This window comes from Actinomadura meyerae (assembly GCF_900188445.1).
GTDB classification, from domain to species: domain Bacteria; phylum Actinomycetota; class Actinomycetes; order Streptosporangiales; family Streptosporangiaceae; genus Spirillospora; species Spirillospora meyerae.
This window is the reverse complement of sequence record NZ_FZOR01000010.1, coordinates 113,200-169,725: the sequence shown is the minus strand read 5'-3', so window position 1 is coordinate 169,725 and position 56,526 is coordinate 113,200. Positions and strand designations below refer to the sequence as shown.

General features: G+C 73.6%; 52 protein-coding genes (2 of these 52 cut by a window edge). 19 read left to right on the top strand and 33 right to left on the bottom strand.

Features of this window, described 5'->3' with window-relative positions; translation table 11 throughout:
- The 3 genes in view from CHF16_RS13405 to CHF16_RS13395 are tightly spaced (each overlapping or abutting the next) and all read right to left on the bottom strand, a layout consistent with a single transcriptional unit that may run on beyond the window.
- Window positions 1-487: the 5' portion of an SDR family NAD(P)-dependent oxidoreductase gene (locus tag CHF16_RS13405; RefSeq protein ID WP_089326313.1), read on the bottom strand. 311 nt of this gene lie to the left of the window's left edge; the window shows 487 of its 798 coding nt (coding positions 1-487); the start codon lies at window positions 485-487; its stop codon lies off the left edge, out of view.
- Window positions 484-1,536, bottom strand: a complete 1,053-nt coding sequence (locus CHF16_RS13400; RefSeq protein ID WP_089326312.1) for a DUF4432 family protein — start codon at window positions 1,534-1,536, stop codon at window positions 484-486. The genes CHF16_RS13405 and CHF16_RS13400 overlap by 4 nt, the downstream gene beginning before the upstream one ends.
- Complete coding sequence (locus CHF16_RS13395; RefSeq protein ID WP_179271517.1) at window positions 1,536-2,303, bottom strand: phytanoyl-CoA dioxygenase family protein; 768 nt, start codon at window positions 2,301-2,303, stop codon at window positions 1,536-1,538. Before CHF16_RS13395 ends, CHF16_RS13400 begins: the two co-directional genes overlap by 1 nt.
- Before the next feature lie 166 nt (window positions 2,304-2,469).
- On the opposite strand from CHF16_RS13395, the gene CHF16_RS13390 reads away from it, so the two are divergent.
- From CHF16_RS13390 to CHF16_RS13380, 3 genes are all read left to right on the top strand, one after another.
- Window positions 2,470-3,513: a sugar kinase gene (locus tag CHF16_RS13390; protein ID WP_089326311.1), complete on the top strand. Its 1,044-nt coding sequence runs from the start codon at window positions 2,470-2,472 to the stop codon at window positions 3,511-3,513.
- Window positions 3,514-3,696: 183 nt separating this feature from the next.
- On the top strand, window positions 3,697-4,125 hold the full coding sequence (locus CHF16_RS13385) for an ATP-binding protein (protein WP_089326310.1): 429 nt from the start codon (window positions 3,697-3,699) through the stop codon (window positions 4,123-4,125).
- Window positions 4,126-4,187: 62 nt separating this feature from the next.
- Window positions 4,188-4,946, top strand: coding sequence for an RNA polymerase sigma factor SigF (locus CHF16_RS13380; RefSeq protein WP_026401215.1), 759 nt, complete (start codon window positions 4,188-4,190; stop codon window positions 4,944-4,946).
- Window positions 4,947-5,079: 133 nt separating this feature from the next.
- Here the strand turns inward: CHF16_RS13380 and CHF16_RS13375 are convergent, their stop codons facing one another.
- A complete protein-coding gene (locus CHF16_RS13375) occupies window positions 5,080-5,640 on the bottom strand; it encodes a hypothetical protein (protein WP_245868447.1) in 561 nt (186 codons plus the stop codon).
- Window positions 5,641-5,690: 50 nt separating this feature from the next.
- Here CHF16_RS13375 and CHF16_RS13370 point away from each other — a divergent pair, with 50 nt between their 5' ends.
- Together CHF16_RS13370 and CHF16_RS13365 are read left to right on the top strand one after the other, a co-directional pair.
- Window positions 5,691-6,632 (top strand): diacylglycerol/lipid kinase family protein, encoded by a 942-nt coding sequence (locus CHF16_RS13370; protein ID WP_089326309.1) that lies wholly within the window; start codon window positions 5,691-5,693, stop codon window positions 6,630-6,632.
- A 327-nt stretch (window positions 6,633-6,959) separates the two neighbouring features.
- The gene (locus CHF16_RS13365) at window positions 6,960-7,220 is read left to right on the top strand and encodes a WhiB family transcriptional regulator (RefSeq protein WP_089326355.1); all 261 of its coding nucleotides are present in this window, start codon (window positions 6,960-6,962) and stop codon (window positions 7,218-7,220) included.
- Window positions 7,221-7,450: 230 nt separating this feature from the next.
- On the opposite strand, the gene CHF16_RS13360 is transcribed toward CHF16_RS13365, so the two are convergent.
- Window positions 7,451-9,127, bottom strand: a complete 1,677-nt coding sequence (locus CHF16_RS13360) for a sensor histidine kinase (protein ID WP_089326308.1) — start codon at window positions 9,125-9,127, stop codon at window positions 7,451-7,453.
- 76 nt (window positions 9,128-9,203) lie between these two features.
- Between CHF16_RS13360 and CHF16_RS13355 the strand changes: the two genes are divergently transcribed.
- The 3 genes from CHF16_RS13355 to CHF16_RS13345 all read left to right on the top strand — a co-directional run bounded on the left by CHF16_RS13355 (window position 9,204) and on the right by CHF16_RS13345 (window position 12,080).
- Window positions 9,204-10,367, top strand: a complete 1,164-nt coding sequence (locus CHF16_RS13355) for an 8-amino-7-oxononanoate synthase (protein WP_089326307.1) — start codon at window positions 9,204-9,206, stop codon at window positions 10,365-10,367.
- Window positions 10,368-10,479: 112 nt separating this feature from the next.
- Window positions 10,480-11,208, top strand: a complete 729-nt coding sequence (locus tag CHF16_RS13350) for a GntR family transcriptional regulator (RefSeq protein ID WP_089326354.1) — start codon at window positions 10,480-10,482, stop codon at window positions 11,206-11,208.
- A gap of 203 nt (window positions 11,209-11,411) precedes the next feature.
- Window positions 11,412-12,080 carry a Uma2 family endonuclease gene (locus CHF16_RS13345; protein ID WP_179271516.1) on the top strand — a complete coding sequence of 223 codons (669 nt, stop codon included), beginning with the start codon at window positions 11,412-11,414 and terminating at the stop codon, window positions 12,078-12,080.
- Between the two features lie 16 nt (window positions 12,081-12,096).
- On the opposite strand, the gene bioB is transcribed toward CHF16_RS13345, so the two are convergent.
- The gene (gene bioB / locus CHF16_RS13340; RefSeq protein ID WP_089326305.1) at window positions 12,097-13,092 is read right to left on the bottom strand and encodes a biotin synthase BioB; all 996 of its coding nucleotides are present in this window, start codon (window positions 13,090-13,092) and stop codon (window positions 12,097-12,099) included.
- Window positions 13,089-13,820, bottom strand: coding sequence for a dethiobiotin synthase (gene bioD / locus CHF16_RS13335; protein WP_179271515.1), 732 nt, complete (start codon window positions 13,818-13,820; stop codon window positions 13,089-13,091). The genes bioB and bioD overlap by 4 nt, the downstream gene beginning before the upstream one ends.
- A gap of 145 nt (window positions 13,821-13,965) precedes the next feature.
- On the opposite strand from bioD, the gene CHF16_RS13330 reads away from it, so the two are divergent.
- Window positions 13,966-14,760: a hypothetical protein gene (locus tag CHF16_RS13330; protein WP_143227962.1), complete on the top strand. Its 795-nt coding sequence runs from the start codon at window positions 13,966-13,968 to the stop codon at window positions 14,758-14,760.
- Here the strand turns inward: CHF16_RS13330 and CHF16_RS13325 are convergent.
- Complete coding sequence (locus tag CHF16_RS13325) at window positions 14,757-16,421, bottom strand: carotenoid oxygenase family protein (protein WP_089326303.1); 1,665 nt, start codon at window positions 16,419-16,421, stop codon at window positions 14,757-14,759. The two genes, CHF16_RS13330 and CHF16_RS13325, sit on opposite strands and share 4 nt — an antisense overlap.
- 143 nt (window positions 16,422-16,564) lie before the next feature.
- On the opposite strand from CHF16_RS13325, the gene CHF16_RS13320 reads away from it, so the two are divergent.
- Window positions 16,565-17,194, top strand: coding sequence for a GNAT family N-acetyltransferase (locus CHF16_RS13320; RefSeq protein WP_089326302.1), 630 nt, complete (start codon window positions 16,565-16,567; stop codon window positions 17,192-17,194).
- A 93-nt stretch (window positions 17,195-17,287) separates the two neighbouring features.
- On the opposite strand, the gene bsaP is transcribed toward CHF16_RS13320, so the two are convergent.
- Window positions 17,288-17,479 (bottom strand): biotin synthase auxiliary protein BsaP, encoded by a 192-nt coding sequence (gene bsaP / locus CHF16_RS13315; RefSeq protein ID WP_089326301.1) that lies wholly within the window; start codon window positions 17,477-17,479, stop codon window positions 17,288-17,290.
- Between the two features lie 9 nt (window positions 17,480-17,488).
- Window positions 17,489-18,835: an acetyl-CoA carboxylase biotin carboxylase subunit gene (locus tag CHF16_RS13310; RefSeq protein WP_089326300.1), complete on the bottom strand. Its 1,347-nt coding sequence runs from the start codon at window positions 18,833-18,835 to the stop codon at window positions 17,489-17,491.
- 338 nt (window positions 18,836-19,173) lie between these two features.
- Between CHF16_RS13310 and CHF16_RS13305 the strand changes: the two genes are divergently transcribed.
- Both CHF16_RS13305 and CHF16_RS13300 read left to right on the top strand, forming a co-directional pair.
- Window positions 19,174-20,154: a hypothetical protein gene (locus tag CHF16_RS13305; protein WP_143227961.1), complete on the top strand. Its 981-nt coding sequence runs from the start codon at window positions 19,174-19,176 to the stop codon at window positions 20,152-20,154.
- Entirely contained in the window at window positions 20,151-20,582 is a 432-nt protein-coding gene (locus CHF16_RS13300) for a DoxX family protein (protein ID WP_089326298.1), read from the top strand. Before CHF16_RS13305 ends, CHF16_RS13300 begins: the two co-directional genes overlap by 4 nt.
- 67 nt (window positions 20,583-20,649) lie before the next feature.
- On the opposite strand, the gene fusA is transcribed toward CHF16_RS13300, so the two are convergent.
- Window positions 20,650-22,677, bottom strand: coding sequence for an elongation factor G (gene fusA / locus CHF16_RS13295; RefSeq protein ID WP_089326297.1), 2,028 nt, complete (start codon window positions 22,675-22,677; stop codon window positions 20,650-20,652).
- A gap of 107 nt (window positions 22,678-22,784) precedes the next feature.
- Window positions 22,785-23,417: a GntR family transcriptional regulator gene (locus CHF16_RS13290; RefSeq protein WP_218826653.1), complete on the bottom strand. Its 633-nt coding sequence runs from the start codon at window positions 23,415-23,417 to the stop codon at window positions 22,785-22,787.
- A gap of 80 nt (window positions 23,418-23,497) precedes the next feature.
- Between CHF16_RS13290 and CHF16_RS13285 the strand changes: the two genes are divergently transcribed.
- The gene (locus CHF16_RS13285; protein WP_089326296.1) at window positions 23,498-24,259 is read left to right on the top strand and encodes an NAD(P)-dependent oxidoreductase; all 762 of its coding nucleotides are present in this window, start codon (window positions 23,498-23,500) and stop codon (window positions 24,257-24,259) included.
- 77 nt (window positions 24,260-24,336) lie between these two features.
- On the opposite strand, the gene CHF16_RS13280 is transcribed toward CHF16_RS13285, so the two are convergent.
- From CHF16_RS13280 to CHF16_RS13255, 6 genes are all read right to left on the bottom strand, one after another.
- A complete protein-coding gene (locus CHF16_RS13280; protein WP_089326295.1) occupies window positions 24,337-25,293 on the bottom strand; it encodes a catechol 2,3-dioxygenase in 957 nt (318 codons plus the stop codon).
- The gene (locus tag CHF16_RS13275) at window positions 25,290-26,333 is read right to left on the bottom strand and encodes a 4-oxalomesaconate tautomerase (RefSeq protein ID WP_218826652.1); all 1,044 of its coding nucleotides are present in this window, start codon (window positions 26,331-26,333) and stop codon (window positions 25,290-25,292) included. Before CHF16_RS13275 ends, CHF16_RS13280 begins: the two co-directional genes overlap by 4 nt.
- Window positions 26,330-27,082, bottom strand: a complete 753-nt coding sequence (locus CHF16_RS13270; protein ID WP_089326294.1) for a 4-carboxy-4-hydroxy-2-oxoadipate aldolase/oxaloacetate decarboxylase — start codon at window positions 27,080-27,082, stop codon at window positions 26,330-26,332. Before CHF16_RS13270 ends, CHF16_RS13275 begins: the two co-directional genes overlap by 4 nt.
- Window positions 27,079-27,819 (bottom strand): PIG-L deacetylase family protein, encoded by a 741-nt coding sequence (locus CHF16_RS13265; protein WP_089326293.1) that lies wholly within the window; start codon window positions 27,817-27,819, stop codon window positions 27,079-27,081. Before CHF16_RS13265 ends, CHF16_RS13270 begins: the two co-directional genes overlap by 4 nt.
- A gap of 52 nt (window positions 27,820-27,871) precedes the next feature.
- Window positions 27,872-28,999, bottom strand: a complete 1,128-nt coding sequence (locus CHF16_RS13260) for an FUSC family protein (RefSeq protein WP_179271514.1) — start codon at window positions 28,997-28,999, stop codon at window positions 27,872-27,874.
- 129 nt (window positions 29,000-29,128) lie between these two features.
- Window positions 29,129-30,349: a YncE family protein gene (locus tag CHF16_RS13255; protein ID WP_089326291.1), complete on the bottom strand. Its 1,221-nt coding sequence runs from the start codon at window positions 30,347-30,349 to the stop codon at window positions 29,129-29,131.
- 172 nt (window positions 30,350-30,521) lie between these two features.
- Between CHF16_RS13255 and CHF16_RS13250 the strand changes: the two genes are divergently transcribed.
- Entirely contained in the window at window positions 30,522-31,172 is a 651-nt protein-coding gene (locus CHF16_RS13250) for a TetR/AcrR family transcriptional regulator (protein ID WP_089326290.1), read from the top strand.
- Window positions 31,173-31,243: 71 nt separating this feature from the next.
- Here the strand turns inward: CHF16_RS13250 and CHF16_RS13245 are convergent, their stop codons facing one another.
- The 10 genes from CHF16_RS13245 to CHF16_RS13200 form a co-directional block, all read right to left on the bottom strand.
- On the bottom strand, window positions 31,244-32,050 hold the full coding sequence (locus CHF16_RS13245) for a VOC family protein (RefSeq protein WP_089326289.1): 807 nt from the start codon (window positions 32,048-32,050) through the stop codon (window positions 31,244-31,246).
- Between the two features lie 90 nt (window positions 32,051-32,140).
- Window positions 32,141-32,698, bottom strand: a complete 558-nt coding sequence (locus tag CHF16_RS13240; protein ID WP_089326288.1) for a hypothetical protein — start codon at window positions 32,696-32,698, stop codon at window positions 32,141-32,143.
- 43 nt (window positions 32,699-32,741) lie between these two features.
- Window positions 32,742-33,749 carry a DUF5954 family protein gene (locus CHF16_RS13235; protein ID WP_089326287.1) on the bottom strand — a complete coding sequence of 336 codons (1,008 nt, stop codon included), beginning with the start codon at window positions 33,747-33,749 and terminating at the stop codon, window positions 32,742-32,744.
- Between the two features lie 111 nt (window positions 33,750-33,860).
- Window positions 33,861-35,111: an alpha/beta hydrolase gene (locus CHF16_RS13230; RefSeq protein ID WP_245868446.1), complete on the bottom strand. Its 1,251-nt coding sequence runs from the start codon at window positions 35,109-35,111 to the stop codon at window positions 33,861-33,863.
- Between the two features lie 156 nt (window positions 35,112-35,267).
- Window positions 35,268-36,815, bottom strand: coding sequence for an FAD-binding oxidoreductase (locus CHF16_RS13225; protein WP_089326286.1), 1,548 nt, complete (start codon window positions 36,813-36,815; stop codon window positions 35,268-35,270).
- A 37-nt stretch (window positions 36,816-36,852) separates the two neighbouring features.
- Entirely contained in the window at window positions 36,853-38,106 is a 1,254-nt protein-coding gene (locus CHF16_RS13220) for a TIGR02679 family protein (RefSeq protein WP_089326285.1), read from the bottom strand.
- The gene (locus CHF16_RS13215; RefSeq protein WP_089326284.1) at window positions 38,103-42,167 is read right to left on the bottom strand and encodes a TIGR02680 family protein; all 4,065 of its coding nucleotides are present in this window, start codon (window positions 42,165-42,167) and stop codon (window positions 38,103-38,105) included. The genes CHF16_RS13220 and CHF16_RS13215 overlap by 4 nt, the downstream gene beginning before the upstream one ends.
- A complete protein-coding gene (locus CHF16_RS13210) occupies window positions 42,164-43,348 on the bottom strand; it encodes a TIGR02678 family protein (RefSeq protein WP_089326283.1) in 1,185 nt (394 codons plus the stop codon). Before CHF16_RS13210 ends, CHF16_RS13215 begins: the two co-directional genes overlap by 4 nt.
- Window positions 43,345-44,883 (bottom strand): TIGR02677 family protein, encoded by a 1,539-nt coding sequence (locus CHF16_RS13205; RefSeq protein WP_179271513.1) that lies wholly within the window; start codon window positions 44,881-44,883, stop codon window positions 43,345-43,347. The genes CHF16_RS13210 and CHF16_RS13205 overlap by 4 nt, the downstream gene beginning before the upstream one ends.
- A gap of 123 nt (window positions 44,884-45,006) precedes the next feature.
- Window positions 45,007-45,966, bottom strand: coding sequence for a helix-turn-helix transcriptional regulator (locus CHF16_RS13200; protein WP_179271512.1), 960 nt, complete (start codon window positions 45,964-45,966; stop codon window positions 45,007-45,009).
- A 129-nt stretch (window positions 45,967-46,095) separates the two neighbouring features.
- Here CHF16_RS13200 and CHF16_RS13195 point away from each other — a divergent pair, with 129 nt between their 5' ends.
- Window positions 46,096-48,375: a PA domain-containing protein gene (locus CHF16_RS13195; protein ID WP_143227960.1), complete on the top strand. Its 2,280-nt coding sequence runs from the start codon at window positions 46,096-46,098 to the stop codon at window positions 48,373-48,375.
- Between the two features lie 124 nt (window positions 48,376-48,499).
- Here CHF16_RS13195 and CHF16_RS13190 read toward each other — a convergent pair whose 3' ends face one another.
- The 4 genes from CHF16_RS13190 to CHF16_RS13175 form a co-directional block, all read right to left on the bottom strand.
- Window positions 48,500-48,982 carry a hypothetical protein gene (locus CHF16_RS13190; protein ID WP_089326281.1) on the bottom strand — a complete coding sequence of 161 codons (483 nt, stop codon included), beginning with the start codon at window positions 48,980-48,982 and terminating at the stop codon, window positions 48,500-48,502.
- Between the two features lie 325 nt (window positions 48,983-49,307).
- Window positions 49,308-51,026, bottom strand: coding sequence for a serine/threonine-protein kinase (locus CHF16_RS13185; RefSeq protein ID WP_089326280.1), 1,719 nt, complete (start codon window positions 51,024-51,026; stop codon window positions 49,308-49,310).
- Between the two features lie 91 nt (window positions 51,027-51,117).
- Window positions 51,118-52,086: a TIGR03557 family F420-dependent LLM class oxidoreductase gene (locus CHF16_RS13180; protein ID WP_089326279.1), complete on the bottom strand. Its 969-nt coding sequence runs from the start codon at window positions 52,084-52,086 to the stop codon at window positions 51,118-51,120.
- A 34-nt stretch (window positions 52,087-52,120) separates the two neighbouring features.
- A complete protein-coding gene (locus CHF16_RS13175; protein ID WP_089326278.1) occupies window positions 52,121-52,657 on the bottom strand; it encodes a ferritin-like domain-containing protein in 537 nt (178 codons plus the stop codon).
- 262 nt (window positions 52,658-52,919) lie between these two features.
- Here CHF16_RS13175 and CHF16_RS13170 point away from each other — a divergent pair, with 262 nt between their 5' ends.
- The 4 genes from CHF16_RS13170 (at window position 52,920) to CHF16_RS13155 (ending at window position 56,167) form a co-directional block, all read left to right on the top strand.
- Window positions 52,920-53,156, top strand: a complete 237-nt coding sequence (locus CHF16_RS13170) for a hypothetical protein (RefSeq protein WP_089326277.1) — start codon at window positions 52,920-52,922, stop codon at window positions 53,154-53,156.
- 118 nt (window positions 53,157-53,274) lie between these two features.
- Window positions 53,275-53,496: a hypothetical protein gene (locus CHF16_RS13165; protein WP_089326276.1), complete on the top strand. Its 222-nt coding sequence runs from the start codon at window positions 53,275-53,277 to the stop codon at window positions 53,494-53,496.
- Window positions 53,496-54,839, top strand: a complete 1,344-nt coding sequence (locus CHF16_RS13160) for a hypothetical protein (RefSeq protein WP_089326275.1) — start codon at window positions 53,496-53,498, stop codon at window positions 54,837-54,839. Before CHF16_RS13165 ends, CHF16_RS13160 begins: the two co-directional genes overlap by 1 nt.
- A gap of 353 nt (window positions 54,840-55,192) precedes the next feature.
- Window positions 55,193-56,167, top strand: coding sequence for an alpha/beta hydrolase (locus CHF16_RS13155; RefSeq protein ID WP_089326347.1), 975 nt, complete (start codon window positions 55,193-55,195; stop codon window positions 56,165-56,167).
- Here CHF16_RS13155 and CHF16_RS13150 read toward each other — a convergent pair.
- Window positions 56,164-56,526: the 3' portion of a PP2C family protein-serine/threonine phosphatase gene (locus tag CHF16_RS13150; RefSeq protein WP_089326274.1), read on the bottom strand. Its footprint extends 876 nt past the window's final position; 363 of the gene's 1,239 nt are visible here — the last part of the coding sequence; the start codon falls outside the window, past its right edge; its stop codon occupies window positions 56,164-56,166. The genes CHF16_RS13155 and CHF16_RS13150 overlap by 4 nt on opposite strands.

Sequence of the window (56,526 nt, the reverse complement as noted above, 5' to 3'; positions counted from 1 at the left end):
TGATCGCGGCCTTGCTGGCGCTGTAGGCGGCGACCCGGTCCTGGGAGACGAACGCCTGCACCGACGAGACGGTGACGATCGTCCCGCCGCCCCGGCGGCGCAGCTCCGGCACGGCGGCCCGGCAGGCGAGGAACACCCCCTTGACGTTCACGTCGAGGACCTCGTCCCACAGCTCCTCGGTGGTCTCCTCGACCGTCCCGTACCGCTGGACGCCCGCGCACGTCACGAGGACGTCCAGCCCGCCGTGCCGGGACACCGCCTCCGCGACCAGCGCGTCCATCCGCGCGGCGTCGGTGACGTCGGCCTCCACGCCGGTGACCTCCAGTCCGTCGCCGCGCAGCTCCGCCTCCGCCCGCCGGACGGCCTCCTCGCCGACGCCGCAGAACACCACGGCGGCGCCGTCGCGCGCGAGCCGCTCCACGACGGCCCGGCCGATCCCGAGCGACCCGCCGGTCACGACGGCGGCCTTGCCTTCGAACTCCTTCACGTGCCCTCCCCCTCGATCACTGCCGCGCGCAGCCAGAGGCTCCGGCGCGCGTGCGGTTCCAGCGCGAGCGCGGTGCCGTTCGCGGCCGCGGCGGCCAGCCCGTCCGTCGGGTGGCCGGCGAACGGCTCCAGGCCCATCACGTACGCGCGGCCCCACCACGGATGCCCGGTCGTCGCCCCCAGCTCCTGCCACAGCCACAGGTGCGGCAGGACGGCCGCGTCCCAGCGCACCCGCATGCCGAGGCCGCCGTCCGGATCGACGACCTCGTAGCGGCCCTCGTCCAGGCCGGTGAGGTAAACGATCTCACTCGGTTCGCCGCGGTCCGGGACGACGTCCAGGTCGACCGTCCCGCCGCCGGGCGCGGGGACGCGCGGCCACTCGTGCGGCCCGCCCGCGCGGACCCGCCGGCCGCCCGGCGCGATCGCCGTCTCGTGCGGGACGACCCGCGCGCCGCCCGGCAGCCTGATCCGGTGCCCGGGACGCAGGAAGGGCGCGCCGAACACGATGTGGTGGCCCCACATCGCCTGGAGGGCCACTCCCGACTCGTTGACCAGCTCCTCCTCGATCGCGAGTTCGGGTTCGCCGGAGCGGAGCCGGAGCGTCTTGGTCACCCGCAGCGGCATCCGCCGGGCCCGGACGGTGAGCCGCACGGCGACCTCGCCGGGGTCGTCGGCCACGATGTCGGCGTCCCACGGCAGCCCCGCCACCTCGCCGTGCTGCGCGAACGCCGCGCCCCTGTAGGTGCTGGGCGCGCCGCCGTTCGGCAGCACCTCCTGCCATCCGCCCTCGTAGCCGTCGAGGAACGCGGCGGTGTCGTCGGCCGCTCCCCCGGCGAGGTCGCGCGGGTTGCGCAGGCCGTCCGGCGACAGCCACACGAAGTCCATGTCGCGCGGCTTGTAGCAGAACTCGGCGATGTCCCCGCCCTTGCCCGCGAGGACCGTCACCCGCAGCAGCTCGTTCTCCAGGACGAGGGCCTCCAGCCCGGCCCAGGTGATCTCGTGGACGCGGGCGCCCCAGTTGCGGGACGGCCGGTGCCGCCGGCGCCCCATCAGCTCCAGTTCTCCGCGCCGCGGAACGGGTAGTGCTCGCCCGGCGCGTACCGGGGCCGCGGCTGGTACTCGTTCACGCCCGCGTCGCCGCGCAGCAGCAGCGCGGACGGGAACGGCAGCGGCTCCTCGGTGATCCGGGTCGAGGTCGGGATGTAGCGGATGGTGAGGCCGCAGCGCCGGTGCGGCGACTCGTTGGCGTTGCTGCCGTGCATGATGTTCGGGTGGTGGACCTCGACGTCGCCCGGTTCGAGGACGAGGTCGACGGCCTGGGAGTCGTCCACGCCGACCGCGCTCTCCACGCCGAAGACGGCCTCGGCGTCGTCGCGCTCGCGGACGTCGTGCAGGTCCTCCTTGTGGCTGCCGGGGATGACGCGCAGGCAGCCGTTCTCGGGCGTGGAGCGGTCGATGGCGAGCCAGAGCGTCACGACCCGCATCGGATCGAGCGGCCAGAACGCGCCATCCTGGTGCCAGAGCACGGCCTTTCCCGTGTAGGGCGGCTTGGAGATGTAGGCGGACGCGAACAGGGCGATGTCCGGCCCGATGAAGCGCTCGGCGACGTCCAGCAGGCGGTCGTCGGAGACCAGCCGCACCCAGAACGGGTCCTTGGCGACCAGCTCGGTGGACAGGTCCTCACCGGTGCGGTCGGGGTGGCGCTCCTGGAGCCAGCGGACGTGGCCGTCGGCCTCGGCGATCAGCTCGGGGTCCAGGACGTTCCTGAAGATCGCGTAGCCGTCGTCGTCGTAGCCTCGCATCGGATCGTTGCCCATGGGCGTCCCTTCTCTGGTGGAGCGACACCCGAAGTCTTAGTCATCAGATCACTTGTTGTCTAGATGTATTGTCGCCCTATCGCGGACGCCTCCGGAGAGCCTGTCGCGGACCGCCTCTGGAGAACCCCGCCGCACCCACCGCGGACCCACCCCTGGAGAGGACGCCATGAGCGCGCTGGACACCCTGGCCGGCGGCGACCGGCCCGCCCGGGTCGCCCTGATCGGCGAGTGCATGATCGAACTGAGCCCGGTCGCCCCCGAACTGATGGCCGTCGGCTACGCCGGCGACGTCTTCAACACCGCCGCCTACCTCGCCCGGTGTGCGCCGCCCGAGACGGCCGATGTCCAGTTCGTCACCCTGACCGGCGACGACCCCTACAGCACCCGGATGCGGGAGGCGTGGGCCGCGCACGGCGTCGGCTCCGCGCTCAGCCGCGCCGTCCCCGGCGGCCGGGCCGGCCTCTACCTCATCCGCACCGACGAGCACGGCGAGCGGACGTTCACCTACTACCGCTCCCAGTCCGCGGCGCGCGGGCTGTTCGGCCCCGGCCAGCCGCCGGAGACCGACGACGCCATCGCCGGGCACGACCTCGTCTACCTCTCCGGGATCACCCTCTCGATCATCGGGCCGGACGCCCGCGAGCGGCTCCTGGGCGTCCTGGACGAGACCCGGCGGCGCGGCGGCCTGGTCGCCTTCGACGGCAACTACCGCCCGGCCGGCTGGCCGTCCCCGCAGGCGGCCGCGGACGCGATGTCGGCCGTCCTCGCCCGCACCGACATCGCGCTGCCCACGCTCGCCGACGACCGGGCCGTCTTCGGGGACGCCACCGCCGCGGACGCCGTCGCCCGCCTGCGCGCGGCCGGGGTGTCCGAGATCGCCGTCAAGCTCGGCGAGCGCGGCTGCATGATCGCCGGTGCCGCCGGCGCGGTGGAGGCCGTCCCCGCCGTCCCGGAAGTCGAGGTGGCCGACACCACCGCCGCGGGCGACGCCTTCAACGGCGGCTACCTCGCCGCCCGCCTCGCCGGGCGGCGGCGCCGCGCCGCCGCGGAGGCCGCGAGCGCCCTCGCCGCCCGCGTGATCGGCCACCGCGGCGCGCTGCTGCCGCCCGTCCCGCGCGGGACCGTCGGCAGGGCCGCGGACAGGGCCGCGGACAGGGCCGCGGACAGGGCCGACCGCGAGGCCGGTCTGGGGGCTCCGAACACCCCCTAGAGTGGGGCGGAGCCCGCGTGGGCCTGGTCGCGGCGTGACGCATGCCTCCCCTGTACCGGGGTTTGGAACGCGTTCGTTCAGGTCGGCGCGGCGTTCGTAAGAAAGCCACGCGCGCCGAAGTCTCCCAGTGGCGCTCGTAGGCGGTAGTTTCGAAGCAGCGGGACCATCCTGCGAGGGAGTGACGTGACCGAGGAAACCGCTGCAATGCCGGCCAGTACGAAGTTGTCCGTCCGCGATGTGGTGACGGTGAAACTGCCGGCCGCGAGCGCCTACCTGTCCGTGCTGCGGACGGCCACAGCGGGGCTCGCGGCCAGGCTCGACTTCACGCTGGACGAAATAGAGGACCTGCGCATCGCCGTCGACGAGGCGTGCGCGATGCTGCTCGCCCAGGCCCTGCCGGGGACCGACCTGAGCTGCGAGTTCGAGCTGACCGGGGACGCCATGCGCATCTCCGTGTCGGTGCTCACGGTGGACGGCGAGGAACCGAGCCGCGACACCTTCGCCTGGACGGTCCTGTCGTCCCTGGCGGGCGAGGTCGACGCCGCGGTGGGCTCCGACGACCGGGTCACCGTCACGCTGCAGAAGCGGCGCGGTGCGGCGGGGGCCCCGTGACGGAGAAGACGGAGGAGACGACGACGGTCACCGCCGCGAGCAGCGAGCGGTCGGAGTCCGCGGTGCCCGACCGGGCCCGGGCCCGCGCGCTGTTCGAGCGCCTCGCCGAGCTTCCGGAGGGCGACCCGGAACGCCAGCGCATCCGCGACCAGCTCGTGGAGCTGCACCTGCCGCTGGTGGAGTACCTCGCCCGCCGCTTCCGCAACCGCGGCGAGTGGCTGGACGACCTGATCCAGGTCGCCACCATCGGCCTGATCAAGTCCATCGACCGGTTCGACCTGGAGCGCGGCGTGGAGTTCTCCACCTACGCCACGCCCACGATCGTCGGCGAGATCAAGCGGCACTTCCGCGACAAGGGCTGGGCGGTGCGCGTCCCGCGCCGGCTGCAGGAGCTGAAGCTGTCGCTGACCAAGGCGATCAGCGACCTCGCGCAGCGCGAGGGCCGAGCGCCCACGGTGAGCGAGCTGGCCGCGCACCTGCAGATGAGCGAGGAGGAGGTGCTGGAGGGCCTGGAGTCGGCGAACGCCTACTCCACCGTCTCCCTGGACGCCCCCGACTCCGGCGACGAGGACGCCCCGGCGGTCGCCGACTCGCTCGGCATGGTCGACGAGTCGCTGGAGGGCGTGGAGTACCGCGAGTCCCTCAAGCCGTTGCTGGAGAAGCTCCCGGCGCGCGAGAAGAAGATCCTGCTGCTGCGCTTCTTCGGCAACATGACGCAGTCGCAGATCGCCGCCGAGCTCGGCATCTCCCAGATGCACGTGTCCCGGCTGCTCGCCCGCACCCTCGCGCAGCTCCGCGAGGGCCTGACCGCCGACGAGTGACGATGCGACGAGCTCCATGAGTTCGACGAGCAAGGAGAAGGCCCCGGGACGGCGTCCCGGGGCCTTCTCATATCCGCCTTCTCATATCCGCCTTTTCACATCCGCCTTCTCACCCGCGGTGGGTACTGGGCGGTCAGTTCTTGGTGGGCTGCTCTTTGAGGCGGTCCATGAGGCGCCGTCCCAGGGAGCGCGGCTCCGCCGCGCCGGCGGCGGCCGGTTCCTTCGGCGCGGCGGCCTTCCGCGGCCCCGCACTCCGTTCGCCCTGATCAGCGCCCTTAACGCCGTCCTCGGCGCTGTGCTCAGCGTGATCCTGCTCGTGGTCCTCGATCAGCCAGGCAGTGCTCGGCGGGCTGAGGACGGTGACCAGCGCGGCGACCGCGACCGCGCCCAGCGGGATCGCCAGCGCCGGCTGGTCGCTCTGCCACAGCGACCAGGCGATCGGCAGCGCGAACAGCTGGGTCAGGACCGTGGGGGCGCGGCTCCACTGGTCGGCGCGCAGCAGGCCGCGCGCGCAGGCGAGCATGCCGAGCCCGCCGGCGAGGGCGAGGACGGTGACCCCGATCGCGCTGGCGGGGTCGACGGCCGCGCCCGCCGCGGTCTCCACGCCGGTGAAGACGCCGAACCCGACGGCGGCGAGGCCCTCCGCGCCTTCGAGCGCTGCGGCGGCCTGCACGGTGATGGGGCGCTTGCTCACACCTGAACCCTACTCGTCCGTCCGGTGCCGCCGTCCCATACCCTGGCGCCGTGCGCGCCATGCTCATCGCCAACCCCAAGGCGACCTCCACCTCCCGGCGGGCCCGCGGCATCCTCATGCGGGCCTTCACCGGAGACATCGACCTCGAGCTCGCCGAGACGGGGCACCGCGGCCACGCGACCGAGCTGGCCCGGCAGGCCGCCGCGGACGGGTACGACGTCGTGGTCGCGCTCGGCGGCGACGGCACCGTGAACGAGGCGGTCAACGGCCTCCTCGCCGACGGCCCGTCCCCCGACCTGCCCGCGCTGGCGGTGCTGCCGTCCGGGAGCGCGAACGTCTTCGCCCGCGCGCTCGGCCTGCCGGGCGACCCGATCGGCGCGACGACCGCCGTGCTGGAGGCGCTGCGCGCCGGCCGGTACCGCACGGTCGGGCTCGCCACGGCGACCCCGGAGGGCGGCGAGGAGCGGTACTTCACGTTCTGCGGGGGCGTCGGGCTGGACGCCGAGGTGATCCGCGAGGTGGAGGCGCGCCGCGCGGCGGGCGTGCGCGCCGACCCGTCGCTGTACGCGCGGACCGCCGTCCGCCATTTCTTCTCCGGCACCGATCGGCGGCGCCCCGCGCTCACTTTGGAACAGCCCGGACGGCCGCCGAAATCGGGGTTGTTCCTCGCCTTCGTCTGCAATACATCGCCGTGGACTTTCCTCGGCCGGATGCCGGTGAATCCGACCCCGCGGGCGCACTTCCAGCGCGGCCTGGACGTGTTCGGGATGCGTTCCCTGGACCTCGGCCCGACGATGTCGGCGCTGGCCCAGATGATGACCGCGCGGGCCCGGCCGGTGCAGGGCCGGCACGTCGTGAACGTGCACGACGCGGCCGAGCTCACCGTGCGGGCGGCGCGCCCGGCGGCCTTCCAGCTGGACGGCGAGTACCTCGGAGAACTGCGGAGTGTGACGTTCCGCTCGGTTCCGAAGGCGATACGCGTCGTCATTTGACGGCGCCGCGCCGGACGGGACGGGGTCATTCGAGGCGTGCGCGAGGCCAGGTGAGAGCCAAGTAACACGTTCGACCCACGGGTGTGACACATGCGACACCCATACTTTGAGAATCCTTTCTCAAAGGTCTTGCGTCGTCCCGCGCCCCCCTGACACGCTCAAAGTGCGCCCGCTGGACGAGGACCCCGCGACGGAGCCGGTCCCCTGCTCGCGGCGCCGCCGAACATTCACCCCTGGACCAGGTCGTGGTCTCCCGGGCGTTCGCGACATGTGAAACCGTTCACAAAAGTGGAGTTCCTCCACCACCCTGACGAAGGAGTGGACCGCATGGACTGGCGCCACCGAGCAGCCTGCCGTGACGTGGACCCCGAGCTGTTCTTCCCGATCGGCAACACCGGGCCCGCGATCCTGCAGATCGAGGAGGCCAAGCAGGTGTGCCGGCGTTGCGACGTGCAGGACGCGTGCCTGCGCTGGGCGCTGGAGTCCGGCCAGGACTCCGGCGTATGGGGCGGCATGGGCGAGGACGAGCGCCGCGCCCTCAAGCGCCGCGCCTCCCGCGCCCGCGCCCGCGCGAACATCGGCCTCTAGACCAACGGGGCCTCTAGACCGACCGGGCCTCTAGACCGACCGGACCTCTGGACACGCAGCTCCGTCCCTCCCGATCCACTCCCCGTCCCTCCCCGTCCCTCCCCGACCTCCGGCGACGCGGCGCCACCGCCTCGAAGCCACGGCAAGAGAGCCCGTGGCGCCGCCCCCGCCGGAGCGGTCCCCCGCAGGGACCGCCACCGTCGAGCCCGGCACCGTCGAGCCCGCCGCCGTCAGAACCGCCGGTGGGCGTGGTCCAGCGGCACGTCGACCACCACTTCGGTGCCCCCGCCCGCGCGGGGCCGGAAGTCCAGCCGGCCGCCCAGCTCCCCCACGATCAGCGTGCGGACGATCTGCAGGCCGAGGCTGTTGGAGCTCTCCACGTCGAAGTCCGCGGGCAGGCCGACGCCGTCGTCCGCGATGACCGTCACCAGCCTCGGGCCGGGCCCCTCCTCCGCCGGCTCCTCGTGCGGGGCGTCGTGCGGGGCGCGCGGCTCGTGCGCGCCCGGCACCGGCCACTCCCCCCAGACCTCCACGCCGCCCGGCTCGCGGCGCTCCTCGCCCTCGCCGTAGCGGCGCGCGACGACCTCCAGCGTCCCGAACCGGTTGGCGAGGCCGTGCTCCAGGGCGTTCTGCAGCAGCTCGGTGAGCGCCATCGCCAGCGGCGTCGCGATCTCGGCGGGCAGCACGCCGAAGCTGCCGGTCCGCTTCGGGGTCACCTTGGTCTCCGGCGTCGACACCTCCCCCGCCATCGTGATCACGCGGTCCGCGATGTCGTCGAAGTCGATCAGCTCGTCCGGGGTGTGCGACAGGGTCTCGTGCACGATCGCGATGGACCCGACGCGGCGGACCGCCTCGTCCAGCGCCGCCCGCCCCTCCGGGATCCGCAGCCGCCGCGCCTGCAGCCGCAGCAGCGCCGCGACGGTCTGCAGGTTGTTCTTCACCCGGTGGTGGATCTCCCGGATGGTGGCGTCCTTGGTCATCAGCTCCCGATCGCGCCAGCGCAGCTCGGTGACGTCCCGGCACAGCACGACGGCGCCGATCCGGGTGCCGCCGACGACCAGCGGGATCGTCCGCAGCTGCATGATCGACCCGCGCGACTCGACCTCCACCTCGCGCGGCGCCCGCCCGGACAGCACGACGCTCAGCGCCTCCTCCATCGGCTCGCCGGTGTCGCACAGGTCCGCGGTGATCTGGCCGAGCGCCTCGCCGACCAGGTCGGCCGGGAAGCCGAGCCGCCGGTACGCCGACTGCGCGTTCGGGCTGGCGTAGGTGACCTTGCCGGACCGGTCGAGCCGCATCAGCCCGTCGCCGACGCGCGGCGAGCGGACCATGTTCGGCTCCTCGCCCGGCACCGGGAACCGGCCCTCGGCGATCATCGTGGCGAGGTCGCTGGCGCTCTGCAGGTAGGTCAGCTCCAGCCGGGACGGGGTGCGCGCCGAGCTGAGGTTCGTGCTGCGCTGGATCACCCCGAGGATCTTGGCGCCGCGCCGCACCGGGATCGACTCCTCCCGGACCGGGATGCCGCTGCCCCACTCCGGATCGCCCTCCCGGACGATCCGCCGCTCCCGCCACGCCACGTCGATCAGCCCGCGCCGCCCCGTCCGGACGACCTTGCCGACGAGGTCCTCGGGGTAGGCGGTGGGACCGGTCGTCGGGCGCATCTGCGCGATCGCCACCCAGCCGGGGACCGCGGCGCCGGTGTCGACCCGTCCGCGCCGGCCGCCCTTCGGGCCCGGGGCGGCCTCCGCGGGCAGCGCGTCCGCCGACCGCAGCGGCACCCACAGCAGCAGGTCCGCGAACGACAGGTCGGCGAGGAGCTGCCAGTCCGACACGAGCGCGTGCAGCCATTCCAGGTCGGTGTCGGTGAGATCGGTGTGATCGCGGACCAGATCGGTCAAGGTAGGCACGCGACCATCATCGCCCATCGTCCTTGGTGCCCGGGCGGGTGCCCCGGCCCCCGCGCCACCTGGCAGGATTCCCCGCATGACCGCGGTACGAGACCCCCTGGCCCGGCTCCGGGACGCCGCCGAGCGCCGTGCCGAGGCGGGGCTGCGCCGGACGCTGCGCCCCCGCCCGGACGGGCTGACCGACCTGGCGTCCAACGACTACCTCGGGCTCGCCGGCGACCCCCGGCTGGTCGAGGGCGCCTGCGCCGCGGCCCGCGCGTGGGGCACCGGCTCCACCGGGTCCCGCCTGGTCACCGGGACGACCGCGCTCCACACCGAGTTGGACCGGCGGCTCGCCGCGTTCACCGGCAGCGCCGCCGGCCTGGTGTTCTCCTCGGGGTTCCTCGCCAACCTCGGCGCCGTGACCGCCCTGGCCGGGCCCGGCGTGCTCGTCGTGTCCGACCAGGTGAACCACGCCTCGATCGTGGACGCGTGCCGGCTGTCGCGGGCCCGCGTCGTGATCGTCCCGCACCGCGACACCGCCGCCGTCGAGGAGGCCCTCGCCGACCGCGAGGAGCCGGACGCGCTCGTCGTCACCGACGCGGTGTTCTCCGTCGACGGCGACCTCGCGCCGCTCGCCGCGCTGCACGCCGCCGCCCGCGCGCACGGCGCGCTGCTGGTGGTCGACGAGGCGCACGCGCTCGGCGTCGTCGGGGCGGGCGGCCGGGGCGCCGCGCACGCCGCCGGCCTCGCGGGCGAGCCCGACGTCGTCCTCACCCTCACGCTGTCGAAGTCGCTGGCGGCGCAGGGCGGCGCGGTCCTCGGCGCCCCCGAGGTGATCGGGACGCTGGTCGATACGGGCCGGTCGTTCATCTTCGACACCGGCCTGAACCCGCCCGCCGCCGGCGCCGCCCTCGCCGCCCTCGACGTGCTGGAGTCGGACCCCGCCCTGCCCGCCCGCGCCCGCGACCGGGCCCGGCGGATCGCAAACCTCGCGGCCGGTTCCGGCCTGGAGACCGCCGACCCCGCCGCCGCCGTCGTCCCCGTCTTCCTCGGCGAGCCGCACGCCGCGCTCCGGGCCGCCGAAATCTGCGCTGAGCACGGCATCCGCGCGGGCTGCTTCCGCCCGCCGTCGGTCCCGAAGGGACGCGCGTGCCTGCGGCTGACCGCCCGCGCCACCCTGGACGAGTCGGACCTCACACGCCTCGGCGCGGCCCTGGCGGAGATCGCGTCCTCTACCGGTCGTAGTCTGCACGCATAACATCGGGGAAAACCCGCGATGAACGTGAGGAGATGCCGTGACGGAGGTCAGGGGCGGCCCCCGCCACGGGGGCGGGTACGAGCACGGCTTCGACCGTGCCTCGCTCGCCGGCATCGGCCAGCGCCACCCGAACCAGGCACCGCGGATCCCCAAGTACTACAAGCTCAAAGAGCTGCTGGTCGAGCTGATCCAGTCGCTCCCGGCGGGCAGCCCGCTGCCGCCCGAGCGCACCCTCGCCGAGAAGTACGAGACGTCCCGCACCACCGTCCGGCAGGCCCTCGCCGAACTCGTCGTCGAGGGCCGCCTCCAGCGCATCCAGGGCAAGGGCACCTTCGTCGCCAAGCCGAAGGTCGCGCAGGAGCTCCAGCTCGTCAGCTACACCGAGGACATGCGGCACCACGGGCTCCGCCCCGAGACCCGCATCCTGGAGGCCGGCTACGTCAGCGCCGACGAGAGCCTCGCGTCCCTGCTGTGCATCCGCCCCGGCGGCCGCGTCCTGCGCATCCACCGCCTCCGCCTGGCCGACGGCGAGCCGATGTCGATCGACACCTCGCACCTGCCCGCCCGGCGCTTCCCCGGCCTGCGCCGCGAGTTGTCGCGGCACCACTCCCTCTACGAGACGCTCGCCACCGCCTACGACGTCCACCTGACCGAGGCGGAGGAGACGATCGAGACCGTCCTCGCCACCCCCCACGACGCCCAGCTCCTCGGCGTCGACGTGGGCCTGCCCATGCTCCTGCTCTCCCGGCACGCCTTCGACACGACGGGCCAGCCGGTCGAATGGGCCCAGTCCCTGTACCGCGGCGACCGCTACAAGTTCATCACCCGCCTCAGCCGCTGACCCGGCCGCGCCGTGTGCCGGACCCGTGCGCCCGGGGCTCCCGCGCCGGCTCCTCGGCCGAAGCGGCCGCCGACCGGCCCGCGCTAGCGTGGATCCGGCGGCCGCCGGATACTTGGGTGACGGAGTGCGACGTTCCGCCCACGCACCGAACACATGTTCCCCTACGATGACCGGAGCAGATCGTGAGGGAAGGATCGCCGAAAGTGACCATCCAGACGTTGCCGTCCTACCGGGCGGCGCTTCCAGATACGCCGTACGCCCTGTGGGCGAGCGGCGAACTCGACGACTTCCTCCACCTGCCCGAGGGCTCTCGGGCCGAGATCATCGGAGGAGAGATCGTCGTGTCCCCCACGCCGACGGTGTCGCACGGCAACCTGGTCCACTACATCGCCCGCGCGATCGACCGGGCGAGATTCGCCGACCCGTCCTACCCGTGGACGTCCCGGCAGATGATGACCCTGAACCTCGCCGGTTTCGAGCAGGGCTACGTCCCCGACCTGATCGTGGCGGAGGACGCGGTGTTCGAGACCGCCGGGGACGCGGACGAGGTCGAGTTGCGGCCGGATGAGATCGAACTGGTCGTCGAGGTCACCTCGAAGAACCTGGCGGCCCACGACCGGCCGCCGGCCGGCGACAGGGCGCGGCGGAAGCCGACCAAATGGTGGGGGTACGCCCGCGTCGGCATCCCCTACTACCTTCTCGTCGACCGCGACCCGAAGATCGCCGCGACCACGCTCTTCTCGATCCCGGACCAGGGCTCCAGCGCCTACCTCCACCGGGAGTCCTGGGAGTTCGGCGCGACGGTGCGCCTCCCCGAGCCGTTCAACATCGAGATCGACACCGCCGGCTGGAGACCCTGGCAGGTCCGTTGACCGTCTCCGGTGGCCGTCAGAGGGTCTGGCTGAGGGCCTTGATGGGCATCTGCAGGTCGGTGAGGAGGTCCAGGTCCCGCTGGGCGGGGCGGCCGAGGGTGGTCAGGTAGTTGCCGACGATGATGGCGTTGATGCCGCCGAGCATGCCCTCGCGGGTGCCGAGGTCGCCGAGGGTGAGCTCGCGGCCGCCGGCGTAGCGCAGGATGGTGCGGGGCAGGGCCAGCCGGAACGCCGCGATGGTCTTCAGGGCCTCGGTGCCCTCCACCAGCGGGAGGTCGGCGAACGGGGTGCCGGGCCGGGGCGCCAGGAAGTTCAGCGGCACCTCGTCCGGTTCGAGCTCGGCGAGCTGGGCGGCGAACTCGGCGCGCTGCCCGACGGTCTCGCCCATGCCGACGATGCCGCCGCAGCACACCTCCATGCCGGCGGCCTTCACCATGCGGAGGGTCTCCCAGCGCTCCTCCCACGAGTGGGTGGTGACCACGTTCGGGAAGTGGGAGCGGGCCGTCTCCAGGTTGTGGTTGTAGCGGTGGACGCCCATCGCGGCCAGCTCGTCCACCTGCTCCTGGGTGAGCATGCCGAGCGAGCAGGCGATGTTGATCTCGACCGCGTCGTTGATGGCCTTGACGCCCTCGCGGACCTGCGACATCAGCCGCTCGTCCGGGCCGCGCACGGCGGCGACGATGCAGAACTCGGTGGCGCCGGTCTTCGCGGTCTCCCTCGCCGCCTCGACCAGCTCGGGGATGTTCAGCCACACCGACCGCACCGGCGACTCGAACTTGCCGGACTGGGAGCAGAAGTGGCAGTCCTCGGGGCAGCCGCCGGTCTTCAGCGACACGATGCCCTCGACCTCGACCTCCGGGCCGCACCAGCGCATCCGGACCTCGTGCGCGAGCGCGAGGAGGTCCTCCAGCCGCTCGTCGGGCAGGGACAGGACGTCCAGCACCTGCTGTTCGGTCAGCCCCCGGCCCCCCTCCAGGACCTGGCCGCGGGCGGTGTCGAGGATGTCCGTCACGTGCTCTCCTTGTCGAGGCCGAAGCTGTCGCGGAAGGCGGCGGCGTCGAAGCCGCCGCCGAACGAGGGGGCGAGGCCGCGGTGCGCGGCCACCAGGAACTCCGCCGGGTCCAGGGCGCCGGCGCCCGCGGGCAGCGCGCCGGACAGCGGGCGGGCGGCGATGGTCTCCAGGTCGCGGATGTTGCTGCGCATCGCGAGGTCCGGGTCGTCCGGCCAGGCGCCGATGACGACGCCGGCGAGCTGCACCCCGCGGTGCGCCATCGCCTCCAGGGTGAGCGCCGTGTGGTTGAGCGTGCCGAGGTCGGGCCGGGCCACGACGACGACGGCGGCGCCGAGCCAGCGCGCCAGGTCGGCGATCGTGGTGCCCTCCTCGTCGTAGCGGACGAGGAGCCCGCCGGCGCCCTCCACCAGCACCAGCCGGCGGGTGGCGGCGAGGTGCCCGATCCGCTCGGCGGTCTCCGCCAGCCGGACCGGCGGCAGCCCGGCGGCGCGGGCGGCGGCGGCCGGGGACAGCGGGTCGGGGAACCGCGCGAACTCGTGCACGTCGTCGAGCCCGGCGAGGCGGCGCACGTCGTCGAGGTCGCCGGGCCCGGCGCCGTCCACCCCGGTCTGGCCGGGCTTGACGACGGCGACTGACGCGCCGCGGGCGGCGGCGACCGCGGCCAGCGCCGCGGTGACGACCGTCTTGCCCACGCCGGTACAGGTCCCGGTCACGACGAGCACACTCACAAGGCGGCACACTAGCGCGGGCCCCCGGCGGGGACTCCCGCCGGACCCCACAGTCTTCGGCCGCCGTTTTTGTAACGGGCGGAACCGGAGGCCGCAGGGGGTGCGTCCAAGCTCCATGGCCGGTCCGTACACACGTTCCCGCTGGGTGCCGGCTCTCGCCTGCGCGGCGCTGACCGCCTGCGCGGCGGCCGCCTGCGGCGACGGGTCCGGCGGTGCCGGGCCTCCGGCACCCGCCACGTCGGCGCCCTCGTCCCCCGCCCCGTCCCCGAGCTCGTCCCCGAGCTCGTCCGCGAGCTCGTCCCCCGCCAAGGACGCTCCCGCCGGTGAGAAGCTCGTGCTCCGCCTGCGCAAGGTCGGAGGCCTCGCCGGCATCGGCGGCCCCGGCAGCGTTCCCGACTTCTCGCTCTACTCGACGGGCCGCGCCGTGGCCCTGTCCGGGGGCGAGCTGACCCAGTACCGCCTGACCCCGGACGCGCTGCGCCGCCTGCTGGACGAGGCGCGCGCGGCGGGTCTCAGCCGCTCGCACACGGTCGGCTCCGACCGGATCGCCGACGCGGTCGTCACGGTGGTGACCATGGACGGCGCGACGACCCGCCTCATCGAGGCGGGCACGCAGGCCGTGCCGGAGGCGCGGTTCCTGAAGCGCCTCGACCCGGCCGGGTGGCCGGCGTCCGACCAGGCCGCGAAGGCGGCGCCGTACCGGCCCGCGAAGACCGCCGTCCTCGCGGGCGAGGCGGCTGGGACCGGCACCGTCCGGGCGTGGCCGCTGAAGCCGCTCGGCGACGGGGTGCCGGTGGCGGGTGCGGTCTGCACACTCGCGCCGTCCGCGAAGGTCCCGGACGCGAAGCCGGGCACGGCGTGGCGCAGCGGGGGCAGGACGTACTCCGTCCGGCTGCGGCCGCTGCTGCCCGGCGAGTCGTCCTGCCGGGACGTGGGTTAGCGGGCGTCGAGGTCGGCGGCGACCTCGCGCGCGGTCGCGGCCAGGTCCGGGTCGAGCCGGTCCAGGCGGTCGTCGAGGTCGTCGGCGAAGCGGAGGCGCTCGACGCCGGGCGCCGCGACGGCCTCCGGCATCCAGGCCGAGTGGATCAGGAACGGCACGGTCGTTCCGTGCGGCGGCGCCAGCACCGCGACCGGGCCCCGCCCGACGTCGGCGGCGTCGAACAGCTCGACGCGGAACCGGTCGTCGTTGTGCACGGCCACGACCAGGTACCCGTCGTGGCCGCCGGGGTCCGCGCCCGCGTAGCGGCTGCCGCCCCGCCCGCGCGGCACGAAGGACGGCGAGGTCGGGTAGTCGTCCAGCGCGAACGTCCACTCCGACAGGGCCTTGAGGTCCTCGCGGTCGTGGCTCACCAGGACGGCCGGGGTCTCCTCGGCGGGGAACAGGGACGGGTCGATCCGGCCCGCGTAGTTGCGCATGGCCCGCCGGTTGACGGCCTCGGGGTGGAACCCCAGGTAGACGAGGTGGTGCCGGGTCGGGGCGCACTGCCCCTCGAAGCTCCAGTCGATCGCGGACAGCTCCGCCTGCCACCAGCGCTCGGGATCGCGGGCGCGGGCGCGCTCCAGGACGCGGCCGGTCTCCGGATCGAACTGCATGACGGTGGTCAGCGCGGGCGCCATGCCGTGGCAGTACATACCGCGCAGGGCCGGGTCGATGGGGCGGCCGAGGACGTCGACGTCGTCCTCGCGCAGGTACATGCCGATGTCGACGCCTTCGCCGTGCTCCATCACGACCTGGACGCCGTCGGAGTCGTCGTAGCGGGCGTAGAAGTGGTTGACCTCGGGCGCGAGGCGGAACTGCGCGCAGGTCACGGACGCCGTCCCGGGGACCAGGTCGTCCTTGCGGATCAGCAGGACGGGCCCGTCCGGATTGTTGGGCGCGGTCCGGTCGCCGCCGAAGATCTCGTCGATCTCCAGCTTGTAGGCGGTGTCGGCGAGGACGAGCCAGTCGCGGGTCTGGGTGATGGTGTGCGTCGCCTGCGGCAGCGCCGCGCCCTCGACCTCCCAGCGCCGGACGCGGGCGCCCGTCCCGTCGTAGCGGATCACCGAGACGGCGCCGGACAGCACGTCGCGGCTGACGCTCCACAGGCAGCCGCGCTCGGGGTCGACGACGGGGTGCGCGGTGGTGGAGACGAGCGGGAGGACGGCGTGGTCCAGCGCGGGCCGCCAGTCGTCGCGGTGCCCGACCTCGGCGAGGAACTCCAGCGTGACCGGGTCGACCTCGACCGGGCGCCCGGCGTCCCAGGTGGCGAACAGCCGGTCGCCCCACGGCAGCGGCGCGGTGTTGGCGGCGTTGACGAACCCCCACGGCGAGTCGGTGCCGACCGGGCCCACGGTGAACAGGTCGGGGCGCTTCGCGCGCAGCCGGACCGAGGGGGTGTCGATGACGCGGGCACGCCAGCGGAACCGGCCGTCCGGGCCGGGCCGCAGCGGCATCCGCGCGATGATCCCGTCGCCGAAGAACGCGTGCCGGGGGCGGGTCCGCTGGTCGGAGGTGCTGACCACGTAGTGGCCGCGCACGTCGTCCGGCCAGGTCCCGGCGACGACCTCCAGGTCGAGGTCGCCGGGGTCCTGCGTGCCGAGGATGGAGCGGGGAACCGGCATCAGCCCTCCACAGGTTATTGGCTATCCGCCAATCAACAGCCGGGCGCGCCGCCCCGTCAAGACCGGCGGAGGCACCGGCCCGCGCCCCGAATACCCTGGTTCGGCACGTTTCGTCGGCCGCGGTGGCAGTGGGGAAGATGCGGATGCTCAGACAGGACACCGGCGGGGAGGACCTCGGCGAGGAGGAAACCGGCAGGGAGGACGTCGACACGAGGGATGCCGGCACGAGGGATGCCGGCACGGGGGATGCCGGTACGGAGGACGCCGGGCGGGAGGGCACCGGGCGGGTGTTCGTGCGGGTGGCTCGGCCCGAGGAGTACGGCCTCGTCGGCGACCTGACCGTGGAGGTGTACGTGCACGGCGGGCTGGTGTCGCCCGAGTCGAGCTACGTGCGGACGCTGCGGGACGCGGGCGACCGGGCCGCCAAGGCGGAGCTGCTCGTCGCCGAGGTCGCGGGCGAGATCGCCGGTGCGGTGGCGTACTGCCCGCCGGGCAGCCCGTACGCCGAGCTGGCGGGCCCCGGCGAGGCCGAGTTCCGGATGCTCGCCGTCCGGGAGGCGGAGCGCCGGACGGGCGTGGGGCGCGCCATGGTGCGGGCCTGCGTCGAGCGGGCGCGCGCGGCCGGGTTGGCGGGCCTGCGGCTGTCGACGCAGCGCAACATGGCCGCCGCCCAGCGAATGTACGAGCGGATGGGGTTCGTCCGCACCCCCGAGCGGGACTGGTCGCCCGTGCCGGGCGTCGACCTGCTGACCTACGCGCTGCCGCTCTGCTGACCTACGCGCTGCCGCTCTGCTGACCTACGCGCTGCCGCTCTGCTGACCTACGCGCTGCCGCTCCGCTGACCTACGCGCTGCCGCTCCGCTGACTCACGCGCTGCCGCTCTGAGCCTGCAGTTCGCCGTGCGCGGCGCAGCGGGCCGTCCAGCCGAGCGGGGTCACCTGGACGACCATGCGGCGGCGGCAGTGCGCGCAGTAGCGGGGCGGTTCCATCTCGCGGGCGGCGCGGCAGGCGGCGTGGTCGCCCTCGGCGGCGGGCTCGCCGCAGCGGTCGCAGTACACGGCCCCACCCTATGCCGGGCCGCCGGCGCGCATGCGGGCGACGGTCCCGGTGTCGTAGGTCCCGCCGGCGAACTCGGAGCCGTCGAGCAGCTCGCGCAGGAACGGCAGGTTCGTCGGCGGCCCCTCGATGCGGAAGGCGTCGACGGCCGCCCGGGCGAGCGCGACGGCGTGCGCGCGGTCGGCGCCGTGCACGGACAGCTTCGCGATCAGCGGGTGGTAGTGCGGGGTGACGGTGTTGCCCTCGGCGTAGCCGGCGTCGATGCGGATGCCGTCGCCGACGGGCTCCTCCCACACCTTGATCTCGCCGGAGCCGGGCAGGAAGCGGTGCGGGTCCTCGGCGTGGACGCGGAAGGCGATGGCGTGGCCGCGCGGTTCGGCGGCGGTGAACGAGACGGGCTCGCCCGCGGCGATCCGGAACTGCTGCTCGACGAGGTCGATGCCGGTGACCATCTCGGTGACGATGTGCCCGGACGGCAGGCGGGTGCTCATCTCCAGGAAGTAGAACTCCTGCGCGGCGGGGTCGACGAGGAACTCGATGCTGCCGGCGCCCCGGTACCCGACGGTCTCGCCCGCGCGGACGGCGGCCGCCAGCATGCGCGCGCGCAGCGCGGGGGTGAGGCCCGGCGACGGGGTCTCCTCGACGATCTTCTGGAAGTGGCGCTGGACGGAGCAGTCGCGCTCGCCGAGCGCGAGGACGGTGCCGTCGGCGAGGCCGAGGATCTGCACCTCGATGTGCAGGGCGCCCGGCACGTACCGCTCCAGGAGCACCTCGCCGTGCCCGAAGACGCGGTCGGCGGCGGCGCGGGCGGTCTCGTACGCGGCGCGGACGGACCGCTCGTCGGCCGCGACGGCGAGGCCGATGCCGCCGTCGCCCGCCGCGGGCTTGAGCATCACGGGGTAGCCGACGCGCGCGGCCTCCTCGGCGGCGGTGCCGGCGTCCGGGACCGGCTCCCACGCGCCGGGCGCGACGGGGACGCCGGCCTCCTTCATCAGGTTCCGGGAGTTGATCTTGTCGCCCATCCGGGCGACCGCGAGCGGCGGCGGACCGACCCAGACCATGCCGCGCTCGGCGACCCGCCGGGCGAACGAGGCGCTCTCGGCGAGCACGCCGTCGCCGGGGTGGACGGCCCGCGCGTTGGTGCGGTGCGCGGCCTCCAGGATCGCGGCGGCGTTGAGGTAGCCGCGGGCGGGGTCGGCGGGGCCGATGAGGACGGCCTCGTCCGCCTCGGCGACGAACGGCAGGTCGGCGTCCGCCTCGGAGTACACGGCGATGGCCTTCAGCCCCATCGCCCGCGCGGTGCGCAGGATCCGGCCGGCGATCTCCCCGCGGTTCGCCACGAGCACGGACTCGAACACTGCGGACTCCTCCTCGCGCACGCGCCGGGACCGGGCGTCCCGTCCCGGCAGAGACTAGTGCGGATCGCCGCCGCCCGCCCCCTCGCGGCCGGTGCCGCGCATCGGCGAGATCACCGGTCCGCATTCCGGCGGTCCGGAGGAATGGCAGCTCATCCCGTGGCCGCCAGGTAATTGTGAACCGGCACAATTGACTTCGCCGCGCCCGCCGTTCACTGTGTGGGGCGTCGCGGCCGACCATTCCCGCAGCGTCGCGGACTCCCGTTCTCCCCCGGCCGGCCGCCGCATGCGCAAAGTGCGCCGCCGCTTCCCGCGCGGCGCGGCTCCCCAAGGAGGAGACCTTGTCCCTCAGACGATTCCTCGTCCTGGCCGGCACGGTGGCGGCGTTCGCCGCCACCGCGCTCGCCCCCGTCGCGGCCCAGGCCGGACCACCTGCGAGAACACCTGCCAGAACATCCGCGCAGGCGGCTGCGGAGACGGCCGCGGCGCAGCCGCAGACCGTGACCCTGCGGTATGGGCCCTACACCATTCCGAAGGCGGCGGACGGCGAGCACGGCATGCTCCCGAACCAGCTCGCGTTCAACGTCCAGAAACCGTGCGAGAACTGCTACGTCACCGGATTCAAACCGAATCTGGTGTACGCCGACGGCAGCAACGCCAACATCAACACCGGGCCCATGCTGCACCACGCCGTCTTTTTCAATTCGGCGGCGCGGGACATCGTGTGCGGCGGGCTCCGGCGGGTCCTCGCGTCCGGGAACGAGCGCATGGAGAGCGTGTTCCCGGCGGGCTACGGGTTCCGGATCGGCAGGTTCGACCGGTGGACGCTGCTGGCCGACCTCATGAACCACGCGCACGAGGAGAAGACCGCCTACCTGGAGTTCACGTTCACCTACGTCCCGGCGTCCGGCTCGGGCATCACGCCGGTGGTCCCGCTCTGGCTGGACGCCGGCGGCTGCCTCGACTCCACCTGGGACACCCCGGCCGAGCAGAGCGAGAAGTCGCGGACCTGGCGGTCGACGGTGTCGGGCGACCTCGTCCACATCCGCGGGCACCTGCACCGCGGCGGCATCGCGGTGCGGACCGAGAACACCGGCACCGGGCAGGTGCTCTGCCGCAGCGTCGCCGAGGAGGGCGGCACGCCCGAGTTCATCGACCACCACGGGATGGCCGAGGTCTCGAGCATGCCGTCGTGCGGCGGCTCCCCCATCGGCCGGATCGAGCGCGGCGACACCCTGCGGATCACCGCGTCGTACCGGGCGTCCGAGACGGGCTTCGCGGACGTCATGGGCATCATGCACGGCTGGGTGACCGAGGGATGACGCCGATGGACCGGCTGGCCGGACCCGTGCTCGCGCTGTTCCGCGCCGTCGTCGGGCTGCTGTTCCTCTGCCACGGCGCCGCCTCGCTGTTCGGCGTGCTCGGCGGCGACCGGGGCAGCGGCCACGCGGTCGAGGCCGGGGCGTGGCCGGGCTGGTGGGCCGCGCTGATCCAGCTCGTCTGCGGCGCGCTGGTGCTGGCCGGGCTCGGCACCCGGGCGGCGGCCGTCCTCGCGTCCGGTTCGATGGCGTACGCGTACTTCACCGTCCACCAGCCGCACGCGCTGCTGCCGCTGCGCAACGGCGGGGAGAGCGCGGCGATGTTCAGCTGGGCGTTCCTGCTGATCGCGGTGCTGGGGCCGGGCGCCTGGGCGCTGGACTCCCGGCTCGCGGCCCGCCGCGGCCGGGAGCCGGCGGACGCGGCGCGCTGACCTGCCCGCCGGCGCCGCACGTCCGGCCCGCCCCCGGCCGATGCCGGGGACGGGCCGGACTCCGCGCTCAGCCCGCCGCGACGACGCGCGCGGCGACCGCGGGCGGGACCTCGCCGTGCGCCGCGAACCGCATGGTGAACACGCCGCGGCCGGACGTCATACCGCGCAGGTGCCCGACGTAGCCGAACATCTCCGCCAGCGGGACGAGGGCCTGGACGACCTTGGCGCCGCCGCGCTCGCCCGTCCCCTCGACCCGGCCCCGGCGGCCGTTGAGGTCGCCGATGACCGTGCCCAGGTACTCCTCCGGCGTGGTGACCTCGACGGTCATCACGGGTTCGAGCAGCACCGGGGACGCGCGCCGGACCGCCTCCCGGACCGCCAGCGAACCGGCGATCTTGAAGGCGAGCTCGGACGAGTCGACGGGGTGGAAGTGGCCGTCGGTGAGGACGACCCGCACGCCGGTCATCTCGTATCCCGCGACGGGCCCGGTGCGCAGCGCCTCCTGGCAGCCCGCGTCCACGGACGGGATGAACTCCTTCGGGATCCGCCCGCCGGTGATCCGGTTGACGAACTCGTAGCCGTCCTCGATGGGTTCGAGGGCGATCTGCACCTTCGCGTACTGGCCCTTGCCTCCCGTCTGCTTGCGGTGCGTCAGGTCGACCCGCTCGACCGCCCGGCGGACGGTCTCGCGGTAGGCGACGCGGGGGCGGCCCACGTTGGCCTCGACATGGAACTCCTCCTTCAGGCGGTCGACGAGGATCTCCAGATGGAGCTCCCCCATGCCGCCGATGACGGTCTGCCCGTCCTCGTCGCGGACTTGGAGGGACGGGTCCTCCTCCGCCAGCCGGTGCACGGCCGCACCGAGGCGCTCCACGTCGGCCCTGGAGCGGGCCTCGATGGCGACCTCGATGACCGGGGCCGGGAAGTCCATCGACTCCAGGACCACCGGGTGCGCGGGGTCGCACAGCGTCTCGCCGGTGGCGGTCCGCTTGAGGCCCATGACGGCGACGATGTCGCCCGCGCCCGCCGCGCCGATCTCCACCCGCTTGTCCGCGTGGACGCGGTAGATCTTGCCGATCCGCTCCTTGCGGCCCCGGGCCCCGTTCAGCACCTCGGCGCCCGGCTCCAGGCGCCCGGAGTAGATCCGGACGAAGGTGAACCGGCCGAGGTGCCGGTCGCTCACGACCTTGAACGCGAGCGCGGCCAGCGGCGCCTCGTCCGAGACCGGTGCCCCGCCGGCGGCCGGGCCGGCGTCCAGCGGCGACGGCAGGTACCGCACGACCGCGTCCAGGAGGGGCTGCACGCCCTTGTTCCTGAACGCGCTGCCGCACAGCACCGGGCTCGCGGCCGACGCGACCGTCAGCCTCCGGATCGCGGCGTGGAGCTGCTCCTCGGACGGCTCGACGCCGTCCAGGTACAGCGCCATGGCCCGCTCGTCGTGCTCGGCCACCGTCTCGATGAGCGTGCGCCGCCACCGGCGCGCCTCCTCCGCGAGCCCGGACGGGACGTCCGCGACCGTGTGCCGCCCGCCGGGCCAGAGGTGCGCCCGCATGGCGACCAGGTCGACGACGCCCTCGAACCCGGCCTCGGCCCCGATCGGCAGCTGCACGGCCAGCGGGACGGCCCCGAGCCGTTCGCGGATCATGTCGACGCAGCGGTGGTAGCCCGCGCCGGCCCGGTCGAGCTTGTTGACGAAGCAGACGCGCGGCACGCCGTACCGGTCGGCCTGCCGCCACACCGTCTCCGACTGCGGCTCGACGCCCGCGACGCCGTCGAACACGGCCACGGCGCCGTCGAGCACGCGCAGGCACCGCTCGACCTCGATGGTGAAGTCGACGTGGCCCGGCGTGTCGATCAGGTTGACCGTGTGGCCGTCCCAGTGGCAGGTCGTCGCGGCCGAGGTGATGGTGATGCCGCGGTCGCGCTCCTGCTTGAGGTGGTCGAGCGCGGCGGCGCCGTCGTGGACCTCGCCGATCCGGTGGGAGACGCCGGTGAAGTACAGGATCCGCTCGGCGGTCGTCGTCTTGCCGGCGTCGATGTGCGCCATGATCCCGATGTTGCGGACCTTGGCGAGGGCAAGGGCGGTGGCTGTCATCGGGATCCTCCTTCTCGCTCGATGACGACCGCCGCGGGACAAGATCGTCCGGCGCGGCACACGCGACGGTAACCGCCGGGGCCGCGCGGGCGCGAAGGGTTTTCCGGTCAGGGCGCGGCGGCGCGCTCGACCTCCGGGAGCGCCTCGATGACGCTGCGCAGGTGCGCGCGGGCGGCGCGCTCGGCGGCGTCCGGGTCGCCGGCGGCGATCGCCTCGATGATGTCCAGGTGCTGCGGCAGCGAGGTCTGCGGCCGGCCCGGGTGCACGGCCAGCCGGAACTGGTGCCGGACGTTCTGCGCGCGCAGCCGCTCCAGGACCCCGGCCGCCGTCTTCTGCCCGCTGATCTCGCGGACGCGGCGGTGCAGGCGCTCGTTCAGCCGCGAGTAGCCGAGCACGTCGCCGGACGCCACGGCGGCGCGCATCTCCTCGCCGATCTCGCGCAGCTCGGCGGCGTCGGCCTCGGTGGCGCGCGCCGCGGCCTTGGCCGCGCACAGCCCCTCGACCACCATCCGGACCTCGGAGATCTCGACGGCCTCCGCCAGGGACACCGCGCGGACGCGTGCGCCGCGGTTCTGCACCCGCTCGATCAGCCCCTCGCCGGCCAGTTCGGCGAGGGCCGCGCGGACCCCGGCCCGGCTCGCGGCGAACTCCTCGGACAGGTCCGCCTCGATCAGCCGCTGGTTCGGCACGAACCGGCCGCTCAGGATCGCCTCGCGGATCCCGCTCACCACGTCGCTCACCGGCACTCCCGGATTGTCGCCATTTTTGTCGCTGATCTAGGGTAGCCGGTGCGGGACATCTCGGCAGGGAGGAGGGCGGCATGCTCATCATCGCCGTACTGGGGCTGGGCGAGGCCGGCGGTGCCATCGCGGGCGATCTCGTCGCGGCGGGCGCGGCCGTGCGGGCCTACGACCCGGCCGTTCCCGCACCCGAGGGGACGGCCGCCTGCGGGAGCGAGGCCGAGGCCGCCGCCGGCGCCGATCTCGTGCTCAGCGTCAACAGCGCGCACGACGCCGTCGCCGCGCTGGAGGCGGGCGCGGGGGCGGTCTCCGGCGATGCCGTCTGGGCCGACCTGAACACCGGCTCCCCCGGCCTCAAGCGGCGGCTCGACGCGATCGCGCGGGAGCGCGGCGTCCGGTTCGCCGACGTGGCGATCATGGCGCCGGTGCCGGGGCGCGGGCTCCGCACCCCGCTGCTGGTCAGCGGGGACGGTGCCGCGCGGGTCGCGGACCTCCTTCGGCCGCTCGGCGCCGGCGTCGAGGTGATGGACGGTCCCGCCGGGCTCGCCGCGGAGCGCAAGCTGCTGCGCAGCGTGTTCTTCAAGGGGCTCGCCGGGGCGGTCGTCGAGGCCCTGGAAGCGGCGCGGGCCGCGGGCTGCGAGGACTGGCTCCGCGCGAACATCGTCGAGGAGCTCGCCGCGGCCGGCGAGCACACCGTCGACCGGCTGGTCAGCGGGACGCACAGGCACGCCGTCCGGCGCGCCGCCGAGATGGAGGCGGCGGCCGAGATGCTGGCGGAACTGGACGTCCCGCCCGCGATGGCCGCCGCCAGCCGCGACCTCCTGCGCCGCCTGGCCGGCTGAGCCGACCAGGCCGTCGAGTCGACCCCGGCAGTTGAGTCGACCCCGGCAGTTGAGTCGACCCGGCCGGGCGGAATCGCCTAGCCGGCCGGGTCGACCGGCGGCGTGCCGTGGGTGTGGAACGACTCGATCGTCTTCAGGCCCCACGCCTGGCCCTTCGCGCGCTCGGCCTCCGTCCAGGTGATCGTCTTCCAGTCGGGCGCGAGGATGAGCCGGGCGCACGGGTTGCACAGCTCGACGCGGTTGCCGCCCGGCTCGTAGACGTAGAGGAAGAACGTCTGCTGGATCGCGTGCTTGTGCGGCCCGGTCTCGATGAAGACGCCGTTGTCGAGGAAGATGTCGGCCGCGCGGAGGATGTCCTCGCGGGTGTCGGTGGCGAACGCGATGTGGTGCAGGCGGCCGTTGGTGCGCGTCCAGTCCCGCGTGTAGACGAGGTCGTAGGACTTGTTGGTGAAGGTCAGCCACCGCGCGCCGATGACGCCGTCGTCCAGCCGGATCTGCTCGGTGGGGTGCGCGCCGAGCACCTCCCGCACGAAGTCGGTGCTGGGCTCGACGTCGGCGGCCAGGAAGTTGACGTGGTCCAGGCGGCGGACGCACACGCCCATCGCCGGGTACGCCTGCGCCTGGTTCTTCAGGGACGGCGCCAGTTCGGGCGGCGGCTCGTACCACTGCGACTCCCAGTAGATCTCCAGCTCGTGCCCGTCGGGGTCGCGGAAGACGTAGGTCGGGCCGAGGCCGGGGTCGCCGTCCCGCCAGCCGATGCCGAGCCCCGCGTCCTCGATCGCCCGGACGCGCCGGTCGAGCGCCTCCGCGGAGGACGCGCGCAGCCCGGTCCGCCGGATGCCGGACGTGGTGTGCGCGGTGAGCTTGAGGGTGTGGTGCTCGTAGTCGTCCCAGGTCCGCAGGTAGACCGAGTCTCCCTCGGTGCCGGCCTCGGTGAGGCCCATGACCCGGGTGAAGAACCACAGGCTCTTCTCGGGCTCGGGCGTGAGCAGCTCGACGTGCGCGACGTGGGCGATCTCGTGCTTGGGGCTCATGGGGATCTCCGGGGGAAGGCGGTGCCGTCGAACAGTTTGCGCGCGGTCCGGACGACGGCGGCGCGCCGGACGGCCGTGCCGTCGAGCTCGACCGCCACGTCCAGCCGGCCGGTCGGGTGCTCGATGCTCATCGGGGCGCCGGGCGGCGGGAACGCGGCGAGGTCGCGGCCGACGGCGCCGTCGAGCAGCAGCGCGGTGGCGACGGTGACGGCGCCGAGGACGCCGATCGAGGCGTGCAGGCGCAGCGGGATGAACGTGCGGGTGCAGATCATCCCCCCGTCGCGGGGCGGCGCGACGAGGGTCGTCTTCGGCACGGACGCGCTCGCGACGTCGCCGAGGCCCATCAGCTCGCCCGCCGCGAGCCGCAGCGCCTGGATCCGGTCCCGCAGGTGGGACAGGTCGCTCTCGTAGCCGGTGACGCCGAGGTCGGACGCGGCGGCGACCACGACCGGCATCCCGTTGTCGACGCAGGTGACCTCAATGCCGTCGACCACGTCGCGGACGCGCCCGGTCGGCAGCAGCGCCCCGCACGACGAGCCCGCCGTCCCGGCGAAGCCGAGGTCGATCCGCGCCGCCGTGCCGGGCACGCCGGAGATCGCCGTGCCGCCGGCGTAGTCGACCGCGCCGCCCGGCGTCGGGAACGTCGCGGTGGCGACGCCGCCGCTGTTGACCATCCGGATCCGGACGCTCGTCCGGTCGCCGCCGGCCGGCACGAGGCCCCGCTCGACGGCGAACGGGCCGACGCCGGCGAGCAGGTTCCCGCAGTTCTGCCGGTCGGAGACCGTCGGCTCCTCGACGCCGAGCTGCAGGAACAGGTAGTCGACGTCGGCGTCCGGCCCGGCGGACGGGGACACGACCGCGACCTTGCTGGTGAGCGGGTGCGCGCCGCCGATGCCGTCCATCTGCCGGGGGTCGGGGGTGCCCATGATCCGCAGCAGCAGGCCGTCGCGCTCGGCCGGGTCGGACGGCAGGTCCCCGGCGAGGAAGTAGGCGCCCTTGGACGTGCCGCCCCGCATCATCATGCAGCGGACGCCGTTCACGCCTCCCCGCCCCCTGCGTAATCGGCCCCGGCGTAGTCGGCCCCGGCGTAGTCGGCCCCGGCGTAGTCGGCATGATCGACGTACCGGATGCCCATCCCGGCGAGCCGGTCCCGCAGGCCGTACCGGTCGAGGCCGAGTTCGCCGCGCTGGAAGGCGGCGCGGGTCGCGGCCTCCTTCTCCTCGCGGGCCCGCGCGGCCCGCACCGTCTCGGCGGCCGACTCCCGCGCGACGCGGACGACCCCGTCGTCGTCGGCGAGCACCACGTCGCCCGGCCGGATGACCTGCCCGCCGATGGTGACCGGCACGTTCACCGCGCCGGGCGTGGCCTTCACCGTGCCCTGCGCGCTGACGGCCGCCGACCAGACCGGGAAGCCCATCGCGTGCAGTTCCGCGACGTCGCGCACGCCCGCGTCGATGACGAGCCCGCGCACGCCCCGGTACTGGAGCGCGGTCGCGAACAGCTCGCCGAACATCCCGTCGGTGGACGGCGAGGTCGTGGCGACCACCAGCACGTCGCCGGGGCGGCACTGCTCGACCGCGACATGGATCATCAGGTTGTCGCCGGGCCACGACAGGACGGTGACGGCCGTCCCGGCGATGCGCGCCCCGAGGTGCACCGGCCGGATCGACGGGCCGAGGTAGCCGGTGCGCCCCATGGCCTCGTGGACGGTCGCGACGCCGTACCCGGCGAGGGCGTCGACCGCGTCCGCGTCAGCGCGCGGGGGGTTCGTGACGACGACGGTCCTCATGCCAGCTCCGTGGTGGTCTGCGGGTACAGCCGGACGTACGCCTCGGCGCGGGTGTCGTGCGGCAGCCCGAGGTTCGGGCCCGCGTTGCGCTTCAGCTGGACGCCGCGCCGCTTGGCGAGGTCGGTGTAGTACTCCCACATGTGGACCTGCGCGGGCAGGCACTCCATCGCCTTGCGCTTCTTGTCGAAGACGGCGGTGATGTCGAGCAGCACGTCCGGCTTGAAGTCGCACTGCTCCGGCTGGTGCGGCTCGAAGAAGAACACCGGCGGGGCCCCGAGCGGCTCGCCCGGCGCGTCGTAGCCGATCGCCTGCGCGAGCACGCGCGCCTGCAGCGCCATCCGCGCCGCCGCCGGGTGGTCGCCGTTGTAGGGGTCGGCGAGGGTGTGGGTCAGGACGACGGCCGGTTCGACGTCCCGGTAGACGCGGACGAGGCGGTCGACCAGTTCCCGCGACTCCACGAGCGGGTAGTCGCCGGCGTCCAGGAACTCGATCTCGGCGCCCAGCTCCGCCGCGGCGGCCTCGGCCTCGTCCCGCCGCAGCTTCTTGATCTCCTCCAGCCGCTTGCCCTCGCGCCAGGCGCGCGCGGACTCGCCGCGCTCGCCGTAGCTGAGGCACACCACCTTGGCCCGGTCGCCGCGCTCGGCGGCGAGCGCGATCGCGCCGGCGGCGCGCCAGACGAAGTCGCCCGCGTGGGCGCTGATGACGAGCAGGGGACGGGGAGAGGGGGAAGAACTCATGGGCCGTACTCTGCAACTTGTCACCCAAATTGTCAACAATTCTGCGGACAAGCTAGCCCGGCGCTCGCAGGCCGTCCAGCAGCAGGCGGCTCAGCCGCAGGAGCTCCTTCTGCGGATCCCACAGGCCGGGAGCGTCCGTGCCCGGTCCGAGGTGCGGTTCCTCCAGCCGGCGCTGGATCCGCTCGGCCGCGGCGAGCGCGTCCTCCCCCGGCGTTTCGGGCAGCTCGCGGACGATCCCGGCGAGGGCGCGCAGCAGGTCCGCGTAGGCGTGCCGGAACTCCGGGCCGAGCGCGGGCTCCGCCGTGCCGCCGCCGTCGCCGTCGCCGCCGCCGTCCCCGTCCCCGTCCCCGTCGAGCTGGCGCAGCGTCCCGGAGATCGAGCGGGCGTAGGCGGCCGTCTGGTCGAGTACGTTCAGCTCGCGCGGCGCCGGCCACCGGTCGCGGTGCCCCTGCCAGCGCAGCGGGTAGCCGCGCAGCTTCGCCCGCGGGTTGGCGCGCAGGCTCTCCCCGCCCTGCTCCAGCGAGTACCGCGCCTCCTCCTGGACCCGGGCCAGCCACGCCTCGCGCTCGTCGTAGCGCGCCCGGCCGCCCTCGTCCTCGGCGACCTCGCCCGCGAGGGCGTCGAGCGCGCCGGCGAGCGCGTCCCGCGCCTCCCGCACGGCGTACTCGGCGCGGCGCAGGTACAGCGGCGGGAACAGCGTCGCGTTCACGAGCAGGCCGACCGCCAGCCCGAGCGCGACGTCGCCCAGCCTCGGCAGCGTGTAGCCGACGACCTCGTGGCCGCCGAGCAGCAGGGCGAACAGCGCGGTGAACGCGACCTGGGACGCCTGGTCGCCGAGCCGCCGCCACCCCGAGGCCATCATCGCCAGGACGAGCACGACCGCGATGCCGGGCGTGGTGGGGCCGAGCAGCAGCCCGACTGGTATCGCGAGCGCGGCGCCGATCACGAACCCGGCGGCGTACGCCACGCTCTCCCGGACGGACCGGACGACCGACGGGTACACCCCGAGCAGCGCGGCCAGCGGCGCGAAGTACGGCTGCGCGTGCCCGACCGCGTACTTGGCGATCAGCCACGCGATGACGGCCGCGACGACCGCCTTGGCCGTGAGCTTGGCGCGCTCCGTCCAGTAGCGGCGCCCCGCGAAGGGCAGCAGGCGGCTGCGGAGTCCTTGCGTCGGCACCGCATGCCGGTTCCCCGCGTCCCGGCGCCCAACCATGGGACCGCCGCGCGGCCCGCCGGGATGTGGGTGGCGGCGGGGCGCGCGGCGGTCGGTCTCAGTGCGGGCCCGGGGGCGGGCCCGCCGTGGGGGTCAGCCCTTGGCCGGGTTGAGGGAGGCGATGGCCTCGGAGGTGAGCTTGGCGGCCCGCTCCCGCTGCGGGAAGCGGCCGACGTCGATGCGGGCGACCTCCCTGGCGGTGCGGTAGTCGATGACGGAGATCTGGTCGTCCTCGGCGAGCGACACGAAGCAGTCGTTGCCGTTGGGGCTCGTCTGCGTCCAGTACGGCAGCGCGTCGGTGGCGTAGTGGACGGTCCCGTCGGTGGTCAGACCGGGGCGGGAGACGATGGAGACGTAGTCGTCGATGGTCCCGGCCACGCACAGCTTGGACTCGTCGGCGTTCATCGCCATGCCGTGGTGCGCGGAGTTCTGCGGGTAGTCGTCCGGGCTCATCTTGGCGGCCTTGTCGCTGAACGGCATGTTCACCGTCCGGACGGTCTTGCCGGCGGCCAGGTCGTACTCGATGAACCCGTTGAGGTACGACAGCTGCGCGTACATCGTCTTGTTGTCGCGGGTGAACACCGCCGGGCGGATGCCGTACTCGAAGGTGTAGGTGCGCAGCTGCTTGAACGTCTTCGCGTCCACCGCCGTCACGGCCCTGGACCCCTTGAGCCCGTTCAGCAGTTTCGGCAGCGAGGTGATGCCGATGCTGGAGTTGTAGAGGACCGTCCCGTCGGGTGAGTAGTCGTTCGCGTGCGGGTAGGTGCCGGTGGCGAAGCTCGTCAGGAGCTTCCCGGTGGCGGTGTCGATGACCTCGGCCTTGCTCGCGGTCGTGGCCGAGACGATGAACTGCTTTCCGTCCGCCGACAGCGCCGCGTGGTCGGCCTTGAAGCCCTCGGTCCTGTGCCGCCACAGCATCTTCTTCGTGGCGATGTCGAACGCGACGGCGTCCGACAGCGCGCCGCGCGAGATGTAGAGGGTCGTGCCGTCCGGGGAGACGGCCATGTCGTCGACGAGCTTGCGGTAGCCCTGCGCGGCGTTGACGGCCTCGTAGCCGATCCGCTCGACGATGTTCATCGAGTCCAGGCGCTCCTGGAGGTCCGGGACGACGTCGATGGAGCCGAGGTTCCGGTAGGTGGCGGTGTCGATGAAGCTCACCGTGCCGCCCTGGCCGTTGCCGACGGCCATCACGTCGCGCAGCGCCGGCGCCTCGGCCGGCCGGGCCTGCGCGGGCGGCGCGCCGGCCATCGCGGTCGCCGCCAGCACGGCGCAGCCGAGCAGTGCGGTTCGTCTTCGGAGACGTGGGGAAGGCATCGCGTCCTCCAGCGGGGGGGTGAGGGTCTCCGGTCTGAAAACGATCGTGTTCCGACTGGGTTACTGGACAGTAATGCAGGGTGATGTGCGACACAAGACCCAAAATGATGGAAAATGCGGTGCGAGTGACGGGGAGCCCGGGGAGGGGCGGGGAGGAGCGGGGAGGAGCGAGGTGGCGGGCAGGCGCGCGAGTCCGACCGGCCGCTACGGCGGCAGGTCGGCGGCCGAGCGGCGCGCCGAGCGGCGCCGCCGGTTCCTGGACGCCGGGCTGGAGATGTTCGGCCGCGGCCCCGGCTACCGCGGCACCACGGTCGCCGCGCTGAGCGAGGCCGCCGGGCTGTCCACCCGCCAGTTCTACGAGGAGTTCCGCACCCTGGAGGACCTGCTCGCCGACCTGCACCTGGAGGTCAACGACACCGCGGAGCGCGCGGTCGTCGCCGCGCTGCCGTCCGTCGAGGGACTCGGTCTCGCCGAGCGCACGGCCCGGCTCTTCCGCGCCTACGCCGCCGCCATCACCGCCGACCGGGCCCTCATCCGGATCGCCTTCGTCGAGATCGTCGGGGTCAGCCCCCGGCTGGACCGGCAGCGCCTCACCCGCCGCGCCCGCTGGGTCGACTTCCTCTGCGCGGAGGCGGCGGCCGCCGCCGCGCGCGGCGAGATCCCCGACCGCGACTACCGGATCGCCGCGACCGCCTTCATCGGCAGCATCAACGGCCTCCTGCACGACTGGAGCGCCGGGTGGGTCGAGGCCACCCTCGACGAGGTCATCGACGAGCTGGTGCTCATCCTCCTCGGCCGGCTGCACGCCCCCGACCAGGGCTGAGGCGCTCCGGCTCCAGCGGGTCGGAGGGGCGTGGGGCAGGGGGCAGGGGGCAGGGGGGCAGGGGCAGGGCGTCAGGGCATGGTCCGCGTCGCGGGGACGTCGCGGACGTTCGGGGTGATGAAGGCCAGCCGGGCGCCGGTCGGGTCGGTGATGATCGAGAAGCGGCCCAGCTCGATGTCGCTCGGCGGCAGCCTGACGCGCCCGCCCAGCTCGACGGCCTTGGCGGCGGTCTCGTCGCAGTCGGCCACCCAGTAGTAGGGGATCCAGTGCGGCGGGCAGTCGGCCGGCCAGCGGTCGTCCATCTGCACCATGCCCGCCACGGACCAGTCGCCGATCTTCCAGTCGGTGTAGCCGGCGGTGTAGTAGGCGCGATCCACGGGCTTCCATCCGAAGACCTCGCCGTAGAAGCGGCGGGCCTGCCGGACGTCGCGGGACGCCAGCTCCACCCAGCACATCGCGGACGGCTCGTCCTGCACCCCGGCGCCCTGCAGGTGGTACGGGTACCAGAAGGCGAAGTCGGCGCCCTCCGGGTCGGAGCAGAGCGCCATCCGCCCGAGGTCGGCGATGTCGGTCGGCTCCACCATGACCTGGCCGCCCGCGGACAGCACGGCCTCGACCGACGCCTCGACGTCGTCGGTGCGGAAGTAGCACGTCCACGACGAGGGCAGGGTGTCGTCGGCGAGGACCTGCATCCCGCAGACCTCCGGCCCCTGGAGGTCGCCCAGGGTGAAGATCTCGTACTCGCCGATCTCGACGGTCAGCGTGTAGGAGTACCAGTCGAACAGCTCGCAGTAGAACCGCTTCGAGGTCTCCTGGTCGGGGCTGGCCAGCTCCGCCCAGGTCGGGAAGCCCGGCTCGTAGGAGGTCACCTCGGGCATCGCCGGACCCTCACAGCTCGCATGCCACCACCGTAGGGAGCCCCGCGCAATCTGCGCTGACCGGAAACGCCAAGACCGCTCAAAGCGGTCTCAGGCGCTCACCACCGTCTGAAGGAGGCCCCACACGAAATGCGCGACGTACCGGTCGCCGTCCGGCAGCGTGATGGTCGCGTGCCAGCGGCTCGGCGCGTCGCCGTCCTGGTGGGCCACCGCGCCGAACCGGGCGTCGACGTCGCCCACCACGCACGACCACGGGACGAGGTCGTCGACGCCGGCGAGCCGCGGCACGGGGGCGGCGTCGTCCCGGACGAGCCACTCGTGCACGACCGAGCCGTCCGGCGCCATCATGATCTCGAAGCGGAGCTCCGGCCACAGCGGCAGCGGCGGCCACCACGCGGTCGCGCAGGCGACGTCGCCGACGCGCCGCTCCGCGGTGCCCGCGGGCGGGCCCAGGACGGCCTCGTGGCGGCGCCGGCCGCGCGGGAACGTCCGGGACCGCAGTACGCGCTGCCATCGGGCGTTGGCCTCGCGCATCTCGGTGCGGGACGCGCCGAGCGCGCGCACCGCGTCCTCGACCATGCCGGGCTGGTAGTCGGCCATGCGGCGGAGCAGGACGAGCTGGAACTCCCGCCGGGCGAATCCCTTCATCGCCCGCCACGCTACCCTCCCCCGCCCCGGGCGGCCTCCGGGGTCAGCGCGCCGGACGGTCGGTGACCGGCTCCTCCAGATCGCGCTCGGACGGCCGGGGCGGCTCGGGACCGTCCGGGCCGCGGCGCACGACGTACTCGACGCGGGCCACCCGGAAGCGGTGGCCGCGCACACTGATCTCGGTGCGCCGCGTGCCGTCGCGCAGCAGTATCGCTGCCGCCCGGTAGGCGGCGACGTCATCGGGGCTCGGGCCGTCCAGCAGCGGCACGACGTGGTCGAAGTACGCGGCGAGGTGCTCGCGCACGGCGGCCGGGCTGTGCAGGAACGGCCCGTGCAGGAACGGGCCCTGCGGGGCCGGGGCATGCGGGGCCGGGGCATGCGGGGCGGGACCGTGCGGAGCGGGGCGCGGCCCTCCGTCCGGTTCGGCGACGGTGAAGCGGGCCGGCAGCCGGACGGGCCGGGGGTGGGTGGCGAGCGCGCGGCGGGCGTCCCAGGCCAGCTCGGGCGGGACCGCCGGGCCCGCCGGAACCCACGCGTCGCCGGGCGGGGCGGCGGGCACCGGCGGCGTGGCCTCGGGGAGCAGGCCGTGGTCGAACCGGCCGGCGTCGCGGCGGGTGCGCGGCTCGGGGAGCGCGTCGGGATCGCCGGGGCGGGGCGGCTCCGGGCCGTCCGGGCCGCACCGGCAGAACCGGTCGGCGCGCACCACCCGGAACAGCCGCCCGGCGACGGTCAGCTCGTCCGGCCGGTCGCGGTCGAGCCGGTCCGCGCCGCGCCGGTACGCCGCGCGGACCGCCGCGGGCACGCCGGGGTCGCCGGCGAGGCGGCGGAACCACCAGCCGAGGGAGTCGCGGGCCTCCTGCGGGGTCGCCCGCTCCATGCCGGACATCATCCAGCCGGCGGGCACCCGCTCCATCACCCCGAACGTCGCGCCGCACCAGCGCACCGCGGGATACGCCAGCCGGGCGCGCACCTCGCCGAGCCGCTCCGCACCGCTCGCCGGCGGCGCGAGCGGGAGATCGGCGGCGAGGGCCGCTCCATCACTGCCCCTCATGCCCCCATGGTCACAGGAAGGGGAGCTCACCGCTCGTGTTTCGGCGATTCCGGTCGGTCAGGCATTACGGCCTGGCCGTTACCGGCCGGAGCGCGGCCGCCGGGGCGCCGCTCAGGACTTGCGGGCGCCGATCGCGGCGGCGATGCCCGGCCAGCTCTTGACCAGCTCGCGCTTCCAGTACTTCCAGTTGTGCATGCCGGGGCCGTAGAGGTTCGCGGTGACCGGGACGCCCGCGCTCTTCGCCGCGGCGACGAAGTTCTCGTTCATCGTCCCGGCGAGCTGCTCGCCGATCCGCCCCGCGTCGTGCGGCGGCGTGTTCGGGTTGTCCAGCGGGCCGGGCCGGCCGTCGCCACAGGAGACGTAGACGCCGATGCCCTTCAGCTTGGCCACGTTGACGGTCGCGTCGTGCGCCCGCCAGTTCGCCCGCGCGATGACGGGGTCGCCCCAGATGGACGTGCCCGCCTCGCGGTTCATGGAGGTGAGGATGACCGGCATGCCCGGCGCGGTGATGTTGAGAGCGCCGCTGTACGCCGCGGCGTACTTGAACATCCCGGTGTGCCGCTCGGCGTAGGTGATGGCGCCCTGCCCGCCGGACGACAGGCCGATCGCGGCGCGCGTCGTCCCGGCGCGGAAGTTGCGCTCCATCAGCGGGATGACCTCCTGGATGTGGAAGGTCTCCCACTCGGGGATGCCGCCCTTGCCGCCGTTCCACCAGTTGGTGTACGAGCCGTTCCAGCCGCCCTCCGGCATCACGACCATCGCGTCGTACGGGCCGGCGACCTCTTCGATGTTGGAGTCCCTCGTCCAGGACAGGTACGTGTTGTTGCCGCCGTGGTAGGCGTACACCGTCGGCCACGTCCTACTGGCGGTGCGCTTCCAGCCCTTGGGGACCATCACGCGGGTCTTGACGGCCGCGCCGAGCGCGGGCGAGGCGATGGTGACGTCGAACTGCCGCGCGTTCACCTTCTTCACCTCGGTGATCGCGGCGCCGTCCGGGGCCTTGGCGTACTTGCTGGCCCCGGCGCCGGACGGCAGTTTCGGCTTCTCGCCGTGGCTGCGGCGGTCGGTGTCGGGGTCGCCGGCCGAGGGCCTGCCGCCGCCCGTCTTGAACGGGTTGCTGTTCAGCGGGACGCTCGGCAGCTTGGCCGCCTTCGGCGACTTGCTCGGCGACGCGCCCACGACGGGGGCCTGCTGCGTCGGCGGCCCGAACGAGGGGATCGGCCGGGAGTCGCCCGACGCCTCCGACTTCCCGGTCGGGACGCCGATGCCGGCCTGCGCGAGGCCGACCATGACGGTGGGCAGCAGCACGGCGGCGGCCGCCGTGCCCGCGATGGCGATCTTCCGGTCGGTACGCTTCTTCATGGACTCCCCAGCCGCTCAGGCCCCCCGGGCCCGACGCTCTGCTCGTCCGCAAGAAACTACTGTCCCCGGAGTCACAGCCGCAAGTATTGGCAGTAAATGCAATAAAGGCGAGACAGGGCGCGCGGCCGCCGCTCGCATCGCGTGGCGTGACCGGGGTCACTCCCCCGTTCCGGGCCGGATGGACTGGGCGTGCCGGAACACCTCGCCCGGGTCCCAGAACCGCTTGGCCTCCTGGAGTTCCGGGTAGGCGTCCTTGTAGTAGAGCGTCTCCCACGACTGCCCCGACGCGTTCCAGCGGTGGTCGCCGAGATCGGCGTCCGGATACCCGATGTAGCAGCCGTCGGTGCGCTCGCCGTCCGCCACGGGCACGCCGCCGGTCTCCTCGAACGTCGCCCCGTAGGCGTCGCGTATCCAGGCGATGTGGGTGTCCTCGCGGGGGTCCCGCTCGGCCCAGTAGACCTGGAATTGCAGTTTCAGAATGGAGTCGCGCTGCCGCACCGCCGTGCGGTGCAGCGGACGGTTGACGGCACCGCCGTAAGAGTCGACCTGGATGACCGCCCGCGGGTTCAGATAGCCGGGATACTCCCCGTGGCCGAGATAGCGCCACATCGCCGCGATCTGCCGTTCGCTGAACGGTTTCCGCAGATAGGCGGACTTGTGTTTGCCGCACCGATTCCCGCCGGCGGGGTCGAGCGCGCGGGTGGCGGTCAGCCACGGCATCGCCCGCGGGACGTCCAGGTGGACGAAGTGCTCGCCCATCTCCGACCGCATCTTCGTCGCGGACGGCCGTACCCGCCCGCCGAGGTGCGCGATGAAGTCGGCCATCGCCCGCGGCCCGTCCGGGTCGTCCGCGTCCACCTGGGCGAGCAGCCCGATCTGCCCGTTGGCGAGATGGTTGAGCTTGAGTACCGCGAACAGCTTCCCGGCCGCCGCCGACGGGTCCTGATGGTCGCGGAAGTACTCCCCGAACGCCGTCACCAGCGCACCGAAGTCGTCCTCGGCGATGTCCACCCAGTCCCACGCCAGCGCGGCGAGCAGCACCCGCTCGGGCGGCTGCGGCAGCCCCCGGAACCAGAACCGGGTGGCCACGCCGAAGTTCCCACCGCCGCCTCCGGTGTGCGCCCACCACAGCTGCCGCAACCCCGGGTCCGGATCGTCGCGCCGCCCCACCACCAGCCTGACGTTCTTGTCCGCGTCCACGACCGCCACCTCGACCGCGTACAGGTAGTCGACGGTCAGCCCGTGCTGCCGCGACAGCACCCCGAACCCACCCGCCGGAATGTGGCCGCCCAGCCCCACGGAGAAGCACGTGCCACCCGGCAGCACCTTCCCGGTGACCGGATACAACCGCTCGTAGACGTGCCCGTTGTTCGCCCCGGCCTCGACGCAGTACGCCTTCATCGCGTCGTCGTAGGACACCGCGCACATGGGGCTCACGTCCAGGATCACCCGCACGTCCGTCCCGCACACGAAATCCTCGTAGCAGTGCCCGCCGCTGCGCACCGCGATCCGCGCCTGCCCCGGGTCGTCCGGCGCCTCCCGCACCGCGTCGGCCAGCGCCGCCCGCGCCTCCTCCGGCGTCCGCACCAGCCGCACGTACTCGGGCGCCGCGACCCACCGCTGGTTGAACCCCCGGCACAGCGCCGGATACCTCTTGTCCCCGGGCCGCACGACCGTGGTGGGCAGCGTCGACAACTCACTCATGCCCGCTCCCTTCCCAACCACCCCGCCGCGTAGTCGGTCAGGTACACGTAGTTATCGCCCTGGAAATGTCCCCCAGCAACACCTCGGCGAATTTCTCCTCCAGGACCGCCACGCCGCGTTCCGCGATGGCCACCGCCAACTTCGGGTCCCACGGACTCTCGCCGACTCGGCCGGGTTCGGGAAGATCGCCGTCCTCCGCCGAATCCACAGCGGCGAGGTAGTCCGCCGACGACATGCGCCAGGGCACTGCCCCGGTCTTGGCCATCACGTGCGCCGCGATCCGCAGGCCCTCGCCGTCGAAGTCGCCGTGGTACCGCAGGACCGCGCCGGACTCGCCGAGCGCTCGCAGCAGCCGGATGACGGCGCTGTTCGGCCAGCCCGACGAGCACACCAGTGGCGGGCAACCGGCGCCGAACCGCCCGATGGCCAGGGCGAGGATGGTCGGATTCTCAGTCACCCATACTTCTGGCGAGTCAAGTGCTTCTGGCGAGTCAAGGCGCAGAGCGGGCGAGCCGCGTAGCTGTTCCAGGGTCACCACGGTGGCCTGGCCCACGTCCGACCACATCCGGAGCGTCCGGGCGAGGACGTCGTCGCCGCCCGGCCTCAGTCCCGCGACGAGGGCGGTTGTGGACAACGTGTCGCACGCCACTCCGGAACGCTCCCACAAACCCCTGCGCTCGGACGCGTCCACAGGCGGCTCGATCCCGTACCGGATCGCCTGGGCGCGCAGGACGAGCCCGGACAGGCGCCCGCCGTCGTCCAGCGCGTGCGAGTCGCCGAAAAGGTCGGTAGCGAAGGCTTGCAAGGGCCTGCCGTCCGACGGCAGTGCGGCGAGCACCTTCAACACCCGCTCCAGAAGGCTGCGTGTGGCCGGCACGGACCCCATGACGAGCCCCTGCCGGCGGACGTCGTCGCCCCACCGGCCCAGCTCGGGTTCTCCGCGGACCACGGGATGGCTTGCCAACCACTCCCAGAGGGCGCTTCTCTCGCGTTGCCGCTCTCTCCGCTCGCGCGCCTGGTCACCGATCGGCCCGAGGAGGGACTCGGTGATCGCCCTGGTGTCCGAACCGGTGAGCTCGATGAAGATCTTGTCCAGGCGCTCAACGGCGACGGTGACCGTGGAGCCGGGGTAACGGTCCATGCCCAGCAGGTCCGCCAGGGCAGCGCGCTGCCCCTCGTCCAGGTTCCTGACCGTGACGCGGGTGACCGCCGCCCCCGTGGAGAACCGCCGGTGCAGCTCCGTCCACAACGGCCGGAGGTCGGCGGCGCGCAGCCGGTCAGGGGCGGTCATTCCGCGATGCCCTGCTCGACGGCATCCTCGACGGCCTCGGTGCGATGGCCGTCCCAGATGAACCGCGCGGTCGTGACGGCGTTGTCACCGTCACCGTCCGCGCCGGTGATGAGCTGGTGGATGGCGATACCGTCCAGCTCCTGGTAGTCGCACCACTCGTGGTCCGAGGTGAGCACCATGTCGAGCTCCAGGTCCACCAGGAGCTCGAAGACCTGGCCTCGGTTGGCGGCGTCGACGCCGACGAACACCTCGTCGAGGAGGATGAAGCGCGGACAGCCGGGGTCGGTCTGGTAGTGCGCGGCGACGGCGGCGAACAGGGGCAGGTGCAGCGCGATCGCCTTCTCCCCGCCCGACAGCGCACCGTGCAGTCTGCGGGTGAGATCCTGCCAGCCCTTGCCGTCTCCGCGTTCGAGCCGGACGGTGAAGCGGTGCCAGGCGGTGTAGTCCAGGACCTCCATGAGTTGCTCCTCCCAGCTCGCCGCGGTGTTCGCGGCCCGTGCCTCCTCCACGCGGTCGCGGAAGAACCGGTAGAGCGCCTCCCGGTCGGCGCCGCTCAGCCGCGCGGGGTCGCGGAGCAGTAGGTCGCGCGCCGCGCGAATCCCGGCGCTCTGCTGCGGATCGACCTGCCAGACCAGCCGCACCGCGACCCGCGAGGCCGTCCGCACCCGCTCCAGGCGGCGGTTCATGCCGTCCACGAGTTCGGTCGCCTGCCGGATCCGGTCGGCGAGGTGCCTGCGCGTGTCGCCGGCGAGCGTCCGGTCGAACAGGTCGCGTTCCCTGTCGGTGATGTCTTCGCGCCGCCGGTCGCGTTCCGCGCGCAGCGCGGCGCTCAGCTCCGCAGCGCCGACGCGCACGCCGTTCATGGTCGCGGTGAGCACTTGGACGTCCTCGTCCGGGGTGAGTTCCAGATCCGCCTGGTCGGCGAGGACGTCACGCGCGTGATGCATCGCCTCGGACAACTGGTGCTCGGCGTCCCTGACGTTCTTGGGCTCGTACGGCGTCCGGGCCGGGAGCGAGGCGGCGACCGAGCGGGCGCCTTCCAGGGTGGCCTTCACGCCCCCGTCCGGGTCGAGCCGCACGGCGAGCGCGGCGTCGTCGGCCAGGTGGCCGGTGACCAGATGCCGGAACCGCGCCGCGGCCTGGTCCCGGACGGCGACCGCGTCGTCCCGAGCCCTCTCCGCGACGCCGACGGCCTCCTCCAGGCGGCCGAGGCGCTTCTCCAGTTCGAGCAGGGCGCGGCGAAGCGTCCCGCACCGGGTTTCGCATTCGCCGAGCTCGATCCTGGCCTCCCGCAGGTTCTCCAGCACCTGCCGGTGCTCGACACCGATCGAGGCGTCGATGGCCGCGAGCTTCTCGCTCACCTCGGCGGCCTCCTCGGCGGCGTCCCGAGCGCGGTCCGCGGACTCGGCCGCGGTCGCCGCGTAGTCGCCGGCCGTCCGCGACGCTTCGGCGGCGCGGGCTTCGGCAGTTCGGAGCGCCTCGCAATGCTGGAGCCACACGTGCCCGTTGTCCCGGAAGTCGCGGACCGCCACGGCCAGGGCGTCCAGTGCGGACTCACCGACGGGCAGGCCGTTCTCGGCGCCGAGTGCGGTCAGCGCGCGCAGCGCGGCGGATACCTCCGACTCGCGTGCGCGCAACCGTTCCTCGGCGCGCTCCAGTTCGTCGCCGCGCTGCGCGAACGAGCGCTCTGCGGCGTCCAAAGCACTGGACGCGGCGCTGAGCGGCCGATGCGGAGGGCGGTCACCCAACTCGGTCTCGAGGGTGGCACGGGCGGCGGCGACCTTCCCGAGTCCCCCGTCGCATGCCGCCTCCTCCGCCTCCAGGACACCGATCTCCGCGTCGAGTTCGGCGATGCGGCGGCGCCGTTCGCGTTCCCGGGCGGTGGCGCCGATGAAGGCGGGCTCGGTCTTGGTCCAGCGGCCGGTGAGGGTGCCCAGCCGCCAGGACCCGTCCGTCCCCGCCACGGCGGGGTGGTCGGTCTCCAGGGCGTTCGGTGCGCAGGCGATGCCCGACAGGACGGCATGCAGCACCTCGGCCGGCACCTGGCCGCCGGGCTCGGCGACCAGGACGGAGGCGAGGCTGGTTCCGGGGGCGGGGCGGGCGAGGAGCGCCGTGGTGAACGCGTCGTGCTCGCCCTGGAGGAGGCCGCCGTCGGGCAGCACCCAGGCGTCCAGGAGCCCGGCGGCCTGGAGCGCGGCCTCGATGCCGGCCTGCGCCTCGGGCGGGACCGACGGGGCGAAGGCGACCAGGCGCCAGAGCGGACCGCCCGGCCGTCCAGACCGGTCGGCGGGGCGCGTCTCAGGAGCGTCCGGCTCGACAGCCGGCCGAGCGGCAAGGTCCCCGCGCTGCTTCCTCTTGGCCGCCAGCTTCTCCCGCACCGCGTCGCGACGGGAGCGCCACCCGGCCTCCTCGGCGGCGCACCGGTCGACGGCGTCCGCGCGCGCGGCGAACACCAGCTCGTCGCATTCGCGCTCATCCTCCACCGCCCGTACCAGCGCCTCGGCGTCGAGCGTCGCGAGTTGGACGCAGCCGCGCGCCCAGCCGTCGAGCGCCTCCGCCAACCGGTCGCGTTCACGCTCGTACCGGTTGCGGGCCTCCTCGCGGAGCGCGGCGGCCTCGTCCAGTCGCTCTCGGCACCCGTCGCGCTCGGACAGCGCGTCATCCCGGCGTTCCACGGCCATGCGATGCCGCTGGATCGCCGCGCGCAGCGCGGCGATCTGCTCCTCGCGGCTCCGCACGGCCGCGCGAAGCAGTCCGCGTGCGCGCTGGACGCCGTCCGCCGTGGCCTCCGCGGCCGCCGGAGCGGCCTCGTCGTGGACGGCGGCGAGGCCGGCGCGGTCGGCCGCCCTTCGCGTGTCGTCCTCCGCCCGGCCGGTGAGGGAGCGCTGCGTCGCCGCGTCCGCACGCGCGCGTTCGGCCTCCTCTCCACGCCGCAGGGCGTCCGCCGCGTGCTTGTCCGCGGTACGCCGCGCCTGCTCCGCCGCCCTGGTGGCGGAGCGCACCCGTTCCTGGAGATTGGCCAGCTCGTGACCCGCGCGGTAGGCGTCGCTCTCCTTGAGGCCGTCGATGCGGGCGGCGAGCGCACGTCCCCGCGCCTCGTACTCCGCCAGCCGCCGAGCGGTCTCGTCGCGTTCCCGCGACGCCTTCTCGTGCTCCTCCCGGCCGGTGCGGGCCTTGCCGGTGAGGCCGTCCATGGTGCTGGTGGCCGAGATGAGCCGGGCCGCGGCCGCGCGCAGGACGCGCTGGGCGTAGGTGCGCTGCCGGGCGGCGAGGCGGCCGGCCTCCTTGACGTGCTGGTCCAGCCGCCGCAGTTCCTCGCGCTGCCGGTCCAGCCGCTCAAAGCCTTCCGCGATCTCGTGGATCTCGCCCTCGCCGAGCGGCGGGAGCGCGCTGGACAGTAGGTCGGAGAGCAGCCCTGGGTCGAGCCGTTCCGACAACTTCGGGGTGCGGAGCTGCCGCAGCGCGGTGAGCAGCGAGTCGTAGCGCTGCTCGGTGAGCCCGCCGTAGAGCGTCCGCCGGACGGCTGTGCGGTACGCCTCCGCCGACTCGTGCACCTGGCCGTGCGTCCCGATGGCTTCGGCGAGATGCGCGCGAGTGAGGGGCTGGCCGCCGTCGCCGGTGAGACTGAGCCCGCCGGGGACGCCGACGCGCTGCGTGGTGCTGAAGTAGGCGACCGTGACGTTCTTGGTGTTGGCGGTGGCCTGGAGGCGCGCCCCGCACGTGAACCAGCGCGGCCCATGCGCGAATTCGAGCCACACATAGCCGACGCGGGTCTTGCCGCTGTGGCCGTCACCCATCAGGTTCCAGTGCATGGTCCGTTCGCTGCCGCCGAATGTCGACAGGCGGCTCGGCTTGAGGCTGGCGTCCAGTAGGTAGGGCAGGAGCAGTTCCAGGGCCTTGCTCTTCCCGCTGCCGTTAGGGCCGCGCAGCAGCAGCCGTCCCTTATGGAATTCGAGGATCTCGTCGTAGTAGCGCCAGATGTTGAGGATGCCCGCCCGGGTGGGTCGCCACCGCGTCGCCGCCTCCTCCTTCTCCGCCGGAACGAGTTCGGTGACGGTCACGGAGGCTCCTCTTTGGTGACGCTGTAACGGTGAGCCGCGGGCAGCGCCCGCACGAGGCCGCCCTGCGGCCTGGCCAGGCCGAACCCGTACAGGACGGACAGCGCGTCGTCGACGAGCCGCGCCGCGCCCCCTTCGGACTGGTAGGCCATCGCCCAGCGCGGACGCCGCTCCAGGAGCCGCGCGACCTCCTCCGTGAGCACCGCGCGGGACGACTCCCCGTCCCTCACCAGGCGGTCGAGCAGCAACAGCGCCGCTACCTTCGCGTGGCTCCCGTCATCGGGGAACTTGGAGTCGGTGGCGAGGGCGTCGGTGTCGACCAGCAGGTAGCCTTCGGCGCGCTCCTCGAACTCCAGCCCGGCCTCCTCCGCCGCGCGGCGGAGGATCTGCCGCCCGGTCAGGGAACCCGCGTAGGCGATCTCGGCCGGGGACAGGTCCGTCCGGTAGACGACCGGGTCGTCCAGGAGCCTGCGCAGCAGGGAGTGCCTGGCCCACAGGTTCTTCTGCGTCTCCGTGGGCTCGTCCGCCCCGTACCGGCGCTCGGCGGCCAGTTCGTCCAGGTTTGGCCAGCCAGTGCCGGTGAGCCGCGAAGGAGCGACCGGAGCGGACAGGAGCCGCATCGTGCGGGTCGTGTCCACCCGGTACAGCACCTTGGCCTCGGCATTGTCGAGGAAGGCGTCCGTCGCCCCGTCGACGGCCGTGACCGCGCCGTAGTGCTCCAGCAGCTTCAGCGCGTCCACGAACGCGGCCCGCTCCTCGCCGCGCACCGGGTCGAAGGACGGGATCTGCTCGTCGGCGCCCGCCGCCTGCACGACCCGCTGCGCGAGCATCCCGATCGTCGTCACCGGCGCGGCGAGCGCCTCGGCCGCGACCAGGCACAGCAGCGTGTACCTGCGCCGGTCGAACGGCGTCCGCGTCGACCGGCGGCGTCTGGCCGGACGCGACGGGTCGGCGGCCCCTCGCACCTTGACCAGTCGCGCGTAGCCGAGCCGCGGCTCGATGAACAGCCGCCAGCCGCAGTAGTAGTCGAACCACCGGGTGAGGGCGGCATGGCGCCGCCGGACCAGGTCGAACCCGTCCGGGTCGGTGTGCAGGGAGACCAGGGGCCGTCCCAGCAGGAGCCGGATCGCACGCGCCAGCTCCTCCTTCTCCTCCCGGACGAGCTGGTTGGCCAGAGTGCTCACGCGCCGGACGCCTTCCGCGCCGGGCCCGCGGCCGTGAAGCGGATGTCGACCAGGTAGTCGGGGCCGCGGAACACACCGCGCGGCGTGCGCAGCTCGGCGGGGCGGCCGTCGGCCGGCGGCCAGAGCCGCACCTCGATCCGGCCGTCGGACGTGCCGGCGCGCCGCATCCCGTCGCCGCCGGGCCGCGCGGCGAGCGCCCGGCCGATCAGGTCCAGCAGCCGCCGCAGCGTGTCGTGCTCGACGCGCCGGAACGACGAGAGCCGTACCGGGCCGTCGGTGGCGAGCCATTGCCAGGCCGCCTCCAGCTCCGCCCGCTCGCGCCTCGCGCGTTCGCGCCGCTCCGCGCGCAGGGCGCGGACGTCGCGCACCTTGGCCGTCCGTCCCACGCGTTCCGTGCGGCCGCTCGTGCGCAGCAGCGCGGACACCTCCACCGGCGGGGTCTCGGCCCAGCTCGCCGCCGTGGGGATGGGTTCGGCGTCCGCGTGGGCCAAGTGCGCGTGCCGTGCGGACGCCAGCCCGAACGCCGTCCCCCACAGGCGGTGGGCGTCGTCCTCGCTCGGCGCGTTGGCGAACCAGCGTGCGAGCGTCCGGAAGTCGGCCGCCGCGCTGGACGAGCGGCGCCGCGACTCGATGATCCGGTCGAGCACCTGGAGCAGGGACACGATCGCCCTGCGCGCCACGTCGTGCAGTTGCCGGACGCGCGGCGTCCCCTCCGCGGGCCGGAACCACAGACGCAGCCCTTCCCATTTCGCCTGCCGCGCGGCAAGCCAGGCGATCGCGGGGTCGGCGCCTTGGACCGGGGGCAGTTCCGCCCCGTCCAGTGCCCGGCTGTGCAGGACGCTGACACCCCGCTCCTCGACTTCACCAAGGGTGGCCTGTATCGCGTCGGCGCGCACGTCCAGGTTGGTGACGAACTCCTGGAGATAGGCGACCGTCGCGCTCTTGACGTCATTGAACGTCTCTAGATCGGCGCCTTCCGCCCGCATCAGCCGCTGCAATTCGCCATTGAACGACTTGGTGTTGTTCCGCAGCGCGTCGAGATGGCCCTCCAGCTCCTGGAGGGTGGTGAAGATGCGCCGGTTGAGGGCCGGGTCGTCGTCCTTGAGCAACTCGCCCAACTCTCCGAGCCGGTCGGCGATCGCGTCCAGCACGGCCGTCTGCAACGCGCCCGACGAGCTGAGCACGGCCAGCGCGTGCTGTACGCCGGCGAACGCGGCCTCACCCCGCTGGGTCAGCGAGTACTGGAGGTTCTTGCGTTCGTACTCCTCGGCCGTGGCGTAGCTGCCCGCATGGTTCTGCACGACGTCGAGCAACTGCCATTTGACGAGCTGCTCCAGTGCGCGGGTCAGCGATGCGTCGTCCACGGGCGCGTAGAACCCCGCGTCTCGCAGCCGCTCCTTCACCTCGTCGAACGCCAGGGACGTCTCCAGCCGCTCGTTCGCCTCCCCGAACGCGTACATGACCGCGGTATGCAGATCGGCGCGCTCGGTGACGGTGAACGCGAACATCCCCTCCGGGACCCGCGGCAACGCCATTTCCGCTTGCCCCCTCGTCCTCTCACGGCAGTGGGTCGAGCCTACGCAACCACTTGGCGATGGTGGGGCAGTCCCGCAGACGGGTCTCGGCGGGGCGCGTCCTGGACGGAAAGGCCGTGACTTTCACGGATCGCCGGGGCCTGGGTGGGCGTCCAGGTGGCGGGTGGAGAGGGCGCCGGCTTGGAAGCGGGTGCGAGCGCCCAGGCGGTCGCAGAGTTCGCGGACGCGGCGTTGGACGGTGCGGGTGCTGATGGAGAGGCGGCGGGCGATCGCCTCTTCGGTGAGGCCGGCGGCGAGGAGGGTGAGGACGGCGTCGTCCGGGGCGTCGCCGCCGGGGAGCGGGAGGCCGGTGCGCCACAGGGCCTCGAAGAGGGAGACCAGGGCGTCCAGCAGGGCCGAGGGGTGGACGACGAGGGAGCTGTCGACGCTGCTCGCGTGCTCGGAGGTCAGCGGGAGCATCGCGGTGCGGCCGTCGGCGATGGCGAGCTTGATGGGGACGGCGCCGAGGCGGGCCTCCTCGCCGGACGCGGCGGCGCGGCGGATCTCCTCCAGGGCGTGCGGCTGGTCGAGCGCCTCGGCGCCGTAGATGCCGCGGACCCGGATGCCGCGGCGCATCGTGCGCTCCTGCTCGGCGCCGGAGAGCGCGGCGTCCGTGGCGAACGGCGGCTGGACGAGGACGCACAGCTCCTCCCGGGCGCCGCGCAGGAGCTGCAGGTAGCGGCGGGCCACGGCGGTGCGGCCGCTGACGACCTCGACCAGTTCCTCCGGGTGCGGGGCGGCCTCGGCCAGCAGCGGGCCGATCGCGGCGCGGCTGCGGGCGATCTCCTCCTGGCGGCTCGCGACGAGGGCCTCCACCGCGACGTGCGGCGGGGTGGCGAGGAGGCGCAGCGGGCGGCCCGCCAGCCGGGTCACGAGGCCGAGCTCCTCCAGGCGGGGCAGGAGGCGGCGCAGGGCCGGGACCGACGTGCCGTGGCGCGCGGCGAGGTCGGCGAGGGTGGACGGTCCCTCCCGCAGCAGGGCGCGGTAGGCCGCCTCCTCGGCGGCGGCCACGCCGAGGCCCTCCAGCAGCCGCGAATCGGACACGTCCTAAATGTACGGGTTCCCTGGCCGTTTGGCGGGTTCCCGCCATGGCGGAAGCCGCCACCGCCCTCCCTGGATCACGGCCCGGCCGCCGCCCGACAATCAAGATCCACTTCTTGGGGAGGGATGGCCATGTGGCTGAAGACCGCGGCGGCCCTGGCGCTCGGCGCCCTCGGGCTCGCGGCGCCGGCGGCGGCGGAGACCGCGCCGCCGGCCGCGCTGCGCGCCGCCGCCGGAGCCTATGACGTCACGCTGCCGACCGGCGACGCGGTGCGCGTCGCGGGCGGCGCGGCGACGGTGGCGCCCGCACCGGGACGCGCCCCCGCGTTCTCGGTCCGGCACAGCGGCGGGGACCTGTACGTCGTGCCGGACGACCGGCTCACCGACGACCCGGAGCGCTACAACGTGACGGCGCTGCACGAGCGCCGGGGCCCGGCCCCGGCGGCGTCGGCGGCGCCGGCGGAGGACCTGGTCACCGTGCGGGTGCGGAGCATCGCGCGGGACGGGCGGCCGGGGCCCGGCACGGTCGGCTTCGTGAACGTCGAGGACGCCTCGCTCGGCAACGCGCACCGGCCGCTGCCCGGTTCCGCCGCCGGCGCGTGCACCGACGAGTCCTGGAACGACTCGAACTGCATACGGCTGCGCCCGGGGACGTACTCCGTGATGGGCGTCGTCAAGACGATGCCGTCGTGGGCGCCGGCCACCGGTTCGGAGAAGCCGCTGAACTACAGCCTCGTGGGCGATCCGGAGATCGAGATCACCCGCGACACCGAGATCGTCCTCGACGCGCGCAAGGCCGTCGAGGTGACGGTCCGGACGCCCGACCACGCGACCAGGCCGAACCTCGGCGCGATCAGCCACCTGATGTGGACCCGCGGGCCCGCGCGCGGCGCGGCGGTGGACGAGGGCGTCTACCTGAACACCGGCGCGACGCTGGAGCAGCGGGTGTTCATGCAGCCGACCCGGAAGGTCCGGACCGGGACGTTCGAGGCGTACACGCGGTGGCGGCTGGAGGCGCCGGACATCACCATGAAGTTCCGGGGCCGCTCGCTGGAGCCCTCGTACTATCCGCCCGGCTACTTCAGTGACACGTCCGACCAGTTCCCCCGCCTGGACGGCACGGCCGCCATGCGGGTCGCGGACGGCGATGCCCGGAACGCCGACCTGCGCGGTGCTCTCGCGCTCGTCGAGCGCAAGGACGGCGTGCCCGTCGCCGAGCAGGCCGACAGAGCCGCGAAGGCGGGCGCCAGGATGGTCGCCGTCTACAACGACAAGCCCGGGGTGAACGACGAGCCCGGCGGCTACGGGGTGCAGTTGCGGGTCCCGACGGTGCGGCTGTCCCGGGAAGAGGGGCTGGCACTGCTGAGGGAAAGGCACGCCACCGTGACGGCCAAGGGCGTCGCCGGCAGCCCGTACCAATACGACCTAGTGCTTCCGGAGACCGGGCAGATTCCGCGCGACCTCGACCATGTCGTCCGCACGCGGGACCTGGCACGCGTCGACAACGCCTACCACGGCAGCGGGGCCATGACGTTCGCGCGGTATGGCAAGCGCCCGTGGGAGGAGTTCGCGATCGCCTACAGCAACCCCGTCACCGGCACGCCCCGGACTCGCGCCGAGTACGTCTCGGCCGATCCGAAGACGCAGTGGTCGGCGATGGCGATCACTCCGGAGCAGCCCTACAACCACGCCTTCCCCGGGCCGGAGACGCCGCACCTGGTGCTCGCCGAGACCAGGTGGTCCGCGTACGAGCCGCGCGACCGCGACGCGCACTCCTGGGGGAGGGCGCCCCTCGCGGGCGGCCTCAACGCGCTGGCCCCGGTCACCCGCACCGGTGACCAGATCCGCCTCCACGTGGGGATGGTGGACGCGGCGCGCAACTTCTCCGACGCCTATTCCAGTTCATTCGCCGACGGTTTCGCCACCGATTTCCGCGTGTACCGGAATGGAGAACTGGTCGCCCAGACTCCGAACCGCGCCAACGGCACGCTGACGACGACGCCGGACGACGCCGAATTCCGTGTGGAATACGACTTCGCCAACAAATCCCCATGGGCCAAGCTGTCCACGCGCACCAGGACGTCCTGGACGTTCCGCTCCGCACACACCTCGGACACCACCGTTCTGCCCCTTCTCCAGGTGCGGTACGAGGCCGATCTGGATGTGCGTAACAGAACACGTTCTAGGACGCTGAGGCTGGCCGTGGCGCGGCAGGACGGCTCCGCCGCGCGGCTGCGGCGGCTGTCGCTCCAGGCGTCCTTCGACGACGGGGCGACCTGGACGGACGTCCCGCTGCGGGACGGTGTCGCGCGGCTGCGCGGCACGGGGGCGGTCTCCCTCCGGGTCGGCGCCGAGGACGTGCGGGGCGGCGCGGTGACCCAGGAGATCCTCCGCGCCTACGAGATCCGCTGACAGGTGCGCCGGCAAGTGCGCTGACGGGTGCGGCCCGGCGCAGCGGCCCCGGCGCGGGGTGCCGGGGCCGCTGCGCGGCGCGGTGCGCGGCCGGTGACGTCGGGCCGGCCGCGCACCGCCGGGGTCAGGAGGCGGCGAAGTCGTACTTGGCCGTCACCGTGGCGGGGTCGGGGCAGAGCCAGCCCGCGGTCTTGCGGACGGTCTGGTTGGCGAACGTGGCGGTCACCGGGAGGTCGGAGCCGCTGAAGGTGCCGGACAGGTTGCCGCCGTAGGTGCAGCCGATGGCGCTCATCGCGAACCCGTTGATGGTCGCGACGCCGTTGTCGAGCTTGCCGCTCCACGGCAGGTTCTGGGGCGTCACCGTGACGCCGCAGCCGCCGACGGAGGCGGAGGTGATGGACAGGGTGCCGTCCGAGGCGATCGTGCCGGACAGGGTCGAGCTGGTGCAGGTGGCGGAGATCCCTGCGTTGATGACCATGTTCCCGTTGAGGGTGGCCGTGAAGTTCCCGGCCGTCCAGGCCATCGCGGGGGTGGCGGTCATGGCGACGGCGACGGCGGCCGCGGCCGTGATCGAGGCGATCGCGGCCGGCTTCGTGATGCGGGACAAGGGAGTCCTCATTTCGAACGGTGGGCGTCGCGCCTGCACCCGGAGATACGGGGTGGGAGGCCCGCCGCCTCGCGCGCCCGCCCCGCCCTGGCCAAGGGGCGTCGCGGTGCCGAACCGGGGGCCGGGAGCCGGGCGCCGTCTCGCATCGTCGCGCGGCACCGGCGACTCCAAGTAGAACGCGTTCTATGCAGAAGATAAGAAAAATTCCCCGCCCGGTCAATGATCGAGTTGAGATCTTCTGCCTTCTCTTTCTTAGGGCGTCCGCAACAGGGCGTCATGCACGTCCGTTAGGGCTTCCCGGCCCGGGGGCGGCACGCCTCGGAGGTCAGCAGACCCGGAAGGTCCGGGAGACCTCCTGATGGGTGGGGCTGATCAGCACCATCCGGTAGGTGTGGCTGCCCGGGTCCTCCTTGCCGGAGCCGCCGCTGGCGAAGGACGGGTCGGCCGTCCAGGAGATCGGGTGGCCGCTGCCGAGGCGGCCGTCGAAGTAGATGCTGAACTTGATCGGCGTCGGGTTCACGCTGCCGGTGATCTTGTACTTGGTCTCGATGTACTGGCCGGCCGGCTCGCAGGACGCGCCCGTGCCCACGGTGAAGTAGTCGATGCGCGCGGTCGGGCCGCCGCCGCCACCGCCACCGGAATCGCCGCCCGTACCGCCGGAACCGCCGTCGTTGCCGCCGCCGTCGTCACCGCCGCCGGTGCCGCCCGTCCCGGTGCCGGGCTTCGCGGACTTGGAGGCGCCGCCCGTGCGCCCCGCCCCCGGCTTGGTCGCGGAGGTGGACGGGGACGGCGTGCCCGACTTGCCCGCCTTGGGCGCGCCACCGGAGGCGTCCGGGTCGCCGGGAGAGGCGCTCTGCTGCGGGGCGGCCCCGGCCTGCCCGGTCCGGTCGCCGCCGCCCGCGGCGCTGGACGCGTCCGGCCAGAAGACCCACAGTCCGGCGCCCGCCAGGAGCGCGATCGCCAGCGCGCCGCCGCCCGCCGCCATCAGCACGACGGGGCGCCGCTTCGGCTTCTGCCGCGGCCGGTCGCGGACCGTGAGGGGCGCCGCGGGCGGCACCGGCCGCGCGGACGGCGCGGGCTGTGCGGGCTGTGCGGCCTGTGCGGGCGACCCGGGCGTCCCGGACGGTGCGGGCGCCCCGGAGGGCGCGGGCGGGGCGGGCGGCGGGGTCACCGGCTCGGGGCGCGGCGGGTCGACCGCCGTCTCCTCGAGGGGCGCGTTCCCGCCCGCGGCCCCGCCCATGTCCGCGGCCTGGGCGCCCAGCAGCCGCATCAGGACGTCCCGCATCGGCGGGCGCCGGGCCGGGTCCTTGACCAGGCAGGCGGCGACCGTGCCGCGCAGCGGTTCCGGCAGGTCGCCGAGGTCGGGCTCGCCCTGCAGCACCCGGTGCATGATCGCCGGAAAGCTGTCCGCGCCGAACGGCGGCCGCCCGGTGGCGGCGTAGGCGATGACCGAGCCCCAGGCGAACACGTCCGCGGGCGGCCCGGCCGGGTCCCCGGCGAACTGCTCGGGCGCCATGTACGCGGGGGTCCCGATGATGCTGCTCGTCATGGTGAGCGGCGACTCGACGTTGCGCGCGATGCCGAAGTCGATGACGCGCGGGCCGTCCGGGCCGAGCAGGACGTTGGACGGCTTGAAGTCGCGGTGCACGACGCCGGCCTCGTGGATCGCGGCGAGCGCGGTCGCGGTCGCGACGGCGAGGCGGCGCAGCGCCGCCCCGTCGCGCGGCCCCGCCTGCTGCAGCGACGGGCCCTCCACGTACTCGGTGACGATGTAGGGCCGCCGGTCGTCCATGGACGCGTCGAGGACCTGCGCGATGCAGAACGGGTCGACGCGGCGGGCCGCCTCGATCTCCTTGGTGAACCGCTCCCGGACCCGCGCGTCGGCGGCCATCTCCGCGCGGAGCACCTTCACCGCGACCGGTGCCCCGCCGGCGTCCCGCCCGAGGTAGACGATGCCCTGGCCGCCCATGCCCAGCCGTCCCGACAGCGGGTAGGGACCTACGGCGACCGGGTCGTCCGGCGTCAGGGGTTCGATTTCGGGCACTGCCTTGACTCCTGGGGCGGGGGGTGAAAACGCCACCTTATTGGATCAATGCCCCCAGCTCCCGGCATTGGTGATCAAGGAGCGGCGCGTGTCACCCGAAGCTCTCGCGCAGCGCGGGCAGCAGGTCGGCCTCGGCCCACGTGCGGAAGTCCTTCTGGTGGTCCGGCCCGGACTGGCAGAACGAGATGTGGGTGAAGCCCGCGTCGGCCCACTGCCGCACCGCCTCGACGTAGTCCGCGACGTCGTCGCCGCACGGCACCGACGCCACGACGTCCTCCGTCCGGACGGTCTTCGTCGCCGCCTCGAAGTTCACCGGTCCCGGCAGCTCCGACATCACCTTCCAGGAGGGCGCCGAGAACCGCCAGATCCGGTGGGCGCGCCGCTCGCACTCGTCGCGGTCCTCGCCGAACGCGACCGGGATCATGCCGTAGACCGGCTTGCCCGCGCCGCCCTGCTCGCCGAAGAGCCGGACGACGTCGCCGACCGGCTGGTCGGAGATCATGATGTCCGCGTGCTCGGCCGCGAGCCGTCCCGCCTGGGGCCCGAACGCCGCCATCCCGATCGGGACGGGCCGGTCCGGCAGGTCGTAGAGCTTCGCCGAGTCCACCCGGTAGTGCTCGCCGCGGTAGCTGACGTAGCCGCCGCCGAACAGCCGCCGGATGATCTCCACGGCCTCGCCGAACATCGCGTGCCGGACGTCCACCGGCGGCCAGTCGCGCCCGACGACGTGCTCGTTGAGGTTCTCCCCCGCGCCGAGGCCCAGGATGAACCTGCCGTCCGACAGCACGCCCATCGTCGCGGCCTTCTGCGCCACCACGGCCGGGTGGTAGCGCATCGTCGGGCACGTCACCAGCGTGACGAGCGGCACGCGGTGGGTCGCGTGGGCGAGCGCGCCCAGCACCGACCAGGCGTAGGCCGAGTGCCCCTGGTCCTCCAGCCACGGGAAGTAGTGATCGGAGATGGTGACGTAGTCGAAGCCCGCCTCCTCGGCCTCCACGCCGTCGCCGACGAGCTGCTTGGGCGGTGTCTGCTCGCAGAGCAGCGAGTATCCGAATTCCATGCGGCTCGCATACCCGCGTGCACCGGCCGAACCCTCAGGTGCCCAGCAGGTCCGTCAGGTCGTCGGCGTGCTCCTCCTCTTCGGCGAGGATGTGCTCCATGAGCCGGCGCGTCGTGACGTCGCCGTCGCCGAGCCAGCGGATGATCTCCTGGTAGGACTCGATGACGATCCGCTCGGCGACCAGGTTCTCCCGCAGCATGCCGCGCAGGTCGCCGTCCTCGAACGTCACGTAGGTGGTGTGCGAGCGCCGGGCGAGGGTCTCCGGATCGAAGTCGGGGTCTCCGCCGAGCTGGCTGATGCGCTCCGCGGCGCGCATCGCGTGGTCGCGCTCCTCCGCGGCGTGCTCCTCGAACTCCGCGGCGACCTGCGCCCGGTCGATCCCGGTCGCGCTGATGGCGTGCTGCGCGTAGCGCATCCAGCAGACGATCTCGGTGGCGAGGACGTCGTTGAGGACCCCGATGACCTCCTCGGCGCTCCTGCCGTAGCCGGCCGTCACGGGCCCGTCGGCCATCTTCTGCCGGGCGCGCTCCCTGATCGCCGCCACGTCGATGCTGAAGCTGCTGTCGGCCATCCCCGTCCTCCTCCTGATCGCGTGCGGGCACTCCTGATCACCCGCGGGCGTAGCCCCTCCCGCCCAGCGCCCTCCTACCCAGCGGGGCGGGCTCATGCGCCGGCCCGCGAATCGACGCGGGAAAGCGCCTGGACACGGCATGCTTGACCACGGACCGTCACGCGGGATATACGTAGAGCTACCTCGCCTCAACCTGTGGCGAGGAAGGGACATCCGGTATCCACCTTGAGATCCGGGCGTGACAAGGAAGAAAAGGAACCACATGAAGTCCTTCAGCTACACCGAGCTGGACAAGCTGGCCGGCGAGGTTCTGCCCGAGCGGGCCGTGCTGTCCACCCTTCTCGTCGGCGGTGGCCACGGCGACGGGCACACGGTGACCACGAGCTCCTGCTCCGCCAACTCGAACCAGCCGCAGATGGGCCTCCTGAGCCTGTTCCAGGTGTCGCCGGCGGGTAACTCGCAGATCTGCACCCCGGCCAACACCGCGCTCAACGGCTGAGCTCAGGTCTGACACCGCGGGTCTCGGCCCGCATCGGAAGGGCTGGCGTTCGCGCGCCAGCCCTTCCCCCTTTCCTTCGACGCACAGGCGCTTAACGGACTGATCCCGAAAGGGAGCCATGAACCCTCAGAAACTGACCTACACCGACCTGGACCGGCTCTGCGGCGAGGTCCTGCCGCCCCGGCTCGCGCTGTCCTCGGGCGGCGACACGGTCATCGCGTACGCCTGCCAGGCGACGTACTCCTCGGGCACCACGGGGCTGCTCGGCACCGGGCTGCTCGCCCAGCCCGCCTACTCCACGCTGACCTGCGTCCCGGCCACCGTGGTCGAGCACCACTGATGGGCTCTCCCGCGACCCCGGACGTTGCGGGCGGCGGCCCGCCCGCCGCCCTCACCCTGCCCGTCCTCGTCGAGGGCGCCGAGCTGGTCGGCGAGTTCAAGAACTCCGGCTACCGGGAGGCGCCCCAGCTCGTGCGGCTGCCGGACGGCCAGCTCGTCCGGCTGCCGCCGCTGCTGTACCTCGTCGCCAAGGCGCTGCACGAGCACCGCGACCTCGCCGGCTCGGACGTCGAGCGGGCGCTCGACCGGGTGGCCGCGGCCGTCACCGAGCAGGCGGGAGCCCAGCTCACCGGCGAGCAGGTCGTCTACCTCGCCGACCGCAAGCTCGCGCCGCTCGGCGTCACCACCTACAGCGACGGCACGGCGCCCGAGCCGGTCAAGGCCGACCCGTGGCTCGCGCTGCGGTGGCGGGTCGCGGTCATGCCCGAGTCGTTCACCTGGTTCGTCGGCGGCCTGTTCAGCTGGCTGTTCCGGCCCGTCGCGATCGCCGTCATGCTCACCGCGTTCGTGGTCAGCGAGGGCTGGATGCTCACCAGCCGCTCGGTGGCCGGCGCGATCAGCACGGCGATCATGAACCCGATGAGCATCCTGCTCATCCTCGGCCTCGGCCTCGCCTCGTGCGCCTTCCACGAGGTGGGGCACGCCACCGCCTGCCGGTACGGGGGCGTCCGGCCGGGCGTCATGGGCTGCGGGATCTACCTGGTGTGGCCGGCGTTCTACACCGACATCACCGAGTCGTACCGGCTCGGGCGGGCCGGGCGGCTGCGCGCCGATCTCGCCGGGGTGTACTTCAACGCCATCTTCGTGGTGGGACTGGCGCTGGCGTACCTGCAGACGGGATTCGAGCCGCTGCTCGTCGCCGTGCTCTACGTCAACCTGGAGATGCTCCAGCAGCTCCTCCCGACGCTCCGGTTCGACGGGTACTACATCATGTCCGACCTGGTCGGCATCCCCGACCTGTTCAAGTACATCGGGCCGATCCTGCGCCGGACGCTGCTGCGCCGCCCCGACGCCCGGCTGAACGAGCTGAAGCGCTGGCCGCAGATCTTCGTCACGCTGTGGGTCCTGGTGGTCATACCGGCGCTGCTGTTCCAGCTCGGCGTCATCATCATGCAGATCCCGTCGCTCGTCGCGAAGGACTGGATGATGATGCGGCGGCTCGCCGCCGAGGCGGCGCACGGGGCCGGGGCCCTCGAACTGGTCACCTCGGGGCTGCAGATCGTCACCCTGATCCTGCCGCTGGCGGGTGTGGCGCTGATCCTTTTCGGGGTGGCCCGCGGGCTGGTGCGGTGGGCCGTCCGCTACATCCAGGGGCCGCCGGCCCAGGCGATGCCGGGCGCCTGAGCACACCGGTCAAGCAGAGGGACGAGCGCCGGACGCCCACCGCGGGCGTCCGGCGCTCGCGTGTCCGGAGACGCCCGAGGTCGCGGAGAAAGGCGTCGACTGGAGCGGCGGACCGGGTCCCGCGCCCGCGCATCGGTCGCGGAAATGCATTTTATACAGTTATTTGATTGGCGCTTCACAATGGCGGCGCCCGGGAACCCCCTGCACACAGGGAGAGAAAAGACCGCATCACGGCACTCTCCTTCCCCCCAAGGCCGGCCCATCCCGCCGGTGTTTCCGGAAGGCCCCCATTGCTTCGCCGCCTCACCCCCGCCGCATGGCCGGCGGCCTTCGCGCTGCTCCTCCCCGCACTCTTGCTCGATCGTTCCACCGCACTCGCCTCCCCCGCACTCGCCTCCCCCGCACCCGCCTCCCCCGCGCTCGCGGGCCCCGCCGCGGCCGCCGCCGCGAGCGGCGCGCGGGTCGTCGCGGAGCAGACCGTCGCGTCCCGCACCCTGGACCTGACCATCGACTCTCCGGCCATGGACGGCCGGCAGAAGGTCCGCCTCCTCCTCCCCCACGGATGGTCGCGGGACGCCCACCGCACCTGGCCGACGCTGTGGCTGCTGCACGGCGGCGTCGACGACTACACCGCCTGGACGCGCGACACCGACGTCGCCCGGCTCACCGCCGGGAGCGGCGTCATCGTCGTCATGCCGAACGGCGGCCGCTGCGGCAACTACTCCGACTGGTGGAACTACGGGCGCGGCGGCTCGCCGCGCTGGGAGACGTTCCACCTGACCGAACTGCGGCGCATTCTCGAACGCGATTACCGCGCCGGGACGCGGCGGGTCGTCGCGGGCAATTCCATGGGCGGTCTCGGCGCCATGCTGTACGCGGCCCGCCACCCCGGCATGTTCCAGGCCGCCGCGTCGTTCAGCGGGTACGTCGACACGCTCCATGACCACGAGCCCGGCAAGGACTCCACCGGCTGGGGGCCGTCGCTCGCCTGCCCCGGCACCGACTGGCGGCGCGTCTGGGGCGATCCCGACGACCAGGCGGCGATCTGGCGCGCGCACAACCCCACGGACATCGCCGGGGAGCTGCGCGGCGTCCGGCTGTGGGTGGCGAGCGGCAACGGCAGGCGCGGACCGCTCGGCGGGCTGCCGTTCACCGATCCGGTGGAGGCCGCCGCGTACGGCAACGCGCAGGCGTTCACGGCCCGGCTGCGCGATCTCGGCATCCCCGTGACCGTGCGGTTCTTCGACGGGCAGCACGACTGGCCCTACTGGCAGCGCGACCTGCACGAGGCGTACCCGGCGCTGATGGACGCCCTCGGGGCCGGCTAATCCGGGTCGGCCCGGGGCTCGCTCTGCCGGATCGCCTCCAGCGCGTCCTCCCGGCCGCTCCAGCCGTGCCATTCGAGGAGCAGGACGGTGGCGTCGTCGTCCAGGCGGCCCTCGTGGTGCGCCAGGATGCTGTGGATCAGGCGCCGCAGCGTCTCGGGCGCCGCCAGCCCGTCGGCCTCCCGCTTGATCACGAAGTCGACGAAGCGGGCCAGCCCGAACTCCCGCTTGTGCGGGTCGCGGGCCTCCACGATGCCGTCGGTGTAGAGCAGGAGGCGGTCGCCCGGTTCGAGCTGCTCGGTGCACACCGCGGGCTCGACGCCGAGGCCGGTGCCGAGCGGGGTGCCCGGATCGCAGTCGAG

Bases quoted from the DNA above. Each gene is read 5' to 3' on its own strand.
- CHF16_RS13175 (WP_089326278.1), bottom strand. From the start codon at position 52,657: ATGGCCGACAGCAGCTTCAGCATCGACGTGGCGGCGATCAGGGAGCGC.
- CHF16_RS13195 (WP_143227960.1), top strand. From the start codon at position 46,096: ATGTGGCTGAAGACCGCGGCGGCCCTGGCGCTCGGCGCCCTCGGGCTC.
- CHF16_RS13255 (WP_089326291.1), bottom strand. From the start codon at position 30,349: ATGCCTTCCCCACGTCTCCGAAGACGAACCGCACTGCTCGGCTGCGCC.
- CHF16_RS13395 (WP_179271517.1), bottom strand. From the start codon at position 2,303: ATGGGCAACGATCCGATGCGAGGCTACGACGACGACGGCTACGCGATC.
- CHF16_RS13325 (WP_089326303.1), bottom strand. From the start codon at position 16,421: ATGCCGGTTCCCCGCTCCATCCTCGGCACGCAGGACCCCGGCGACCTC.
- CHF16_RS13235 (WP_089326287.1), bottom strand. From the start codon at position 33,749: ATGAGGGGCAGTGATGGAGCGGCCCTCGCCGCCGATCTCCCGCTCGCG.
- CHF16_RS13220 (WP_089326285.1), bottom strand. From the start codon at position 38,106: ATGACCGCCCCTGACCGGCTGCGCGCCGCCGACCTCCGGCCGTTGTGG.
- CHF16_RS13245 (WP_089326289.1), bottom strand. From the start codon at position 32,050: ATGCCCGAGGTGACCTCCTACGAGCCGGGCTTCCCGACCTGGGCGGAG.
- CHF16_RS13320 (WP_089326302.1), top strand. From the start codon at position 16,565: ATGCTCAGACAGGACACCGGCGGGGAGGACCTCGGCGAGGAGGAAACC.
- CHF16_RS13170 (WP_089326277.1), top strand. From the start codon at position 52,920: ATGAAGTCCTTCAGCTACACCGAGCTGGACAAGCTGGCCGGCGAGGTT.
- CHF16_RS13180 (WP_089326279.1), bottom strand. From the start codon at position 52,086: ATGGAATTCGGATACTCGCTGCTCTGCGAGCAGACACCGCCCAAGCAG.
- CHF16_RS13300 (WP_089326298.1), top strand. From the start codon at position 20,151: ATGACGCCGATGGACCGGCTGGCCGGACCCGTGCTCGCGCTGTTCCGC.
- fusA (WP_089326297.1), bottom strand. From the start codon at position 22,677: ATGACAGCCACCGCCCTTGCCCTCGCCAAGGTCCGCAACATCGGGATC.
- CHF16_RS13390 (WP_089326311.1), top strand. From the start codon at position 2,470: ATGAGCGCGCTGGACACCCTGGCCGGCGGCGACCGGCCCGCCCGGGTC.
- CHF16_RS13225 (WP_089326286.1), bottom strand. From the start codon at position 36,815: ATGAGTGAGTTGTCGACGCTGCCCACCACGGTCGTGCGGCCCGGGGAC.
- CHF16_RS13270 (WP_089326294.1), bottom strand. From the start codon at position 27,082: ATGAGGACCGTCGTCGTCACGAACCCCCCGCGCGCTGACGCGGACGCG.
- CHF16_RS13285 (WP_089326296.1), top strand. From the start codon at position 23,498: ATGCTCATCATCGCCGTACTGGGGCTGGGCGAGGCCGGCGGTGCCATC.
- CHF16_RS13400 (WP_089326312.1), bottom strand. From the start codon at position 1,536: ATGGGGCGCCGGCGGCACCGGCCGTCCCGCAACTGGGGCGCCCGCGTC.
- CHF16_RS13205 (WP_179271513.1), bottom strand. From the start codon at position 44,883: ATGGCGTTGCCGCGGGTCCCGGAGGGGATGTTCGCGTTCACCGTCACC.
- CHF16_RS13355 (WP_089326307.1), top strand. From the start codon at position 9,204: ATGACCGCGGTACGAGACCCCCTGGCCCGGCTCCGGGACGCCGCCGAG.
- CHF16_RS13230 (WP_245868446.1), bottom strand. From the start codon at position 35,111: ATGAAGAAGCGTACCGACCGGAAGATCGCCATCGCGGGCACGGCGGCC.
- CHF16_RS13240 (WP_089326288.1), bottom strand. From the start codon at position 32,698: ATGAAGGGATTCGCCCGGCGGGAGTTCCAGCTCGTCCTGCTCCGCCGC.
- CHF16_RS13160 (WP_089326275.1), top strand. From the start codon at position 53,496: ATGGGCTCTCCCGCGACCCCGGACGTTGCGGGCGGCGGCCCGCCCGCC.
- CHF16_RS13265 (WP_089326293.1), bottom strand. From the start codon at position 27,819: ATGAGTTCTTCCCCCTCTCCCCGTCCCCTGCTCGTCATCAGCGCCCAC.
- CHF16_RS13280 (WP_089326295.1), bottom strand. From the start codon at position 25,293: ATGAGCCCCAAGCACGAGATCGCCCACGTCGCGCACGTCGAGCTGCTC.
- CHF16_RS13165 (WP_089326276.1), top strand. From the start codon at position 53,275: ATGAACCCTCAGAAACTGACCTACACCGACCTGGACCGGCTCTGCGGC.
- CHF16_RS13365 (WP_089326355.1), top strand. From the start codon at position 6,960: ATGGACTGGCGCCACCGAGCAGCCTGCCGTGACGTGGACCCCGAGCTG.